Genomic DNA, 57,671 nt, shown 5'->3' with positions numbered 1-57,671 from the left:
GGTCGAAGTCTTCTTTTTCAAGTTGTTCAACCGTTTCCTTATAGTCACGACCTACATAGTCAGAAAGTTCAAACGTTTCCTTGCCAGTACTTAAATAAATATTGATCAAGCTGCCTTTTTTCACTTCCCGGCCGGCTTTCGGGCTCGTCTTAATCACTTCGCCCTCTGCCACATTTTCATCTGAAATTTCAATGGTGTCACCAATTACAAATCCTTCTTGCACTAAGCTTAAAACAGCGTCTTCATACATTTCCCCACTCACGTCAGGTACCTTTACCACTTTGGCACTCATCAGTGAAGGCATGAGCACTATAAGTAATGTAGCAGCTATCGCCAGTATAGCTACGATCCCGACAATCCAAGGCCATTTTTTTCTCTTCTTTTTAAGTTCATCATTGCCTTCCTTGTCTGGTTTCGCTATGTCCTTGTTTTCTATTTGATGGATCATCGTGTCATCGTCTAGTGATTCAACATGCTCATCCGTTATCACTGGAATAGCCTTTGTTGCTTCATCGTCGACAGGAATGACGAATTTAGGCTCCTGCAGACGCTCAGGATCAAGAGCTGTTTCCAAATCTTTTTCCATTTCTTCAATACTGTTATAACGGAGAAATGGATCTTTCGCTGTTGCCTTCAGCACAATATTTTCCACACTTTGCGGAATATCGGGATTCCATCTCGTCGGCGGAGGAGTTTCTGATTGCAAATGCTTTAGAGCTATAGAGACAGCAGACTCACCCGAAAAAGGAAGCCTCCCTGTCAACAGTTCAAACATAACGATTCCCAGTGAATATATATCCGATTTTTTGGTCGCCATTCCACCCCGTGCCTGTTCAGGAGATAAATAATGAACAGAACCTAGCACTGCATTTGTATGAGTGATAGACGTGGCACTCAAAGCCATAGCAATACCAAAATCCGTTATTTTCACATTTCCGTCGTGGTCTATTAAAATGTTTTGAGGTTTGATGTCACGATGGATGATATGGTTATAATGGGCGTGTTCAAGAGCAGAAGTCAACTGCTTAACAATATCAATCACTTTTTCAATCGAGATCGGATAATAGTTTTGTATGTATTGCTTTAAGGTCATTCCATCAACATATTCCATAACGATGTAGTAAATATTATCTTCTTCTCCAACATCGAAAACGTTCACGATATTCGGGTGATTGAGACTTGTCGCTGACTGTGCCTCTCTCTGAAAACGGCGAATGAATTCTTCTTCGTCCGCAAAATCGAGCCTTAATATTTTCACCGCAACATCGCGGTCCAATATCATATCACGGGCAAGATAGACGTTGGCCATTCCGCCGCCGCCGACCATTTTGAGGATTTTATAGCGCCCGCTGATCCTTTTACCGCTTAACATTCGTTGCACCTGCTTTCATCGCAGGTTCCATATTCTATAATGGCCAGTGATATATTATCTTCTCCACCGTATTGATTGGCTAATTCAATTAAGCGGTCCGCTTTCTCTTCTTTGGTCAAAGATGCTTTTAATAATTCTTCCATTTCAGCTTTGCTCACTTTATCGGACAAGCCGTCCGAACAGAGCATTATTTTGTCCCCTTCTTCAAAAGTGATAGTTTTGATATCTATTTCTACTTCCTCTTGTGTCCCGGCTGCTTTTAAGACGATATTTTTTCTGGGATGATGCACAGCATCCTCTGGGGATATTTGACCAGTCTTGACGAGCTCGTTTACAAATGAATGGTCTTCCGTCAATTGTTCGTAACCCAGATCATTCATGACGTAACAACGGCTGTCTCCCACATTCGCCACAGTGGCAAACCTCTCAGTACAGATTGCAGCTACAATCGTTGTCCCCATACCTTCACACTGCAGATTTTCTTTCGCATGATCAAAGATTTTTTTATTGACATTAGTCAGGTGATCCTGAAGCCACTGTTCTGCTTCCGTGGGAGTAAGCGAAGTGTCAACTTCTTGCCAATGCCCCTTTAATTCAGTCACTGCAATTCCGCTCGCCACTTCACCAGCTTTGTGGCCACCCATTCCGTCAGCCACAATCGCTAGCATTTCTCCCTGCCCACTGATGAAGATCCCACCATCATCTTCATTGTGCGTCCGGACCTTTCCCTTGTCTGTTTTAAAAATCGCCAGCATTTCCAATCACCTCACCCTTCATTACAGTAGTCTGGTACTGTCATTATTTCCATCCTATGACTCTTTTTTTCTGAAAGAGGCTATAAAAAACCCGTCTCCGCCGAAATCCTGCGGGAAAATTTGCAATGAAAATTGATTATCCTTCAGAGTGAGTGCTTCCGGCATGTGGAGAACATTCGGTTCGAATTCAGGGTGTTGTTCCAGAAAACTGGCGGCTGTTTCTACATTCTCCTCTTTATCAACAGTACATGTACTGAAGACAAGCAATCCACCTTTTTTTACCAGTTTGGACGTTTCATGCAGAATATCCATCTGTACACTTTTTAGTGCATAAATATCTTCTTCGGTCTTTGAGTATTTGATGTCTGGTTTCCTTCTCAATACACCTAGCCCGGAACATGGAGCATCTACAAGGACTCGATCAAATGACTGAGCTTTAAAGACTTCTCCCACCCTACGACTGTCCATGCTCTTGGCATCCACATTTCTCAAATGGAGCCTGTCGACCTGATCCATTATCAGCTTCAGTTTATGGGGATGGAGGTCCAAGGCTGTCACTTGTCCTGTGTTATCAAGTATTTCTGCGATGTGAGTTGTCTTCCCTCCTGGAGCTGCGCATGCATCCAGTACTTTCAGATCAGTTTCAAGCTCCAAAGCATAAGCAACCAGCATGGAGCTTTCATCCTGGATCGTAAAAAGCCCTTCTCTATACGCTTTTGAACGAGCAAGGTTTCCTTCCACTGCCCGGATTGCAGTTGGTAGAAATGGACTCGGGATTGCTTTAATTCCTTCGGCCTCTAATCGTTTAATGACCTTGTCTCGGTTTGCGAGAGTCACATTCACTCTAGCTGTCTGTACAGGGGCTAAAAGATTTTCTTCACACATTTTTTTGGTCTGCTCAAAACCATACTGGCTGATCCAGCGTTTGATCAACCATTCCGGATGACTTGTTTCGATGGAAAGGCGAGCTGCTGGATCTTTTATTTCTTCAAGAGAGGGGACCCCCTCTCTTTGAATAGATCTCAATACTCCATTTACCAGTCCTGCTATCCCTTTATGTCCCCGTTTTTTGGCAATTTCAACCGATTCATGGATGACTGCCCGGTCAGGTATTCTGTCGAGAAACACCATCTGATAAATGGATATCCTTAATAAAAGACGGACCCAATGCTCCACTTTCTTTTTCAAGAAGGGAGCCAAATAATAATCAAGGGTCATTTTTCTTTGAATTGTACCATAGCTGATTTCAGTTAACAGAGCTGCATCCGGGCCTGAGAACTGATGCTTTTTTATTGTTTCATTAAGAAGCAAGTTGCTGTATGATTGGTTCTTTTCGACTGCTTCAATGATATCCAGCGCTGCTTCTCTCACATTTTTTTTATGTTTACTCATCATAACCGCCCAATTTCAGCCCTGGTTCGATGAACGAACCAGCTCCCGTTAAAAACTGGGACGCGGTCATTCTTTTCTTACCGGCAGGCTGAAGTTCAGTAATCTTTATAGCTGTATTGTCCCCTGTAGCTACAAAAAATCCGTCTTTTTCAACTCGTACAATCGTTCCCGCTTCCCCAGTTTGTCCGGCCTGCTTTTGCGCTCCCCAAATTTTTAACACATCGTTATTAAGTTTTGTATAGGCTACTGGCCAAGGACGCAAACCGCGAATTTGGTCATAGATTTCCTGACCTGTCTTAGTCCAGTCGATTTTCTCTTGTACGCGTGTAATGTTGGACGCAAAGGTGGCGAGTTCATCATTTTGTGGAGTTCTTTCCGCTTCACCCGCGATTAGCTTTGGTACTGTTTCAGAAAGAAGCTTTGCTCCTGCTGCACTCAATTTATCATGAAGAGAACCGACATCATCCGAATCTTCAATCGCAACTTCCACCTGGCTGATCATATCCCCCGCATCTAGTTTCTCAACCATATGCATGATGGTGACGCCAGTTTTATTTTTCCCTTGTAAAATCGCATAATGAATAGGCGCTCCTCCCCTAAGTTCAGGAAGGAGAGAGGCATGCACATTGATGCAGCCAAGCTGTGGATATTCCAAAATTTCACTTGGCAAGATTTGTCCATAGGCTGCCGTAATAATCAGATCGGGCTCAATCGCCAATATTTTTTCAAGTTCTTCAGCAGCACGTATTTTTTCCGGCTGAAAAACAGGTATACCAAGATTGACCGCTTCTATCTTTACAGGTGGGGGAGTCAGTACTTTTTTTCTTCCAACAGGGCGGTCTGGCTGTGTGACAACTGCCCTAACATCATATCCATCATCAACAAGTCTCTTCAAAATCGGCACGGAAAAATCAGGCGTGCCCATAAATATTACCTTTGTAATTGTTCCTCACTCCAATCCGTCAATTCCGATTCCTCAACATATTCAACCACTTTCGATGTAAAAAGAACCCCATGTAAATGGTCGACCTCATGCTGGATGGCTCGCGCTAAATAGCCTTCCGCCTCCAGATTATATTCCTTTCCGTGTCGATCAAATGCTTTGACTTTAACCATTTGTGCCCGAGGAACTTTACCGTAAATCCCTGGAAAGCTCAAGCATCCTTCAATGTCAATTTCAGTGCCTGTTTCATTGATAATTACTGGGTTGATTAATTCGATTAGCTCTGATTCTTCTCCTTCACCAATATCCACTATGGCAATTTGGCGGGGAACACCCACTTGTGGGGCTGCAAGGCCGACACCATCTTCAGCAATCATCGTGTCATACATATTGTCTAACAGACAATGAAGATCCTTATCAAAATTATTCACCCGTTCACAGATCGTTTCAAGAATTTCATTTGGGTGATGAACAATGGGAAGTATAGGCAAAGTTGTCCCTTCTTTCTATTCGTTACATCATGTTGTATGGATTTATATCTATCGTGATAGATAATCCGTCTCGAGAAGTCTGCGGATTATAATGCTCTAATATTTTTCTCAATGCTGAAAAAAGGTTTGGTTCACGCTTGTATTTTATCAGACATTGATATCGATATCTATTATTGATCTTTGGTATCGGTGACGCAACAGGTCCCAACAGAATCGCTTCTTTGGATATATTCGATTTCAGGAAGCTCGAAATTTTCTCGGTGACGGTCACCACCTGCAGCAAATCCTCATGTATGACGGTGACGAGCGCCAAGTAATAAAAAGGAGGATAAGAACCGATCTTTCTCATTGACATCTCTTCGTTGTAAAAACGCTGATAATCCTGCATGGCCGCCAATTGGATACTGTAATGCTCGGGAGTATACGTTTGAACGACTACTTCTCCCAGCAGCTCATGTCTTCCCGCCCTTCCGCTAACCTGGGTTAGAAGTTGAAAGGTTTTCTCTGCCGCTCGGAAATCCGGCAAATGGAGCGTTGTATCTGCACTGAGCACTCCTACAAGAGTGATATTGGGAAAGTCCAAGCCTTTGGCGATCATTTGGGTACCTAGTAATATGTCAGCTTTACCAGATTGAAAGTGTTCGAGAATCCGCTCATGCGCCCCTTTTCTAGTTGTTGTATCCACGTCCATCCTGACGATTCTAGCTTCAGGCAGCAGCTTCACAAGTTCTTCTTCGACCTTTTGCGTACCCATTCCGAAATATCGGATATGATTGCTGCTGCACTCGGGGCATTCTGTTGGAACGCCTGTCTGGAAACCGCAATAGTGACACTTCATTTCATTTGATGAACGGTGATAGGTCATGGAAATATCACAATGAGGACATTGCATGACATACCCGCAATCTCTGCACATGATGAAAGTGGAGTGACCCCGCCGATTCAAGAAAAGGACGGTCTGCTCCTTTTTCTGAAGGCGGTCTTTAATCCTTTCAAACAGCTCTGTTGAGAACATTGACCGATTCCCGCTACGTAGTTCTTCTCTCATATCTACAACTGATACAGGCGGCATAGCCCTGTCGTTCATCCTTTTTGAAAGAGTGAGCAGATGATAGACTCCTTTTTGAGCTCTGGCAAATGACTCCAGCGAAGGTGTAGCGCTGCCTAGAATGACTGGACACTGATGATATTCTCCTCTTTTGATGGCAACGTCCCGTGCATGATATCTTGGAATCTCTTCCTGCTTATAGCTGGATTCATGTTCTTCATCAATGATGATAATTCCCAAGTGTTCAAAAGGCGCAAATATCGCAGACCTTGCACCGACAACCACTTTTACTTCCTTCTTTTGAATCTTTCTCCATTCATCATATTGTTCTCCTATTGAAAGTCTGCTGTGTAGGACAGCAACATCGCTTCCAAACCTTCCCTTAAACCGTTCAACCATCTGGGGAGTCAATGCGATTTCAGGAACAAGGACAATCGCTTCTTTTCCCTGTTTAATCACTTCTTGGATCGCTTGGAGATAAACTTCTGTTTTCCCGCTTCCCGTTACACCATATAAAAGAAAAGTCTCATGAGACTGCTGCTCAATAGATTGCAAAATTGGCTTCATCGCTGTTTGCTGTTCATTTGTGAGGGGAAGAGGGCTCGTCTTTTTAAAGTCCTTATGCTCGTAGGGATCGCGATATTCCTCCACCATATGCTCCGAAAGAATACCCTTTTTGACCAAAGCCTTTATGGCAGATGCCGGTACCTCAGCTTTCTTAGCTAAATCGGCCGCTTCACTCATACCGTTATTGGATTGCAGCAAGTGAAATACAAGTTTTTTTTGATTGACTGCATTAGATGGAAGAGCATGAAGCAGCTCCTCCAGTTTATCTTTTTCAACTGTTAGCTCAACGACCCTTTTCAACTTTTTCCTTGCCCTGTTTTTCACAAAATAAATCACTTCAGCATTGCCACTTTGAATTTCTTTATACAGCGCTGGCAGAAGGTTGCGTTTTTCAGCTTCCTTCCATGAAATTTCCTGCTTTCCCTCAAGTAATTCATCAAGAAACAGGGATGCGTCGTCTTTTTTCCTGATGATTTTTTCATATTTGGCTTTCATAGCAACAGGGAGCATTGCGTGAAAGACAGACACTTTGTAAGATATTGTTTCCCTAGTCATCCAGTTCCCCAGTTGAAGCAGTTCTTCATTCAAAACAGGAGCCAGATCCAGCGGCTGGATAATGTTCTTTATTTTTTCTACATCCGTATGCTCATTCAACCGAACGACAAAGCCCTGTATGGACCTCGGACCGAACGGAACAGCAACGCGCATTCCCGGTTGGATCATGCCTTCCCACTTTTTCGGAATACTGTAATCAAACACTCTGTCAGTTCCCAGAGAAGGAACATCAACAATGACTTGTGCGATTGTCATAAACGGTGATCATCCCCCATTTTTTCCGAAATCTCCAAAAGAATCCTTTTCGCTGTTTCCTGCTTACTTAATAACGGAAGTGGAATGCTCGAAAGATCCTTATGAAAAATCGTGACGATATTCGTGTCCCCTGCAAACCCTGCTCCTGCCGTTGTTACATTGTTTGCTACGATCATATCCGCATTTTTTCTGATCAGCTTGTCCTTGGCATACTCTTCCATATTGTCAGTTTCCGCTGCAAACCCAACAAGAAATTGATGCTTTTTCTTTTTTCCAAGCTCTAATAAAATGTCCTTGGTCCTTTCCATTTCAATGGCTACATTCCCCGGCTGCTTTTTCATCTTTGAATCAAATACTTGCTTGGGTCTGTAATCTGCAACTGCGGCACTCTTGATAACAACATCAGATTGATCCAAGTTAGCCATTACTTCATCATACATTTCCGCTGCACTTTCAATGTGAATCACTTTGACTCCCTTAGGGTCAGGTAGTGCATTTGTCCCTGAAATCAATAAAACATTTGCCCCTAACAAAGCAGTCTGTTCAGCCAGAGCATACCCCATTTTGCCGCTGGATCTATTCGTAAAGTATCGAACAGGATCGATTTTCTCTTTTGTCGGTCCTGCTGTAATTAAAAACGTCTTGCCTTTAAATAACAATTCCGTTTCAAAATGACCTTTTACTTTTTCCAATATCTTTTCCGGCTCTTCCAGTCTTCCTTTTCCGACATAACCGCACGCTAAATACCCTTCTCCTGGCTCAATAAAGTTACAACCCATTTGCAACAGCATGTCAATATTCCTTTTGACAGCCGGATGGCTATACATATGGACATTCATGGCGGGAGCAATCCAAACGGGTGCAGTCGATGCCAGCAATGTTGTAGTGATCATGTCATTAGCTATCCCATTTGCCAGTTTGCCAATGGTATTAGCTGTTGCTGGTGCCACCAAAATCAGATCAGCCCAATCAGCAAGATCTATATGGGCAATCACCTCAGGATTATTTTCGATAAAAGTATCTATGTAAACTTCATTTCTTGATAAGGCTTGAAATGTCAGAGGAGTGACAAACTTTCTTGCAGAATCACTCATCATCACTTTCACATCAAAACCAGATTGTACAAGCTTACTTGTTAAATCAGCTGCTTTATAGACTGCGATGCCTCCTGTGATACATAATAAAATATTTTTTTTCGCCACAGTTAAAATCCCCTTTTTCATACTAGTTCGTTCAACTCTTTTAATTTCTATTATGAATGATTTCCGTTCTTTATAAAAGAAAAAACAACCTATCTTGTCGACAGGTTGAATTTGTTGAATGATTATGTCAAATCTTCTTTGATTTCATCTTCAGGATCATCGCTTCCCAATGCTTTCATTACTAAGACACCACTATGGATCTCCTCAAGCGATTTTCCGACAAACTTATGTGATTTGTACTTTTCAAGCTGTGGGTTGTTCTCTTCCTGCAACTTGCGCGCCCTTTTAGCAGCAACTGTCACAAGTGAGTATTTTGAATCAATAACATTCATTAATTTATCAATAGAAGGGTATAACATTCTATTTCACCTCTGGATCCTGATATATTTATCTATGACACGTTCAGTGCGGCAATGCTCAGCTTGAACGATCGCATTGATTTTGTCAACTGCACGCTCAACATCATCATTTACAACAATATAATCATACATACTTGTCAATTCAATTTCTTTCCTTGCAGCTTCCATACGATTATTAATCAATTCCTCTGACTCGGTTCCCCTGCCGACAATTCTGTTTTTCAGTTCAGCAAGGCTTGGAGGCATCAGAAAAATGAAGAGACCATCAGGGAACTTTTCCCGAACCTGTTTGGCACCTTGAACCTCAATCTCCAGGAAAACATCCTTCCCTGCTTCCAATGTTTCCTTTACATAATCAACAGGAGTTCCGTAATAATTCCCTACGTATTCAGCATATTCAAGGAGCTTTCCTTCTTCAATCAACTGTTCAAACTTTTCTTTTGACTGAAAAAAATAGTCGACTCCGTCTATTTCTCCTTCACGAGGCTTTCTCGTCGTCATGGAAATAGAATATTCAAATTTAGCATCCGGCCGAGAGAAGACCGCCTTTCTGACAGTGCCTTTCCCAACTCCTGATGGTCCGGACAGGACTATCAATATCCCTTTATCACTCATCTAAAAATCCTACCCTTCTTCCTGGCCATTCGATATTAAACGTTGAGCAACCGTTTCAGGCTGCACCGCTGAAAGAATGACGTGTTCACTGTCCATGATAATAACTGCACGCGTCCTTCTTCCATAAGTAGCGTCTATCAACACTGCACGCTCTCTGGCATCCTGAATCATCCTTTTGATTGGGGCTGACTCAGGGCTCACAATGGATATAATACGGTTTGCAGAAACAATATTTCCAAATCCTATATTTAAGAGCTGTATCGACATGCTGCTCCTCCAGTCAACTTAGGCTGCTAAGCCTTATTCATTCACTCAATATTCTGTACCTGTTCACGCAATTTTTCAATCAATACTTTCATTTCCACTGACATGATAGCAATATTTGAATCACTCGCTTTAGAGCCAATCGTATTCGCTTCCCGATTCATTTCTTGTATAATGAAATCCAGTTTTCTTCCAATCGGTTCACTCGTTAGAAGCGCTTCCCTGAATTGAGATATATGGCTTATAAGCCTTGCCATCTCTTCACTTATATCGGCTTTTTCAGCAAAGATCGCAGCTTCGGAAACAATCCTTGTTTCATCTATCTTGCCCCTTATCATTTCAGATAATTTGGTTCGAAGTTTTTCAGTATATGTTGTTTGAATCAATGGGGAGAGTTCCTTTGTCCTCTGAACAAGTTCTTCCAAGGAGTTTATGTATGTATCCAGTTCAATAGATAAAGAGTCGCCTTCTGTTTCCCGCATTTTCGATACTTGACAGGCTGCACCATCAGCAGCACTCAACAATAAAGAAAAAACATCATCGTCAATATCGCCTGCTTCACTAACCACGATAGCTTCTTCCAACCGTAGCAAGTCTGACAACACTGCTTCTCCGGCTAATTGATATCTCTTCTTTGCTTCCTTTATAAAATGATAATAACTGTCTATCAAATCCCAGTCAATATACAATTCTTTGCTTGGTGAGATGTGGCCTGACAATTTGACACTCACTTCAACCCGCCCTCTGTTAAACTGCTTGCTGAGCCGGTTCCGAAGCGGGATTTCAGCTTGGGAAAGCTGTGGAGGCATTTTTATGTGGAATTCGCGGAAGCGATGGTTAACAGTTTTGATTTCAACCTGAACCATACATTTTTCTGTCTGTTTAACGCACCGTCCAAAACCGGTCATGCTCATTACCATATGAGTCACCCCGTTTACATCACTATTGAATGAAGAAAAAGGCAATAGATTCCTCTATCACCTTGTTGATTATAACATACACTATCTTCTTTTTCTTGAAAAAAAAGTTCCAGCCAGCAAAAATGTAGGAACTGCGCTCAATCCAAGGATCAACAGCCAGTCTCTCAGCTCAATTGCTACTGTATGGAATATCGGTTGAAACGTTGGAACATAAATCACCACAAGCATCAATAATGCAGAAGAAACGACCGCCCACACTAGATATTTGTTTCCAAAGGGATTCCGGGACAAAATCGATATTTCACTTCGGCAGTCAAATACATGTATGAGTTGTGCCATGACAAGTGTGGCAAATGCGATTGTCTGTGCATATGGCAAATCACTTGGATTGCGATGATACACAATGACAAAAGCAGCCAAAGTAACAACTCCGATCAAAAATCCACGCGAAAGAATTTTCCAACCAAGTCTGCGGGCAAAAACGCCTTCTTTTGGATGCCGCGGATTCCTTTGCATAACATTTTCCTCAGGCTGATCCAATCCCAAAGCCATGGCTGGCAATCCATCAGTGACTAGATTGACCCATAGAATTTGAATCGGTACGAGCGGTAAAGGCATTGACATTAACATGGCAAACAGCATGACAAGTATTTCTCCCACATTCGATGCCAGCAAGTACCGGATAAACTTCCGGATATTTTCGTAAATATTTCTTCCCTCTTTGATGGCAGCTTTAATCGTAGCAAAATTATCGTCCAACAGTATAAGGGAAGATGCTTCCTTTGCCACGTCCGTTCCAGTAATCCCCATCGCAATTCCAATATCCGCCGTTTTGATGGCAGGCGCATCGTTGACCCCATCCCCTGTCATCGCAACAATATGTCCTTTGTTTTGTAAGGCATTGACTATTTTTAATTTATGCTCTGGAGACACTCTTGCGAAAACGCGTATATTATCCACTACAGCTTCAAGCTCTTTAGCAGAAAGTTCGTTTAGCCTGCGCCCATCCATGACTGCCAAATCTCCATCTTTTTCTGCCAGAATGCCCAGTTGTTTAGCAATGGCACATGCGGTGTCCACATGATCACCAGTAATCATCACCGTCTTGATACCTGCTTGTTTACATTCGGCGACAGCGGATTTCACTTCCGGACGAGGAGGATCGATCATCCCCTGCAGACCGATCAATGTTAAATTTTGCTCAATGTCTTCGGACCTTTCAGGAATCGCGCCTTTCAAAGGCTTATAAGCGATAGCAATGGTTCTAAGTGCCATAGAGGCTAATTGCTTCACAGCTCCATTAACTTCGTTTAGAAGATGGTTGCTTAAAGCTTTTTGTTTCCCTTCCCATAAAATGGAATCACTTTTGAGCGACAGCACATCTGGTGCTCCTTTAGTGATGACAAACCGTTCTCCTGAAGGTCCTTTCACTATAACACTCATCATTTTTCGGGCAGAATCAAAAGGATATTCTTTCTCAACGGAAAACTGTTCCTCCAACAGGGCTTTTTTATCAATTCCGGCCTTTATCCCTGCGAGTAATAAGGCTCCTTCCGTTGGATCTCCATCTACAACCATTTCTTGACCCGTCATTTTAATTTCAGCATTATTGCAAAGGGTTCCGAAAGTGAGAAGCTGGTAAAGTGTTTTCTCCCTATCAACCTCAATGTTCTTTCCCTCAGTAGAGAATTCCCCTGTATCAGTCACGTTCCAAGTTTGACCTCCTCCCCATAAATGGGTGACGGTCATTTTATTTTGTGTCATCGTTCCTGTCTTGTCCGAACAAATGACAGAAGCACAGCCAAGTGTTTCAACAGCCGGAAGCTTTCGGACGATGGCATTTTTACGGATCATCCTCTGGACGCCAAGAGATAAAGCAACTGTAACAATCGCTGGTAAACCTTCCGGAATAGCCGCAACTGCCAGAGATACCCCCGCCAAAAACATTGTATAAACGTCATGACCATGAAAAATTCCTGCCAATACGACTGCCACTGTTAGGAGCAGCGCAACCGTGATAAGAACTTTTCCAAGCTGATCAAGCCTTCTTTGCAGCGGAGTCATAAGCGTTTCGGCGGTTTGGATCATTCCGGCAATTTTCCCCATAGCTGTTTTCATTCCAGTTGTGGTTACGACGCCCAGCCCGTTTCCGCGGGTGACCAGGGTCCCCATGAATGCCATATTATTTAAATCTCCAAGAGATGGATTTTCATCTAAAATAGGATTTGAATGTTTTTGTGAAGGTATCGACTCACCTGTCAGAGCCGACTCTTCTATTTCCAGGTCGTTAGACACAACAATCCGCATATCGGCACCGACACGGTCACCACTTGAAAGCTTAAGAATATCACCCGGTACCACATCCTTTGAATCCATTTTTATCCAGCGCCCATCCCTGAGAACGTTGACCTTTGGTGCTGACAAATCCTTTAATGCCTGTAAAGATTTTTCCGCTTTTCTTTCCTGAATAAAACCTAGCAATCCATTAATTAAAACAATCACCATGATGGCGACTGCATCGATATATTCTCCTAGAAGTCCGGATATTAATGTAGCCGCCAATAACACAAGTACCATAAAGTCCTTGAATTGGCTGAAGAAAAGAAGGATGGCAGATTGTTTTTCCCCTTCTGACAGTTCATTCCGGCCTACCTTTTTTCTTCTCTCATCAGCCAGTTTAGTTGACAAACCTGTCTTTATATTTGTTTGGAGCGATTCTGCCGCATCATTTTCATCCATTTGATGGTATATCATTGCACACCCGCCTTCCCTCTAAAAACAAACAATAGTTGTCCTTATCATTGCAAGCTTATTCAGGATGAAGAACATTCATGATATAATTTTTAAAAGAAAAGCTCAAGGCGCTTAATTAGCGAATTATGGACTAGATGAATCCTTGTTGATCATGAGGAAGAAGTTCACAGCTTACAAATAGCGTACTATTATTTTAAGTAGAGGATGTTTTTAATGGCTTTTGATGGACTCTTTACCAGAGCTATGACAAAAGAACTTTCTGATAAATTGATGGGAGGCAGAATCAATAAAATTCAGCAGCCCTATAAAAATGAAATGATGATTACTATTCGGGCGAAAGGAAGAAACCATAAACTGCTTTTTTCCGCACATCCCAGCTACTCAAGGGTTCAGTTGACCCAGGAATCACCTTCCAGTCTAGCTGAACCACCAATGTTCTGCATGATGATGAGAAAACACCTGGACCGCGCGATTGTTCAAAACATCTATCAAGCTGATCTTGATAGGATCATCATATTCGAATTAAAGGGAAAAGATGAGCTTGGGGATGAATCAATCAAGCTTTTAATCACAGAGATTATGGGCAGGCACAGTAACATTATTCTTGTAGATAAAGAAAATGATAAAATCATCGACAGCATCAAACATATCCCTGCTTCTGTTAACAGTTATCGGACTGTATTACCTGGTGGCACCTATATTTATCCGCCTGCACAAAATAAATTTAACCCTTTAGAAGCAGATACAGATGATATTTTACGGAGAATCGATTTTAACAGCGGAAAATTGGATCGACAGATTGTTCAGCATTTTGCAGGAATTTCTCCTCTTCTTGCCAAAGAAATAACTTTCCGTTCCGGCATTACAAATCGAAGCACGCTACCACCTGCTTTCATTGAAATCATGGAACAACTTAAGTCACATCAATATAGTTGCTCTATTATGACTAACGGAGAGAAAAGTGCTTTTTACTTGCTTCCGATTACGCACATGAAAGCAGAAGTCAAATCCTTTTCTACATTAAGTGACATGCTTGATAGCTATTATTTCGGCAAGGCTCAAAGGGATCGTGTTAAACAGCAGGCAATGGACCTGGAGAGATTGATGAAGAATGAAAAGGAAAAAAACGAAAAGAAAACCATCAAACTTGAAGAAACGCTGGAAAAAGCTGAACACGCGGATGAGTACCAGCTATTGGGTGAGCTTTTAACTGCAAATATGCATTTGATCAAAAGAGGAATGAAAAATATATCGGTCGTAAATTATTATAGTCTGAAAGAGGAAATGATCAACATTCCACTCGACCCACGAAAAGGGCCAGCAGAAAACGCGCAAAACTATTTTTCGAAATACCAAAAGGCCAAAAAAGCCGTTGGCGTAGTCAAACAACAAATAGAGCAGGCCAAGGAGGAAATCATTTATTTTGATGGACTCTTGCAGCAATTATCCTCTGCATCGGTTGAAGATATTGATGAAATTCGGGATGAGCTCGTTGAAGGAGGCTACATTAGACGCCGGCAAAAGAAAGCAAGGAAAAAGCAGACAGGCAAGCCTGTTATTGATAAATATGAAGCAAGGGACAAAACTGAAATCCTCGTGGGGAAAAATAATACCCAGAATGATTTTTTGACAAACAAATTGGCACGAAGGGACGAAATCTGGCTCCATACAAAAGATATACCGGGATCACATGTCGTGATCCGCAGCACCGAGCCGGATGATGCCACAATTCACGAAGCAGCCATGCTCGCCGCGTATTTTAGCAAAGCAAGAGATTCTTCTTCTGTGCCCGTCGATTACACGAAAATCCGCCATGTTAGAAAACCGAATGGCTCAAAACCGGGATTTGTTATTTATGAAGAACAAAAAACGGTGTTTGTCACACCAAATGAAGATTTGGTCAGGTCTATGAAGGTTGGTCAGAAAAAGCAAAGCGGGAAGCTATGATGATAAACACAAGACGGGTTGTCGGGGGAGGCGCTTTTCCTTGCCGCTATCACAATAACTCGATCGAACCAAGGGGGCTGTCCTTCGGAGCTGACTCAGCATAATCTGCTAAACGAGTTATACACAGGCATAGAATTTTATAATGTCCTATACCATCAAAAAAAGGCTGCCTTGTAAGACAGCCTTTTTTCATGGACTATTTTCCCCAGTCTTCGGGATTTTCACGCCAACTGCGCAAAGTTGCTAGATCTTCTTCTTTAATCAGGTTATTTTCGAAGGCCGTTTCAATCAAGTCCGAATAGCCCGTTAGTGAAAAGGCTTTGACGCCTTCTTCATCGAAAGCTGTCTTCGCTTTGTCCAGCTCATAAGAAAAGATGCTGACAACTCCCAAAACATCACAGCCCGCCTCTTTAAGTGCCTTGACAGCAACGATTGAGCTTCCCCCAGTTGAAATCAGGTCTTCCACCACAACAACTTTCTGCCCTTGTGAAGCTTTCCCTTCTATCTGATTGCCTTTTCCATGAGATTTGGCTTTAGATCTTACATAGCACATTGGCAGCTCAAGAATATCACTGATCCATGCTGCATGCGGTATGCCTGCAGTAGCGGTTCCTGCAATCAGTTCTGTTTCAGGAAATTTGGTTTTAATTAACTCCGCAAGCCCTTCAGCAATTTTCCTTCTGACATCTGGATAAGACATCGTTAGTCGATTATCGCAATAAATAGGCGCCTTCATTCCGGACGACCAAGTGAACGGATCGTTCGGCTGTAAAAAGACAGCTCTTATATCAAGTAAATGTTTAGCGATTGATTGGCTCATCACTTTACCTCTCCCATTCTGTCAACACTTTTTTATAGGATAAAACTGAATCGTCCGCTTGTGTAACTGGACGGCCGATTACAATCATTGATGATCCCATTTCGCGAGCATCCGAAGGAGTCACAATTCGCTTTTGATCATCACTTTTGCTCCCCGTCATCCGAATCCCTGGAGTCACTCGCAAAAAGTCGTCCCCTGCTTTTTTTGCAATGGAGGATGCTTCAAAAGCAGAACAAACAACTCCGTCGAGACCGGATTCCTTGGCAAGCAATGCATAGTGGAGGACGGATTCATCGATTGAGCGGTCTATCAATTGCTCTCGCTGCATTTGTTCTTCGCTTGTGCTCGTCAACTGTGTGACAGCAATCAAAGCAGGGCGGGTCTGCCCTGCCTTTGTCCCTTCCTCTAACCCTGAAAGTGCTGCTTTCATCATTTCTGTCCCACCAGCTGCATGGACATTAACCATATCTATCGAAAGTCCAGCAAGAACTTTCATTGCCCGATGAACCGTATTAGGAATATCATGTAACTTCAAATCAAGAAAAATCCAATGACCTTTTTCTTTCAAGGCTTTGAGCATATCCGCTCCCTCTTGATAATAAAGCTCCATCCCTATTTTTACATATAACTTTTCTCCATCAAATTTGTTCAAAAAATTCCATGCTCTTTCACCATCGGGAAAATCAAGTGCTATAATCGGCAAATTTTTCTCTGGCATTATTGAGTCACCTTTTTACCAGACGGCATGGCTTCCGCGGAAAGAACCATTGATTCAAGGACGTCGAGGATGGCTTTTGCTGTATCCAAAGATGTTAAGCAAGGTATTCCATTCTCAACAGATTCCCTTCTGATCCGGAAACCATCTCTGCGTGGCTGTTTTCCTCGTGTCAGAGTATTAATGACAAGCTGTGCATCACCCTGTCTGATCGTATCAAGCAGATTATGTCCGGATGCTCCAATTTTATCGACCGTTTGGACTTTGATTCCTGAATCAGTAATAGCTTTCGCTGTGCCACTTGTAGCTATAATCTGATAACCAATGGCAGAGAACCGTTCAGCGAGTTTAGCTGCTTCATCCTTGTCTTTATCCGCCACTGTGATCAACACCGTACCATGTGTCTTGATTTCTATTCCAGAACCTACTAATCCTTTGTACAATGCTTTTTCCATCGTACTATCTTTCCCCATGACTTCCCCAGTGGATTTCATTTCAGGTCCCAAAGTGATATCTACCCTTCTCAGCTTGGCGAATGAGAAGACCGGCACCTTGACATAAACCCCGCTCATTTCCTGGCTTAGGCCAGTTTCGTAGCCAAGCTCAGGCAGCTTCTTGCCCAAAATAACTTTCGTAGCAAGATTTGCCATTGGAATCCCTGTGATTTTGCTTAGAAATGGCACTGTCCTGCTGGATCGTGGATTTACTTCGATAACATACAATTCATTATTTGAAATGACATATTGAATGTTCAGCAGTCCGATAATTTCAAGACCTCTAGCAAGGCGGATAGTAGCATCTTCAATCTTCTTGATCATTTCCGCACTAATATTTTGCGGCGGGTAAACCGCTATAGAATCCCCAGAGTGAACGCCTGCCCGTTCAATATGTTCCATGATACCTGGAATCAAGACATTTTCCCCATCGGAAATCGCATCGACCTCTATTTCTTTTCCAGTCAAATAACGATCTACAAGCACCGGGTGTTCAGGATTAATTTTCACTGCATTTTTCATATAGTGGAGAAGTTCTTTTTCTTCATAGACAATTTCCATCGCTCTTCCCCCAAGAACGTAGGAAGGGCGGACCAATACTGGATATCCGATATCCGTCGCAATTTTTACAGCTTCGTCTACTGAAAAAGCGGTCTTACCTTTCGGTTGCGGGATATTCAACTCGGATAGAGCCTGCTCAAATTGTTCCCTATCTTCGGCTCTGTCAAGACTTTCAAGAGAAGTACCGAGAATATTTACGCCGCGTTCTGAAAGACCTGATGCCAAATTGATTGCTGTTTGTCCTCCAAATTGGACAACGACACCAAGTGGCTGCTCCAAATCAATAATGTGCATAACATCTTCCAGCGTAAGCGGCTCGAAGTACAGCTTATCTGAAATGCTGAAGTCTGTTGACACTGTTTCAGGATTGTTGTTGATGATAATTGCCTCATATCCAGCCTGCTGGATTGCCCATACACTGTGTACCGTTGCATAGTCAAACTCAATCCCCTGTCCAATGCGGATAGGCCCAGACCCTAGCACAATAACACTTTGCTTGCTGGTACGCTCTGATTCATTTTCCTCTTCATAAGTTCCATAAAAGTACGGAGTTTCGGATTCGAATTCTGCTGCACACGTATCTACTTTCTTATACACTGGCACTAGCTCATTGTTTTGGCGCCATTCATAAATTTCTTTTTCATTGCTTTCCCACAATTTTGCAAGAGTGATGTCCGCAAAGCCCATTTTTTTCGCTTGAACTGCCAATTCATCATTAAACGGTTCTTTTACCAACTTATTTTCAAGCTCAATGATTTTGTTTAATTTATGCAGGAAAAATAGATCAATCTTGCTCCAATCATGGATAGTCTTGATTGAAACTCCTCTTCGTAATGCTTCAACCACTATGAAGAGCCGTTCGTCTGTAGCATTTTCGATTTCGGACTGCAATTCTGCCTCTTCCATTGTTTTCGCTTCTTCGTTTTCTAAATGATACAGACCGATTTCAAGTGAACGTACCGCCTTTAACAACGATTCTTCGAAGCTGCGGCCAATTGCCATGATTTCGCCTGTCGCTTTCATTTGGGTTCCAAGACTTCTGTTCGCAGATTCGAATTTATCAAAAGGCCATCTTGGAATTTTAGTAACAATGTAATCAATAACAGGTTCGAAGCAAGCGTAAGTTTTTCCTGTCACAGGGTTCATCAGCTCGTCCAATGTATATCCCGCAGCTATTTTCGCTGCTAATTTTGCAATCGGAAATCCTGTTGCCTTGGAAGCAAGCGCGGATGAACGGCTGACACGCGGATTCACTTCGATTATATAGTATTGGAAACTTTCCGGGTCAAGAGCAAGCTGGACATTACATCCGCCTTCTATTCCAAGGGCGCGGATTAATTTCAAAGAAGTGTTTCTCAGTAACTGAATTTCTCTGTCACTCAATGTTTGGCATGGAGCCACAACGATGGAGTCACCAGTATGGACACCAACCGGGTCCACATTTTCCATATTACAGACAACAATCGCGTTGTCATTTGCATCTCTCATTACTTCAAATTCTATCTCTTTGTATCCAGCAATGCTTTTTTCAATCAAACATTGGTTAACAGGACTATTTTTTAAACCGTTGGACACAACGGTCTCAAATTCCTCATTGTTTTTACAAATACCTCCGCCTGTGCCGCCAAGTGTATATGCGGGGCGAACAATAACAGGGAATCCAATTTCTGCTACGAAATCTGTCCCTTCTTCAAGCGTGTGTACAATGGCACTTTCAGGCACTGGTTCATTCAATTCGTTCATCAAGCTTCTAAATTGATCCCTGTCCTCCGCCTGTTCAATAGCTGAAAGCTTTGTACCAAGTATTTCAACATTGCATTCTTCAAGAACTCCTGCTTTAGCCAACTGCATAGCAATGTTCAGGCCGGTCTGTCCACCAAGTGTCGGCAGGATGGCGTCTGGCCTTTCTTTTCTGATAATGCGACTGACAAATTCAAGTGTCAGCGGCTCAATATAGACAGCATCTGCAATCTCAGAATCTGTCATAATGGTCGCTGGATTTGAATTGATTAGGATGACCCTGTAGCCTTCTTCTTTCAAAGCGAGGCAAGCCTGGGTGCCAGCATAGTCGAATTCAGCAGCCTGTCCAATGATGATAGGGCCTGACCCTACTACTAAAATACTATTGATATCAGTTCTTTTCGGCATGGTCATCCGCCTTTCTTTTGTTTTCATCCATTAATTTCAGAAATTGATCAAATAAATACTTGGCATCTTCTGATCCTGGCGCACCCTCAGGTTCAAATTGTACGGAGAAGGCTAAATATTTTTGATGAGACAGCCCCTCGATGGTGCCTTCGTTCAATTCTATATGTGTGATGGTCAAATCATTTCCGTCCACCGATTCTTTATCAACTTCATATCCATGGTTTTGGGAAGTGAAGACTACTTTTCCTGTCTCAAGGTCCTTTACCGGGTAACTTCCACCTCGGTGACCGACAAACATTTTTTTCGTTTTGCAGCCATTCGCAAGAGCAAATAATTGATGACCTAATCCAATTCCAAACAAAGGAACTTTCCCTTGGATTTCGCGGATTGTTTCAACTGCTTCAGGAACATTCTCTGGATTTCCAGGGCCATTAGACAAGATTACACCGTCCGGCTGCAAAGAAAGAATTTCTTCTGCTGAAGTTTTGTAAGGAACGACTGTTACGTCGCAGCCACGCTTAGTAAGCTCGCGTAAAAGCCCATGCTTCAAACCAAGATCGATAACGATCACACTGTTTCCCCGTCCCGGTGCCGGGAATGGTTTAACAGTTGATACCTGTTTGACCTGATCAGGCAGACTCTCCACAGCATGCAGGCGGGAAAGATGCGTTTCAATGCTTTCTCCAAATCCGCATATGACCCCTTTCATCGTTCCTTTTGATCTGATAATCCTAATCAATTTTCTTGTATCAATACCAGTGATACCTGGGATATCCTTCGCTTGCAGAAATTCTCCAAAGGAGATGTTGCTGCGCCAGTTTGATGGGTAATCAGCTGCTTCCTTCACAACCACTCCTTTAATAACTGGCTGAATGCTTTCAAAATCATCACGGTTGATTCCGTAGTTTCCAATTTGTGGAAAACCGAACACGATGATCTGACCATAATTCGATGGGTCCGAAATGATTTCCTGATAGCCGGTCATGCTCGTGTTAAAAATGATTTCACCCGTCGTCTCTTTTTCACTACCGATTGCTTCGCCTATAAAAACTGTACCATCTTCTAGAATGAGCTGGCGTTTCATCAATTGTCACGTCCTTCCGACCATTTAATCTTTCCATTGACAAAGGTGGCTGCAGGCCATCCTTTGCATGACCATCCGCTAAACGGAGTATTTCTTCCTTTAGTTAAAAATTGGCCTGGATCTATTTTCTGCTCTTTTTTCAAATCGATCAGGGTAATATCAGCAGGTCTTCCAACATTTAAAGTTCCAGAAGCCAATTTAAATGTATGAGAAGGTGCGACTGTCATCCAGTCAACCAATTGCTTTAATGTGACATGGCCTTTTTCAACAAAGTGCGTATAAAGAAGTGGGAATGCTGTTTCCAGGCCAACAATTCCAAAAGGAGCCTCCGTCACTTTCTTCCCTTTATCCTCTGCTGTATGTGGAGCGTGATCCGTTGCTATAAAATCGATGGTTCCATCAAGCAACCCTTCAATCAAAGCTTCACGGTCTTCCTTTGCCCGAAGGGGCGGATTCATTTTAAAATTCGTGTCATTTGCATCCGGAATATCTTCATCACATAAAATGAGATGATGAGGGCTGACTTCCGCTGTTACTTTAATACCGGCTCTTTTCGCATCCCTTACTGTCCGGACAGACTCCTTTGTACTAATATGGCAGACATGGTAATGACAGTTTGCCGCTTCAGCGAGCAATACATCCCGGGCAATATGGACAGATTCGCAAATGGATGGAATTCCGGGAATTCCCGAATTTCTTGAAAACTCTCCTTCATGAAGGGCACCGCCATATATAAGGGAATTATCTTCACAATGCGCGACGATTGCCATATCAAGCTCAGCAGCTTGTTGCATCGCTTCATACATCTTCGCAGCCGTCTGTACACCGACTCCATCATCTGTGTATGCGAAAGCTCCCGCTTCCTTCAGGGCCTTAAAATCCACAAGTTTTTCTCCTTGGAGGCCCTCCGTAATCGCAGCATAAGGAAGGACATTGACATGAGCAGTTTCTTTAATGCGGTCAACAACCCATTCCATTTGTCCGGCATGATCCGGAACAGGATTCGTGTTTGGCATTGGTGCCACAGTTGTAAATCCGCCTCTCGCCGCAGCCATTGTTCCCGTTTCAATCGTTTCTTTTTGCTCTCCGCCTGGTTCTCGAAGGTGGATGTGAAGGTCCACTAACCCTGGTGTGATCAATAGCCCCGCCGCATCATACTCTTGTTCTCCATTGTTCTCGAGCTGAGTGCCAACTTCTGCAATAAGGCCATCTTTCACTCTTAAATCCATCTCTTTCAATTCACCATTATCTTGTAACATCTTTCCATTTTTAATCAGCCAATTCATGCGGGATTCCTCCTCTTATTTATCGAGAATGTGTTTTAAAACTGCCATTCTTGCGTATACACCATTTTCCATTTGCTTAAAAATCCTTGATTTATCACTTTCTACTAGACTATCTGCTATTTCAACACCTCTGTTTACAGGTCCAGGATGCATAATAATGCTTCCCGGCTTCATTCTTTTTTCTCTCAGTGGTGTTAAACCGTATCTTTCATGATATTGCTCTGCACTCAAATCCATCATTGTATCGTGTCTTTCATGTTGGATTCTCAAAAGCATAAGTACATCCGAAAACTCAATCGCTTCATCAATATCCACGTAGTTTTGGGCATTTCCTGCGTCACCTTCAAACCATTCAGCCGGCCCGGAATAAAAAACCTCGGCTCCCAAAGCAGCTAGAGCTTCTGTGTTGGAGCGAGCAACCCTGCTATGGCTCAAGTCGCCCACAATGGTCACTTTCAAGTCTTCAAACTTTCCAAATTCCTGCTTGATTGTCAATAGATCCAGTAATGACTGGGTCGGATGTTGGCCGCATCCATCTCCGCCATTAACAATTTTCATTTGAAATTTTCCTGCAAGTGATTCGTAGTAAGCATCCTGCTTATGGCGAATAACAGCAAGATCAACGCCAATTGATTCAAGTGTTTTCAGTGTATCCTCGAGTGTCTCACCTTTTAAAATGCTTGAAGATCCCGTTTCAAATGGAATGACATCAATTCCTAATTTGCGTTCAGCCACTTCGAAGCTTGTTTTTGTTCTCGTGCTTGGTTCAAAAAACAGGTTAACTGCGAAGGTCTGTTTTGCCGGAGTCCACTTTTCTCCCTGTGCAAACGACTCGGCTGTATGCAATATTTGATGTACTTTCTCAGTCGATAAGTCCTTCATGGTAAAAAGATTGTTCATGACAGCTCACCATTCTTCCTAAAATTGTCAAAAAGAAAACCCTCTATCCTTTTTTCCGGAAAAGAGGGTTTGCAAAACAAAGCCAGGCATCGTCTGCCAGCTTCACATTGAAGCCCCCTTTGCCAGTCTCACGGGACTGAATTAAAAGGGTATTATTCACTTTCATAAATTCCCACTTGGTCATGTTCATCTGTTTCTAATAGTTCAACAACAATTCTCTCAAGACTTGAAGTAGGAATGTTTTTCCCAATAAAATCTGCCCTTATCGGCAGTTCTCGATGGCCTCTGTCAACCAAGACAGCAAGCTGAATTTGAGAAGGACGCCCGATATCGACCAAAGCATCCATGGCAGCTCTTACTGTTCTGCCTGTATATAAAACATCATCCACCAATATGACTTTTTTATTATTGATATTGACTGGAAGGCTCGATCCCTTTACTTCCGGTTCCGCGCTTTCAGTTTTAATTGTTAAATCATCCCTGTATAGCGTAATATCCAATTCACCGACAGGTATATCATCGCCTTCAATGCTTTTAATCCGATCGGCTAATCTCTGCGCGAGATAAATTCCCCGTGTTTTGATTCCTACTAACACACAGTCTTCAATCCCTTTGTTCCGTTCAATAATCTCATGAGCAATTCTTGTCAATGCTCGATGTATTGCTTTCTCATCAAGAACAATCGCTTTTGGATCCACCGTTTTCACCTCGTTTTCATTAGAAAAGCGTAAGGAACCTTGGTCAGCGCAGTCAAACAAGGCGATCCCGAAGAGGCAGTTTCAGCCACCATTGGGAGAGGCTAGGCGCCGGCCATCTCAAGCCGCCACATCCTATAGCCACAGCGGCACTATGACGTCGCTGCTCGACAAAGACTAAGCTTCCTTTGAATGAAATTTTCCATAACTAAATATTGAAAAAAGCCCTCCCGCGGCTAGGCAGGAGGGCAGAACAATGACCATAAAATAGTTGCATTTAAATGCAGCTTCGCCGTACCTTCCCAGCCTCACGGGACCGATTTAAAGGTTCATATTCAACTATTATCAATATAGACTTTTTCTCAAAGGTTGTCAACGATTTTGTCGCAGTCTATGTAACAATTCGGTGAAATAATCCGGAAGCGCCGCATTGAATTCCATGTACTTTCCTGTTCGCGGATGCTGAAAACCAAGTATTCCTGCATGCAAAACTTGCCCACCAGTGGACAAAGTATTGCGTGGACCATACTTTGGATCTCCAACGAGCGGATGCCCAATATACTTCATATGGACTCTGATTTGATGAGTCCTTCCGGTTTCCAGGACACATTCCACAAATGTATAAGGCTCAATTCGCTCCAAAACTGTGAAGTGGGTGACTGCCGACTTTCCTCTCTCGCTTACAGTCATACTTTGACGTTCAACTGGATCTCGTCCAATCGGGGCATCTATTGTTCCGTGGTCATGGGGAATCACTCCATGCACGAGGGCAAAATATTTCCGTGTTACCGTTTTATCCACAAGTTGCTGAACAAGCTTTTCATGGGAAAGATCATTTTTTGCTACCATTAAAAGGCCTGACGTATCTTTGTCAATCCGGTGCACGATTCCCGGTCTCAGCACCCCATTGATACCTGATAAATCTTTGCAATGGGCCATCAGTCCGTTCACTAAAGTTCCAGAATAGTGTCCCGGCGCAGGATGAACAACCATCCCTCTTGGTTTATTAACAACGAGCACATCCTCGTCTTCGTAATCAATTTCAAGCTCCATATCCTCCGGCTCAACATCAAGAGGTTCTGGTTCCGGTATCTCTATAACAATGAGATCATCAAGACTGCATTTATAATTCGCTTTAATGGATGTACCATTTACAGTAACATGTCCATCTTTTATCCATTGCTGGACTTGAGAACGCGACCAACTCCCATCCATACCGGCAATCAGTTTGTCAATCCGCTCCCCACTCTCTTCTTCCTTTATCTGATAATCAATTTTTTCCATCTACATTCACCTTTTCCTTCCGTTCTTCCTTAAATACTTGGATAAAAAGGAGGATGACGCCAATTGTTAGAGCTGAGTCGGCAATATTGAAAATGGGAAAATCATACCCCAAAATATAAGTATCCAAAAAATCAACCACTTCTTTTCTAAATAGCCGGTCAATGAAGTTCCCAATAGCGCCCCCCAAAATAAACGCCAGACTCACTTGAAATAATGGCTTGCCTTTAGCTTGCGTCTGCATATAATAGATAATTCCTGCCGCTACGACAAGCGTAATAATATAAAACAGCCACATTTGGCCTTCTAACATTCCCCAGGCTGCCCCTTTATTTCGGTGGGAGGTGAGGTAAAAGAAATTATCAATAATCTTAATACTCTCTCCGAATTCCATATTTCGGACAACTGTCCATTTCGTAATCTGATCCAACACCAGGACAAACAATGCAATCAAGTAATATCTCACGCGTAAACCCCCGAATCGTTAAAGTCGTTCTTTTGAATTTTAGCATAAAGCTTAGAGGAATTGTATTAAGAAAAGCACAAGGTGAATTGCGAGGAGGCAGTTCACTGACCTTCCTTCACAGCAAATCTGCTCATTTTACTCACATCTTTCTGAATGGATAAACCTCACGAACTTTCCTAACCTATGATCCAAATGCCAACTGCCTCGAACCCTTCCACTAATTAAAGCACAGCAATGAACTTTCAGCACTTTTTTAATGAAATAAAATGAACTAAGCCCTCCGCTTTGGAGGGCTCAGCACTTTATTATTGAAGTTTTTCAACAACAGATGCGCAACGCGGGCAAATCGTAGGATGTTCCTCTACTGTTCCTACTTCAGGCGTAACAACCCAACAGCGTTCACATGTTTCACCATCTGCTTTTTCAACAACAACGGCAGCCTTATCAAGTTTCAAAGCTTGCTCCGGCGCTTCGTCATATGCTCCAGCCACTTCGAAACCGGAAACGATGAACAGCTGTTTCAAGCTTTCAGATATGCTGTTGAGCAAATCTTCCACATCTTCATTGACATATAATTTCACTTTAGCAGTCAATGACTTGCCGATCACTTTTTCATTTCTTGCTTCTTCCAGTGCTTTTAAAACATCATCTCTGACAAGAAGGAATTCTTTCCATTTCTTCTCAAGTTCTGCACTATTTTCAATCTCTTTTACTTCCGGCATATCAGTAAGCTGCGCACTTTCTTCCTGAACTCCCGGAATATGTGACCAAACTTCATCAGCGGTATGTGGTAAAATTGGCGATAATAATTTTGCCAAAGAAACAACAGAATTGTACATGACCGTCTGCATTGCTCTTCGTTCAAAGTTGTTTTCCGCTTCAATGTAAAGAACGTCTTTTGCGAAATCCATATAGAATGAACTCAAATCAACTGTACAGAAATTATTGACTGCGTGGTAGATATCAGCAAATTCAAATTCGTTGTATGCATTAAGAGATTCTTTGACCAAATTATTTAATCTGATCAACATAAATTGGTCTACTTCCCGAAGTTTTTCATACGGAACTGCATTTTCTTCCGGATTAAAATCAGCCAGGTTCCCCAGCAAGAAGCGGAATGTATTTCTGATTTTGCGATACACTTCACTGACTTGCTTCAAAATAGCATCTGAAATTCTTACATCTGATTGATAATCAACAGACGATACCCATAAACGAAGAATTTCCGCACCATACTGATTGGTTACCTTGGAAGGAACAATGACATTACCAAGTGATTTACTCATTTTATAGCCCTCACCATCAAGAACAAACCCATGGCTCAAAACACCTTTATAAGGAGCTTTTCCTGTAACAGCCACAGCAGTTGTCAATGAAGAGTTAAACCAACCACGGTATTGGTCCGAACCTTCTAAATAAAGGTCTGCCGGACGTTGTAAGTCATCTCTTTCCATTAACACACCTTGATGTGAGGAACCGGAATCAAACCAAACGTCCATAATATCCGTTTCTTTTGTAAAGACCCCGTTCGGGCTTCCTGGGTGAGAGAATCCTTCTGGTAATAATTCTGAGGCTTCTTTCTCAAACCAAATATTTGATCCATGCTTACGGAATAGCTCTGATATACGAGAAATGGTTTCATCTGTAATAATCGCTTCACCATTTTCAGCATAAAATATCGGAATTGGTACTCCCCATACCCTTTGGCGAGAGATAACCCAGTCTCCACGGTCTCTGACCATATTATAAAGCCTTGTTTCACCCCACTTAGGCACCCATGCAACTTCATTGATTGACTTTAGGAGCTCTGCTCTAAAATCTTTGATGGATGCGAACCATTGTGGAGTAGCTCTAAAAATAACTGGTTTTTTGGTTCGCCAGTCATGCGGATAGGAGTGAGTAATAAATTCAAGCTTCAATAAAGCGCCCACTTCTTCTAGCTTTTCAGTAATCGGTTTGTTGGCTGCGTCATAAAACAATCCTTCAAATCCTGGAGCTTCTTCTGTCATATGTCCTTTATCATCAACAGGGCTCAAAGCCTCCAAGCCATACTTTTGACCAACATTGAAGTCATCTTCACCATGTCCTGGCGCAGTATGAACGCATCCAGTACCAGAATCCATTGAGACATGATCTCCAAGAATGACAAGTGAATCTCTGTCATAAAACGGATGCTTGGCAACTACATACTCAAGCTCCGCTCCTTTCAATGTTTTAACAACCTTGGCATTCGGCCAATCGAATTCTTCCTTCAAGTTTGAAACGAGTCCTTCTGCAGCAATATATTTCTTTCCATCCTGCTCAATTACTGCATAGGTTATGTTAGGATGAACAGCAATAGCCAGGTTAGAAGGAATTGTCCAAGGAGTCGTTGTCCAAATGATGATATTGGTCTCTTCATCTACGACACCTTTTCCGTCTGTTACAGCAAAAGCCACATAGATAGAAGGTGATCGTTTATCCTTATATTCGATTTCTGCCTCAGCAAGAGCTGATTCACTGGAAGGTGACCAGTACACAGGTTTCTTGCCTTTATAAATATAGCCTTTCTTCGCCATCTCTCCGAACACTTTGATTTGTTGTGCTTCATACTCAGGCTTTAACGTAATATACGGATTTTCCCAATCCCCTCTAATTCCAAGACGTTTAAATTCAGTTCTCTGGTTATCAATTTGTTCATAGGCGTATTGAGCACATTTCTCCCTGAATTCTGCCGCCGGTATTTCCTTGCGGTTGACTCCTTTTTTAGTAAGTGCATGTTCAATCGGAAGTCCGTGTGTATCCCATCCAGGAACATATGGAGCGCAAAATCCCGCCATTGATTTATAACGGACAATAAAGTCCTTCAATGTTTTATTAAGGGCATGCCCCATATGAAGATCACCATTTGCATATGGCGGTCCATCGTGCAATACGTAAAGCGGTCTTCCTTTCGTGCGCTCTAGAACTTTTTTATAAATATTTTCCTCTTCCCATTTTGCTTGCATTTCCGGCTCTCTTTTCGGCAAATTTCCACGCATTGGAAAATCCGTTTTCGGCATGAGCAGCGTATCTTTATAATCCAAATCAGTATCCTCCTTGTATTCATTCATAATGTCCAAAAAACAAAAAATCCTTCTCGTCCCACAAAAGGGACGAGAAGGATTTTTTCCCGCGGTACCACCCAAATAGACAATTACACATGTAATCGCCCGCTCATAAATCCGTATCGTGGATGAATCGCTCTTTTCTACTTGCCCAAGCTTTCGAATCAAGTACTCAAGGGTGATTTTCCAAATCTCTTCCATTACTAGGCTCTCACCATCCCCAGCTCGCTTTCAACAGAAAATGAGAATGTACTTTCCCTCTCATCGTTTAATAGGTATAAATAATTATCTTACATTATATGAGAATCACAAATGCATAGTCAAGTTTCAAGTTATTACTCTAATTCATCGACTTCTAGAGAATTCAATTCTGTTGCATCCAGTTCAAATTCCATGAGCTGGTCCCAGTCGTCATTATTAATCAAGTCAAGCTGGGCTTCAATCAACATTCTAAACCGCGTGCGGAATACCTTCGACTGTTTCTTTAATTCCTCAATTTCAAGCGCAATTCTTCGCGCTTTGGATAGCGATTCATTGACGATCCGGTCAGCATTTTTCTCCGCTTCCCTTATAATAAGCTTCGCTTCCTTCATTGCATTGCCTTTGACTTCCTCTGCGGCTTCCTGGGCTACCACAATTGATTTATTGAGCGTTTCCTCAATAGTACTGAAGTGTCCAAGCCTCTCATTCATCGCGGCAATCTTCTCTTCAAGTTCCTTTTTTTCCCTAAGGACCAATTCATAATCTTTTATGACCTGCTCAAGGAATTCATTGACTTCATCTTCATCATATCCCCGGAACCCTTTGCTGAATTCCTTATTATGTATATCGACCGGTGTTAACGGCATCTTGCCACCTCCATTGCTATGTGTGTCTATTCTTCATATTATACTTGAATTTCACAAAAGTTGGCGGGTTTCTTTATTATTTAATATTATTTTAATAATCCTATTTTCAACCGTGATTTACTTTTCTTCGTATAGCCAAGCAGCTCAATGATTTTACATCTGCCGAGCCTGCGTGCCGAAATCAGGTCTCCCTCCATACATTCAGTAGCAGGATTTTCAACTGTTTTCCAATTTAATTTAACAAGCTTTTGTTCAATCAAAGCTTGAGACTTTTGCCTAGATAAATTGAAGGTTGAGGAAATGATTGCATCAAGTCTTAAAGATGCTGCCGATATGTCTAACTCTCTCCATTGTTCTGACTCTTGGATAGCTTCTTCTAGTGGAAGTCTTCGAAGCTGGACGGTTGCACGCCCTATTTCTCTTAATTCCGCCATTAAAAATGGTTCAATCTCTTCATTTGAAAAAAATTGAATTCGATCTCCATTTACAAGAATATCTCCAAATTTATCCCGCTTTACTCCCAAGGACATTAAAGAACCTAACACCATCGGATGCTCAAGCTTCATAAACTTTCGAGGGTATTCTATTTCATATAGACCAACAAGAAAAGCCTTTTCTTCAGGCTGAAAATATTCCGGATATAAAAGAGCCCTTTTTCGCTCACTCTGTTCCCTTCCTCCGAAAAATCCACATCGCACATCCACTCCATCTCCGATGATGGACTGGAGAATAAACTGCTGCCGAGGATCCAGAAAGTCGGTCAACTTGGGGGCATATGTATTTTCAACTTGCTCCTTCCAATCCAGGACCGTGTCAATGAATTGCTTTTCTTCCGGCCTAAAATGCTGATAGATTAATGACATTTGGATACAACTCCTATTGCGAAAAACGGGTAAGTGCTTCTTACCTCAGCCAGGCTAGACATACTCTGTTAGACAGGGTTTGAGCACCTTTAGTCACCACATTTTATCTATTGGGATATCGGTCGGCTGGCTCAAACACGACGTCCGGTCACTTTGCTTGCACTAGCACACTTGCATGTGCACAATGTCTAGTCGCTCAAGTTAACGCATCTCTGTACTCAGTGGCACCAGATATTCTACCCGTCAGTGCCAAACCTAACAAGATTTACTAGACTTTATGCTTCTTAGGCGATAAAAAAAGGAAAGCTGTTCAGCTATCCTTTTTTAGCCTACCCATCTGGAAATTTCCCACAGCCCTGCTGTAGCCAGTTTAAGAACTAAAAACGCAACAATCGGGGAAATATCAATCATTCCCAGTGGTGGAACAATTCTTCGGAAAGGCTCCAAATAAGGTTCACATATCCTTCCAAGAAATTGGCCTATTGATGATTCTCTGGCATTCGGAAACCAGGACATCAAGATATAAATAATCAATGCCCAAGAATACAGGCTTATCAGTTGAACTACAATCGCTATTACAAAATCCATACCGTTTATGACCACCTCGGATCTTCATAATTCTCATCATCAAACATTTCGGTAATGTTTCCGGATACTTCTACATTATCCGGGGTGCAAAGGAAAATATCCCTACCGACTCTTTGGATATCCCCGCCTATCGCATAAACCGTACCGCTTAAGAAATCGACAATTCTTACTGCCTGATCATGCTGGATACGCTGTAAGTTGACTACAACTGCACGGCGATTGCCAAGATGATCGGCTACTTCTTGCGCTTCGGCATACACTCTTGGTTCAATCAGGACAACCTTTGAAGATTGCTGCACACTTTGAAGGCTAACAACATTTTGTTTTCGATTGGATGCTGGCTTCATCGGTTCTTTTTCTGCTTGAGGTTCAACTTCATTTTTTTCTTCTTCATATTCATACTCATCTTCTAATAGGAAAAAATTTTTGAACTTTGATTTAATGCCCATTTTTGGCCTCCTCAGCATCATTCTCCGACAAGGGCAGAACCTATTCGTATGAATGTTGCCCCTTCTTCAATGGCTATTTTAAAGTCATTTGACATCCCCATCGATAACTCATGACATGGCGCATGCTTTAATCCCAGCCCTTCAACTTCCTCTTTAAGGCTTCTTAAGTGGCGGAAGCATGTCCGCAATACTTCTTCATCATCCGTATGCGGAGCCATAGTCATCAAACCAACAACCTCTATATTTTCATAGGCCTCAAGCTGCTGTATAAATCCTACTGTATCCTCAGGCTGGAGACCATGCTTGGATTCCTCACCCGAAACATTGATCTGAATAAAACATTTGATCTTTTTGCTGGCACGTTTATTAATTTCTTTTGCCAAAGACAAGCGGTCGAGTGAATGGATATACTCCACTTTATCAATTATATTTCTAACTTTACGGGATTGAAGGCTTCCAATAAAATGCCACAAGGGCCTGTCCTTCAATACCTCCCACTTACTCAATAAACCTTCGTCACGGTTTTCTCCAAGATTCTGAATGCCGGCTTCCAAAGCTTCGGCAGCTCTTTCGACCGGTACATATTTCGTAACCGCCACAATATGAATATCTTCCTGATTACGGCTTGACCGTTCGCATGCTTCTGCTATTTGATCTTGAATAAAAGCTAAATTTTCTTTTACATCTTTCACGTTGATTACCCCTATTGTATCTTCTTGTTTTTCCTAAGAAAAGACATTTTCTTAAGTGTACCACAAAAATATGCGAACGGCATCCGAATTATCTAGTCTTTTGGTGTTCCAAGCTGTTGTTGAGTATATTGGGACCCGCTGTACCTTACAAGAATGACATCTTCTCCGATTTTAATAATTTGGTTCCATGGGATGACCACTTCATCCTCTTTTCCAAAAAAACCCAAAAGCTTTCCTGCGGCGCTTATAACAATCGACTCTATCCTGCCTGTATCCAAGTTTATCTCAATATCACTTATGTTCCCCAGCTTTCTCCCATCTGAAATATTGACAACGTCTTTTATTTGGAACTCCGAAATCCTCACCATGTTCATTCCCCGCTTCCGTCGTTCATTTAGACAGGAGCCCACTCCCTCTTAATCCATATATATGCTATTTGCCCCACCATTCATGATATAGAAAAGAACAGAGGTCAGCCCCCCTTTACTATAGTAAAGGGGGGCTGACCTCTAAAAAAACTTTATTGAATATTAATATTTTTATTCATTTGTTTGATGGCAGCCTTTTCGAGACGAGACACTTGCGCTTGTGAAATTCCGATTTCTTCTGCCACCTCCATCTGGGTTTTCCCTTGAAAAAAGCGCTTTCGAATGATCATTTTCTCCCTATCATTGAGCCGCTGCAGCCCATCATGTAATGCAATCTCTTCGATCCAGTGACTGTCACGGCTCTTCTCATCACTCAATTGATCCATGACGAATATCGGATCGCCACCGTCATTATAAATTGGCTCAAATAATGATACAGGATCCTGAATAGCATCCAGCGCAAAAACAACGTCTTCATGCGGTATCTCCAATTCCCTCGCAATTTCTGCCGCCGTGGGTTCCTTGGAGGTTTTTGCCATGAGGCGTTCCCTTACATGGAGTGCTTTATAAGCGATATCGCGCAATGACCGTGAAACACGGATAGGATTGTTATCCCGCAAATAACGGCGGATTTCCCCTATAATCATCGGAACAGCATAGGTGGAAAACCGGACGTTCTGGCTTAGATCAAAGTTGTCGATTGATTTCATCAAACCGATGCAGCCAACTTGGAACAAGTCGTCCACATATTCTCCCCTGTTATTAAACCGCTGAATAACACTTAATACCAGACGGAGATTCCCATTGATCAGTTTCTCTCTTGCTGTCAAATCCCCTTCTTGCATTTGCTTTAAAAGTTCCCGCATTTCTAGATTTTTAAGGACAGGTAGCTTTGAAGTATCCACACCGCATATTTCTACTTTATTTCGCTTCACTTATTTCCCTCCTAGCAGGAGCTGCTAGAAATAAGTATCTCCGCAGGAGGAAAATATATGCATTGCTCAACGCATGGAAATATGAAAAAAACATACCGATCCGTTAGGGATAGATTAGAATCAAATACTCCTTAGGATATTTGCGCCCAGATTTTATCGAGCTTCACTCGATAAATTTCCTCTGAAAGTCTATGGCATTCGTCCGCAGAATTTAACTTTATTCAGCCGAGGCTTGAATTCCCACTAAATGGAGTAACAATTCGCATTCATCTCATCACTTATAAATGTGGGAGACTTCTGCTGAATGAATTTAAACAAATCGCATTATATCATTTTGTTAAATTCCTTTCGAAGCCGTTTGATAATCCTTTTTTCAAGGCGAGAAATATAAGACTGTGAAATCCCTAAAATTTCGGCCACATCTTTCTGCGTCTTCTCTTCCTCACCAGCCAAGCCAAATCGCAACTCCATAATTTGTTTCTCACGTTGAGTAAGTTTTTGAAGAGCTGTCAGCAAAAGCTTTTTATCAACATGGGCCTCTATATCCCTTGTAATAATATCATTATCAGTCCCCAAAACATCTGATAACAGCAGTTCATTCCCATCCCAGTCAATATTTAATGGTTCATCAAAGGATACCTCAGACCTGATTTTATTATTTCGTCTCAAATACATTAAAATTTCATTTTCAATACACCTTGATGCGTATGTAGCCAGCTTTATTTTCTTTTCTGGGTTGAATGTGTTAACCGCCTTAATTAGTCCGATTGTACCAATGCTTATTAAGTCTTCGATATTAATCCCCGTATTTTCAAATTTTCGTGCAATATACACTACCAATCGGAGGTTTCTCTCAATTAACATGGATCTTGCTGTCTTGTCACCATTTGGGAGCTTCTTAAGCAAAATCGCTTCCTCTTCGCGAGAAAGAGGTGGAGGTAACGCTTCACTCCCTCCTATATAATAAATTTCATCAGATTTCCATCCCAGCTTTTTAAGCACCTTATACCAATAATAAGTGAGATGCAGGCGAATTCTTTTCACTCAGTCTCCTCCTCCCATTTAATTTGAAACGTGTATCTAAGAGGCAGTTTGTACAACAGCCTGTTCTACTATTGCAGGGTGTACAATGCATTGAAAGCGACCCTCACTGGATAATTCTTGGTCAGTAAAAATAATCAGAGCTTTTTGGGCTGCTTTCCTTTCTTCTCCCATTTGAAGATATATAGCCTCAGGCTTGAATGCACAAAGCAATTGATTATTCGTTCCAAGTGTTTTTGCAGGAATCAGTCTCATTCTTTCACTCCATGCTTCTGGAATTTTATCGGCCAGCTCGATAGGGTTGCTATTCTTGTCTGCCAATAATAGAATCTCCGCTGGCAATTGACTTTTCAGATTTGTTACAGCAGCAATCATCACTGGAGTTTTGGAAATAGGGTCATATAATTGATTTCCGCTATCAATCAGTCCTTTCACTTGTAGATCGAGTCCATTGATTTGAATAGTAACATCAACAAGAACATCGTATTCAATAGAAGATATGGTTAAGTCCTCTACTCTCTTCCTCGAAAAATGCCAAGCAATCGGAAACACAGCTGCTACAAACAGCCAGCTGACCGGATCTCCGAATCCCCGGATGCTTTCCAATGATACTGCTGTGCTAATTCTAAAATTGTAGGTGACAAAATAGTGAGTGCCGAGTAAAATCCCGCCCATAAGAAATGTGGAAAAATAAAATGTCAACAAACAGGAAAGAAAGGACCCGAATCTCTTAAATCCAAATACGATAAAGATCATACAAATAGATGTACCCATTTTAAAGATAGGATGACTTGCTGCAGTGGCCAATGGAGTAATAGCGAGCAGAATCAAGCTTGAGCCTACAAGCCCGCCCACCATGATTCTCCTGGTCTTCACCTGTCTCTTCAAAAAGATTGCAGTAATCCAGAGTAGCAAGCTGTCTACAAGGAAATTCAAAAACCAAATGACATCCATGTAAATGATCATAATTTTTAAAGGCCCCCCTCCAAAGAGGCTAAGGAATTCATATTACTTTTTGCTTTGCTTTTTCTATTAATGATTAGTATAACGGACGCTAAAAATGGAATGTGTCACTTCCTGTATGTGAATTTATAGAAGTTTTCACAATTTACATCGAAGAATGACTAATGAGGGAGAGAAACTGATAGGAGTATTTATGATCACCCGCGTGAGGGAAAGCAACGAAACTCGCCAGACAGGGAAAGGAGGAGAGATAAGATGAACACGGGTAAAAACAAAAAAGCTTGCAGAGAAAAACACCTACTTTCTCTACAAGCTGAAACCAGGTGGATCACCTGGTTTCTTGTTACGTTATTATCTTCTTCTATTTCTGTTTCTAAGAAAAGTCGGGATATCAAGGGTATCTTCAGGAGGCTGCTGCTGGGAGGTTCTTACTGGCTCCTGTGCCTCTTCCCTTTTCTGTTCACGGTTCGGAACCTGATTATTATTTTGCTGATTCCTCATTTGACCAAACAACGGATTTTGTGGCGTTGATTGGACTTGCGTTTCATTAAATCCGGTAGCAATCACTGTAACCACGATTTCATCCTTTAAGTTATCATTAATGACAGAACCAAAGATCATGTTCACTTCTTGATCGGAAGCTGTTGCCACAATATCAGCGGCTTCCTGTACTTCATAGAGACTCAAGTTGGTTCCACCTGTAATATTCATCAGGACACCTTGAGCTCCATCAATGGAAGTTTCAAGCAATGGAGAGGAGATAGCTTTCTTAGCGGCTTCGGCAGCCCTATTTTCTCCTGTAGCCACACCAATTCCCATCAAAGCTGAACCTTTATTAGTCATGATAGTTTTAACATCAGCAAAATCAAGGTTGATCAATCCTGGAACAGCGATTAAATCAGAAATCCCCTGTACACCCTGTCTCAATACATTGTCAGCTTCCCTGAAAGCTTCAAGCATCGGTGTGCTCTTATCAACGATTTCCAAAAGTCTATCGTTCGGGATGACAATTAAAGTGTCTACAGACTCTTTCATGGCGTCAATACCGCCGCTCGCCTGGTTCGCACGTTTGCGTCCTTCAAAGGTGAACGGACGTGTTACCACTCCGACTGTCAAAGCGCCTAGTTCTCGAGCAATTCGAGCGATTACTGGAGCTGCACCTGTTCCTGTGCCTCCACCCATTCCAGCTGTAACAAAGACCATATCAGCCCCTTTAAGAGCTTCTTCAATTTGTTCCTTGCTTTCTTCGGCAGCTTTCTTGCCGACCTCTGGGTTAGCACCTGCTCCCAATCCTCTAGTTAATTTTGCGCCAATTTGCATTTTTATTTCAGCTTTAGATAAGTTTAAAGCTTGGGCATCGGTATTTACGGCAATAAACTCAACACCTTGCACTTCATGTTCAATCATGCGGTTAACAGCATTGTTCCCCCCGCCGCCAACTCCGATTACCTTTATAGTTGCCAAAGAATCAATATTCGTATCGAAATCCAACATGACATGTCCTCCTGTTCGTTTTATTCAACCGGCTGGCTTATTCAAAAAAGTAGCCAAAAAACTTTTTAACTTTAGTCGATATTTTCTTTTCCGGGTCTTTTTCAAGCTTTTGCCTTGCGGGTTGATGTGGATCTACCGTTGCGCCGTGATCAGGTTCAGTTGTCGAATGAACCGGAGAGGCACTTACGCTTCTTCCTTGCAATCTCGCATTCTGGTAGGAATACTTGATCAATCCTACTGCAGTTGTATACTGAGGCTCACGGACACCGATATAATCCGGAATAGCAATCCTGACCCTGCTTTGGAAAATCATTTGTGCCAGTTCGACAACCCCTGGCATATTTGCTGAGCCGCCAGTCAATACGAAACCTCCCGGAAGATCAGTAACACCCATTCCACTCAATTCATCTTGAATCAACTCAAAAATTTCTTCCATTCTAGCTTCAATGATATCTGCAAGCTCTAACTGATTAAATTGCTGATGCTGGTCACTTCCAATGATAGGCACACTGAAAACTTCTTCTTCTGATGCGTGATCATAAAATGCATGTCCATATGTAACTTTGATTTTTTCCGCATCTTCTGTAGCTGTCCTTAGACCAATAGACAAGTCTTTGGTGATATGTTCCCCACCTACCGGAATGACACTGACATTCTTGATGCTTCCGTTTTCAAATATAGAAAGCGTTGTTGAACCGCCTCCCATATCAATTAATGCAGTGCCAAGCTGCTGTTCGTCCTTTGATAAGGCTGCAGCAGCCGCTGCAAGCGGCTGTAGTACGATATCTGTAATGCTTAAACCTGCCCGCTCAACACACCGAAGCGTATTATGTAAAATCGTTTTGGCCCCGGTAATGATGGTACCTTCCATTTCAAGACGAACACCAATCATTCCACGCGGGTCCGTAATTTCATCCAATCCATCCACAATAAATTGTCGTGGAATCACATTGATGATTTCTCTTTCCGGCGGGATAGAAATAACTTGAGCTGCATCCATTACCCTTGCAACATCATCATTTGTTATTTCTCTATTTTGGCTGGATACGGCCACCACTCCATGGCAAGGCTGTAAAGCGACATGATTACCTGCAATCCCAACAATCACATCATTGATTTTCATCCCAATCATTCTTTCTGCCTGCTCAACCGCACTCTTAATCGAATGAACCGTTTCATCTATATCAACAATAGACCCTTTCCGGATTCCTTTGGCACTTACATTTCCAACTCCAATTACATTTAAGGAATCGCTGCCCATGGAACCGATGATCACCTTTACTGTGGATGTTCCTATATCGAGACTGACATACATCTCGTTATTATTCATTCCGCGGCACCTCCTTCAACTCTATCTTTATCTTAAGCTTGATATATGGAATTTTCATAAATAATCATCCTTGACATGGTAATTACATTTATGTATTCGGCAAATTCAGGTAATTTCCTTTTATTCTACTGAATTATTTATGAGTTTCATTCGTTAATTTTCTTGGTTGTCGGCTTCTATATTCAACAAAATTCTACATTTTACACCATATTTTTATAGAACCTGCCAAAGCCGCCGCTATGTATAAGTCTACACTAAGATGGAGCCACAGAAAAGCCAAACTTGTGATTAGAGAAAGTTTATAGAGTAATCACAGAGAAAAACCCCTGTAGAACTTTGTCACCAAGCCTTTTATTGGAAAAAATTGAGAAGAAACTACTATGGTTCCTGCTGCTCTCCTTCTCCACCTGTCTCTTTGGTTTCGTATGCTTTAAAAAATGAACCGACTTCCATATCAATAACACCTTTGACATTAGGGTTTAGTTGGCTGACAATAGAAGGGTAATGTACCATCTTTTCTGAGAAAGTTAGTATAGTTGCACTCACTTCGAAACCATCATTCATAAAAAGAGTGATGTGGTACTTATCCGTTTTCTTCGGTGTATAATGGATTTCCGAAATGACATTTACGATTTCAGGCTTCAAAGCCTTTAATTCCTTGGCCATATTTTCCAAGATAGCATCTTCTTTAAAGTTGGATAATATAGGCGCGTTAACTGGTACTCCACCCTTCGGGTTGCTTCCAACAATCATGCCATTTTCCAAAATCGGATGGAACTCTGTTCCTGTTAAGACATAAGCAATTGTTTTATATTCTTGTATTTCCAAGTATACTGTGTTGGGAAAAGAGATCTTAACCTTCGCATGCTTCACTTCTTGATGGTCTTCAAGCTGTTGAACTGCTTTCTTCTTGTCCAAATTCCAAATGTTGTCGCCGCTTTTAAGACCACTTCTTTTGATAATCGTTTGATCTGGAACTGATTCATTTCCTTTTACTTTGATTTCACTCACGTTGCTTAAAGGGGATTGGAAATAAATCACTAACAGGATCAGAAGGAAAAACAAAGAAATAAGGAAGATGAGCCGCCGGTTCGCCTTTCGTTTTCGATGTTCTTTTATTTTGGGAATCCTGTCTTCCAGGGATAGAACTTTTTTTTGATCCACAGTCATCTCCCCTTTTAAACTAATTTTCTCCGGTCTGACTCAGGCATCCAGCTTCAAGAGGCAATACAGCAGAAAAACTGTACACTCAGAGTTTCCTTATTTGCTCCTATTGGTGAAAACCTTTCTTGTCGATTCGGAGCTACTGCACCTATCGACTTTCTCTCACGATAAGTCAACATCGATTTACCTTTTGATACATCGTTCTGTCCGGCTTGTGACACAGGATATGCTAGGGCAGGCGTAGAATGTCGTTGTTTAAGCCTTAAGTGCCACCGGCGAGAATGATTAGCCAAACGCTGTTGTGGGCAAACCACGCCTTCTTCAACGTCCGTCTGGCTTTTCTTGGTCCTTTATCTCGTCAGGACTTGTCCAGTCTGTACGTCGCTTTTCTTTTGTCCAGCTTCAGCACCTAGCCCCTCGAGGTCATAAGCCTCTTCCCTGCGGTGGCTAAAAGGCTGTCTCCTCGGGAGTTGGCTTATGCTTTTCGAGATGATGCAAGGTTCCTTTCCAACTGGGTACAGAAGCTTCTTCTATTCTCGATTACCCTCTACTATTTCCACTTCTGTATGCATTTCAATACCGTTTCTTTCGAGAACCGTTTCCTTCATATGCTTGATCAAAGCCAAAACATCCTCTGCTTTTGCAGATCCGTTGTTGACGATGAAATTCCCATGCAGCTCGGATATTTGTGCGCCGCCAATAGAGTATCCTTTCAGGCTAGCATCCTGAATCAGCTTGCCAGCATGCTCTGGCAACGGGTTGCGAAATACACTCCCGCAGCATGGTTTAACAGGCTGGGTATCCCGGCGATATGTCCTATGTTTCTTCATCTCAGCGGCAATCGCTTCACGGTCACCTTCCTTCAGATTGAATATCGCTTCAAGAACAATTCCTGGACGCTTTTTCTGAAGGACAGAAGTCCGATATGAATATTCCATTTCTTCGTTTGTGAGCCATTCAACAGTCCCATCAGGAAAGAGTACCCGGGCTTTTTCCAATATCTTCGAAATATCAGAGCCATGTGCACCTGCATTCATATAAACGGCTCCACCCACAGATCCTGGGATACCGCCTGCGAACTCAAGGCCACTTAACCCTTTTCTCCCTAAAGCATTGGCAAGGACAATGAAAGAATAACCAGCCCCTACTTGGACTTTCGTTCCTTCTATGTCTAGATCATCCATGCCTTTACCGAGCTTAATGACGACCCCGGCGATCCCTTTATCTGAAACGAGCAGGTTAGAACCACGCCCAATCACTCTCCAAGGCAGTTGATATTTTTGCACAATTTCCATCGTCTTTAGTAATTTATCGATAGAATCAGGTTCAACAAAAACTTCCGCTGGTCCTCCAACTTTGATTGTTGTATGATTGGCCAACGGCTCATTTCCCTTTACTTTTCCAACATTGTTTGCTCGTAATTCTTCCATAATCTTTTCCATTTCCATACCCCTTTCAACTCCCCCCACGTTCAATCATGCTCAAAAGCACATCATATAACCGGTCAGATGCATCAGGCATTCCCAGTTTTTTTGAGGCTTCGCTCATATTTTGTCTCTTTTTATCATCCATAAGGATCTCATCAAGAGCATCCATAAGCCTTTGGCTGGACAAATCTTTTTCCTGAAGCATAATCGCAGCACCAGCCGATGTAAGAACGGTGGCATTTTTTTCCTGATGGTTGTTCGTTACATACGGGCTTGGAATGAGTATTGACGGAATACCAAGCGCCGTAATTTCAGCGAGGGACGTAGCACCTGCCCTGCCTACCACAACATCTATCTCAGTAAGTACTTCTTCCATGTTATGAATAAAAGGAACGACCGCTACATTGGGAGAAGCACCAATCAGCTCCACTTCTTTCTTTACATCTTCGAAATGAACCTCTCCAGTTATGTATACAACTTGATATGGTTTATTGGTAAGCTGTGCCAATGATTTGATGACAGCTTCATTAATCGGCCTGGCTCCCCTGCTTCCTCCAGTGATAAGAGCTGTAGGAATGTTTTCCTTCAGTCCAAGCTTGAGTAATTCCCCTTGGCTTTTTTTACCTACCACCTCTGAAGCGCGTGGATTTCCTGTAAGAATTACTTTGTGTGCAGGAAAAAATTCCTTCGCCGCATCAAAGCAGATCGCTACTTTTTGTACATACTTGCTTAAAAACTTATTCGTCAGGCCCGGAACACTGTTTTGTTCGTGAATCACAGCCGGGATCTTCTTTTTAGCTGCGGCATACACAACAGGAGCAGATACATAGCCTCCCGTCCCAATTACAGCATCTGGTTTAAATTCATTGATGATTTGTTTACTTCGTTTAACACCCTTTAAAAACCGGATGACCGTTTTAATATTTTCAAAGGAGAGCGAACGTCTAAATCCAGTAATTTCCACTGCTTCAAATGGTATATTCTCTCTTCGAATAATATTTGATTCCAATCCTCTCTCTGTTCCAATGTATAAAAACGTTGTATCCGGATGTTTCTTTTTGATTGTACGGATTAAGGCAAGGGCCGGATAGACATGTCCTCCGGTTCCACCGCCGCTGACAATAATTTTCATGATAACACCTCAATTAGTGTACTCCAATTAATAAACCAAACTCCTTAATTATCTTATTTTACTATATTTTATACAAGAAAAATGTGTTCAGTGCAGATTGTTGTTATTTTGAAATAAAAAAGAAACCCAAATGTTATTGAGTTTCTTTTCAGACTCTTGCATAACGGCTTATATTCAGCAGTACCCCCACTGCCATTAACATGATTGTCAGCGAAGATCCCCCATAGCTTAAAAAAGGGAGAGTAATTCCAGTAACTGGCATTAGTCCAGTAACAACCCCTATATTAATCATTACCTGAATGGCGATCATAGAGATGATTCCGACAGCGAGGAAGCTGCCATATAGATCAGGAGCCCCTAGGGCGATTTTAATCCCTCTCCATAGAAGCAGGGCAAATAGCAGAATAACTAAACTTCCGCCAATAAAACCTAGTTCCTCCGAAAGGATAGCAAATATGAAATCCGTCTGCGGTTCGGGCAAATAAAAGAATTTCTGCCTGCTCTCCCCCAACCCTAATCCGAACAATCCTCCTGGACCAATTGCATATAACGATTGGATAATCTGAAAGCCGCTATTTAGCGGGTCCTTCCAAGGATCAAGGAAGGAAGTGATCCTCGCCATTCGGTAAGGAGCGGATAAAATCAGTCCGACAAACCCCGCAAGCCCAATTAACCCCAGTACAGCAAAATGAAGAATTCGCGCTCCGGCTATGAAAAGCATCACGATACAAGTTCCGACCATTACTGTGCCTGTTCCGAGGTCAGGCTGCATCATGATCAAACCAAATGCGAGAAACACCAATGCCAAGGAGGGCCCTAGGCCCTTTTTCACTGTAGTAATATACCTTTGCTTTTCTGAGAGGAATTTCGCTAAAAAAGCAATCAGTGCAAGCTTAATGAACTCAGACGGTTGGATGGAAAACGCGCCAACACCTATCCAGCTTCTGGAACCGTTCCTTTCCATCCCGATACCGGGAATCAAGACCACGAGCAGTAATATAAAACAAACAATCAATAGGGGCTTGGCCCATTTTCGCCAAGACCAATAATCGATGTTCATCATTAAAAACATGGCGGCAAAGCCCAGTCCCGCAAACAGCAGCTGCCTTTTTGCAAAGAAAAAGGAATCGTTAAATTTGTAGTCTGCCCAAACGGCACTGGCACTGTATACCATGATCAGCCCAATGGCCAACAATGTCAGAGTTACGAGAATCAAAATAAAGTCGGGTGTAGATTTCTTCAAGGGCAACAGTCAGCACCTCTGCCTCCACTGTATTTAAGCCTGTTCCATACACCTTTTTATTGGCTCTCCTTCAGTTTATGCACGGCTTGTGCAAAAATATTACCCCGTACTTCAAATGTCTTATACTGATCCCAGCTTGCGCATGCAGGAGACAGTAGAACAACATCACCAGGTTCTGATACATTAAAAGAAAGAGGAACAGCCTCTTCCACATTATCGACGTGATAAATGGATTGTATTCCTGCCTCCTTTCCGGCTTCCTCCAATTTTTTGGCTGTTTCACCAAATAGGATGAGGGCTTTTACACCTGACAAGTATGGAATCAGTTCAGAAAAACCATTCCCCCTGTCCAATCCCCCCGCAAGCAGAATGACAGGTGCCTGAAATGCTTCTAAAGCACTTTTGGTAGCCAGTATGTTTGTTGCCTTTGAATCGTTATAAAACTTTCTTCCATTAATTTCTGAAACGAATTGGGTTCTGTGCTCCACCCCTTGAAAAGAGGTCAGCACATTTTTAATAGCATCATTTCCTACACCTAGGAGCTTCACTGCTGCAATGGCCGCAAGGATATTTTCCTGATTATGCTTTCCAGGAAGAAGGATTTCCTCAAGGTCAATGACCTCTTCACCAAAATAAATGATCTTTCCTTCCTTGATGGATACACCCTCTTCTAAATGACGCTTAGTTGAAAAAGGAATGAGCGAAGCTTTTGAGAAGCTTACCAGTTCAAGGAGTTCCTCTTGGTCAGCATTCACAATCAAGAAATCATCCTCAGTCTGGTTTACTGTAATATTCGCTTTCGCCCCTGCATAGTTTTCCTTCGTCTGGTGGTAATCCAGATGTGCTTCATACACATTCGTAATGACCGCTATATTCGGTCTGAACTGATCTACCCCCATCAACTGAAAAGAAGACAGTTCAACGACCATTTTGTTCTCGCTTGTTGCTTCCATAGCCACTTCCGAGGCTACAGTACCGATATTCCCGGCAATCATTGGATGTTTTGATGCTTCTTCAAGCATCTTAAAAATAAGCGTAGTCGTTGTCGTCTTTCCATTTGACCCCGTGATACCAATAATATCGGCTTCTGACACTCGATAGGCAAGCTCAATTTCCGTAATAATAGGAATGTTCATTTCCATTGCCTTTGAAACTAATGGATTTGTATATGGAATACCTGGATTTTTGACAATTAATTCGAACCCTTCATTAAGCAGTTCGGGAGGATGGCTGCCACAAATAACTGTAATTCCTTTTTCAAGCAGACCTTGTGCCGCAGGATTTTCCTCAAACGGTTTTTGGTCATTAACTGTGACAAATGCCCCAAGCTCCTGTAAAAGAGTGGCCGCTGCAATGCCGCTTTTTGCTAATCCTAATACGAGTATTTTTTTATGCTGATAGTCCGTAATCTTCTTCAATTCACACCCACACCTCTATGTAAATTCCTAAAATGGCAAAAAGCAGGCCTACTGCCCAAAACGTGACAACTACACGCCATTCTGACCATCCGACAAGCTCGTAATGATGGTGCAGAGGGCTCATTTTGAAAATCCGTTTACCAGTCAATTTGAAAGAAATGACTTGTAAAATGACAGATAAAGTTTCAATTACAAAGATCCCGCCGATTACCAATAAAATGATTTCTGTTTTTGTAAGAATGGCCACTGCGGCAATCGCTCCACCCAGTGCAAGAGAGCCAGTATCTCCCATAAAAACCTTTGCCGGATGGGCATTGAAAACCAAGAAACCCAAAACAGCTCCTACAACTGCCACTGCGAACACAGCCACTTCATATTGTGACTGGCTCCATGCCAAAATAGCAAATGCGCCAAAAGCAATAGCTGCGGTCCCTGAAACAAGTCCATCAAGACCATCCGTCAAATTGACTGCATTCGAGAATCCCACAAGCCAAAATATGATGAAAAAGGCATACAACGGTCCCAGTTCAATGGATATATCTGTCAATGGGATGGCGATAGCCGTGGAGAAATCAAAAGCCTTAAGTACAAAATAAAACACAAGTGCTATCAAAATTTGGCCAAGCAGTTTTTGCTTGGATGTCAGTCCCAGATTGCGCTTAAGAGCGATTTTAATAAAATCATCCAAAAAGCCTAGCAGACCAAAGCCAAACGTGACCAAAATAAGCAAATATGTATCTGATCCCGGTTCTGTATATTTTCCGGTCATAATAAGCGTTGTGATAATGATTGAAATGATAATCAAAATCCCGCCCATGGTCGGAGTGCCACTTTTCTTTTGATGCGATTTTGGACCTTCATCACGGATGCTTTGACCGAATTTCAGCCTTCTCAAAAATGGGATGAAAAGGGGAGATAATAAGACGGTAATCAGAAAAGCCATGATAATTGTAAATAAAACGACTCTTTCCATCATTTGTTATCTCACCCCGTTCCTATCAGTACAGTTTTCGTCAGATTGGATCAATTGTCTCACTTTTTCAACTAGGTCATTAGGCAGTGCATGATACTGCGATTCCGGAAATATCACCCATGTCTTATGATCTTCCTTTGCAAGACTCACCTTGTGACAGTTTTCCTCCAGTATCTTAAGAACAGCCGACAATGTCCCACCTTCTGCAAGAAAGACTGGGAAATGATTTGGCGTGTAAAAAGGTAATTCCTTTTCTGAAGGCCAGACAGTAGCAATTGCACCTTTGGAAATAGCTGTTTGAAGGTCTTCGTCCTCTCCATTTTGAATAAATAAGCCTTTTGGTTGTTCTTCATCACTAGTAAAAGCAATACTGGCAAACGACATGCCGGCATCCCTGATACCCTTTGATTCAGGTAAGATTTTTTCAATTTCTTCGTATGTCAACATTTTCTTAACTCCTTAATGGCATTGCTCGCAACGAGGCGGTCATCAAAATCAAATACCTTATCCCCGATAATTTGATATGTCTCATGTCCTTTCCCCGCAATCAGCACTACATCTCCTTCTCGGGCGGCATTGATTGCCGCAGTAATCGCCTGTTTCCGGTCAGAAATGACTTGATATTGCTTCCCTTCTACACCTTTTTCCATATCTTTTAAAATGGCACTCGGATCCTCTGTGCGAGGATTGTCAGAAGTGAAAATCGGATCCGTTGCATATTTACAAGCTGCTTCGGCCATAAGCGGGCGCTTTGTCCTGTCTCTGTCTCCTCCACATCCGACTACAGCGTAAATTCGCTTTCCAGCAAATTCCTTTATCGTTTTCAAGACGTTTTCCAAACTGTCAGGCGTATGGGCATAGTCAACAATAACAGGAAAATCCTGCCCTTCGTCTACAGCTTCAAAGCGGCCGGGAACTCCGTGAACTGCCTCCACCGTACGGATAATAGAATCAAGCGGGACATTCGAGACATATGCTGCCGCTATTGCCGCTAAAGTATTATAGACACTGAATTTTCCCATTAATTTTAGTGAAACGTTGTTTTGCCCCTCTGGAGAAATAAGCGTAAAGTCTGTTCCACTCCTGCCCATTACAATGTCTTCAGCCATAAAGTCGGCAGAATGATCGATTCCGTATGTGACCACATGTGCCGATGTTTCGGAGATGTACTGTTTACCTGCTGGATCATCAGCATTGATGATTGCAAATTTCGGCTTCGTATATGTATTTCCCAATTTTGTAAACAGAAGCCCTTTTGCTCTCTTATATTCTTCCATCGTTTGGTGATAATCCAAGTGGTCCTGTGACAGATTAGTAAAGACAGCTACATCAAAGTCACTCCCATCTACCCTGCCTTGTACAAGCGCATGCGAAGAAACCTCCATGACTGCAGCATCAACGCCTTCACTAACCATTTTGGCAAAGGTTTCTTGAAGCACAATCGTGTCGGGAGTTGTGTTCTTTGTCTCAATAACCTTGTCTCCAATTTTCATGCTGATGGTTCCAATCAACCCAGTCGTAAGGCTGGCTTCTCGAAAAATCTCCTCGATCATGAAACTTGTCGTTGTCTTCCCATTTGTACCCGTGATGCCGACTAGATGCATCTTTTCAGTCGGATGGTCATAAAATGCATCAGCTAGAACTGCCATAGCATGTTTCGTGTCATTTACAATCACTATCGGGATAGAAAGCGACAGTGGCTTTTCTGAGATAATAGCCGCCGCTCCCTTTTCAGCTGCTTCTTGTGCAAATTCATGTCCGTCCACACGATGACCTTTAATACAAATGAACATCGAGCCCGGCTCTACTTTTCTATGATCATTTACAATCGCAGTTATTTCTGGGTTTTCCAATGCTGGCTTTACCAACGGCAAAGCTTTTAAAAGTGTATGAAGCTTCATCGTTACGATCCTTTCTATTTCATTGAATGGCTTTTAAGCATTCAAAAAGATTTAAAGTGGGAGAGACCTCCCGACTGTATAACTCTACTTGATTCGCAATTATTTTACCACATCCAGCATTCATAATATACCGCGATAGATAAACAGAAGGATAGCAAAACCCACATTCTTTAAGGGGTTTTTCCGATATATTACAAATCACTAATAAAATAAATTTAAAAGCACCGTTATCATCTATATGCTGGTTCGGAAATAAGTTCCCAATTTTTTCAATCTTAAAAATCTACCCTATAAATCATTAGGGTAGATTTTTGCTTCGTTCCGTTTAACTTTTTCATACCCTGTTTATCAAATGCCCTTGGCGTATTTGCTTCCAAATTTTATTGAGCTCCACTGGATAAATTCCCTTTGAAAATCTGTAGCATCCGCCGAAGCTTTAACTTCATTCAGCCGGTGTTCGCCCCCACTTAATGGTATACCGGTATGCATTCATCTCACTGTTTTCAGAAGTGGGAGACTTCTGCTGAATGAAGTTAACCAAGCAAGTTTACCTATTTCATATAAACCCTTATGACTGATCCCGCCTTAACCTTTACGCCCGGATCTGGAGCCTGCTGAATCACTTTTGTTCCATCACCGCTGACTTCAAGCTGCAGATCCAACATTTGCTGTAGTAGTTCTTTTTTTGTGAAACCTTTTAGGTCTGGCACAGTGACCATCTTCGGATCATTCCAGTTAGTCTTTTTTTCGATCTGATTTTTTCTCGGTTTTACATCAAGGGCTCGCAACGAGTCCTCCATTATTTTTCCTACAATAGGCGCTGCAACTGTTCCCCCAAATTGAACCGTTCCTTTGGGATTATCCACCGCAGCATATATGACAAGCTGTGGGTCATCTGCAGGTGCGAACCCGATGAAAGATACGATATGATTATTTTCAAGGTATCTTCCGTCCTTAGCTTTTTGGGCAGTTCCTGTTTTGCCGCCAATCCGATAATTATCAATAAAAGCATTCCGCCCCGTCCCTTGAGCAACAACACTTTCGAGGGCATGGCGAATTTCTTTGGAAGTCTTCTCAGATATAACCCGCCTCTTGAATACAGGCGTCTTTCTCATCGCTGTTGCCCCTGTAACGGGATCAACCAGCTCCTTCGCAATATAAGGCTGATAAAGCGTACCTCCATTCACTGCAGCTGCGACCGCCGCAACTTGCTGGATGGGTGTGACTGACACTCCTTGGCCAAAAGCGGTTGTTGCCTGCTCGACCGGTCCCACTTTATCCATTTTAAATAAGATCCCCGTCCCCTCTCCAGCGAGGTCAATGCCCGTCTTTTGCCCAAAACCGAAGCTCCTAATATATTGAAAAAGCTTTTCCTTACCCAGTCGCTCTCCAAGCTCCACAAACCCGGGGTTGCAGGAATTTTGGACAACTTCCAAAAAACTCTGACTGCCATGGCCTCCTTTTTTCCAGCATCTGAGAGTTGCTCCTCCGACTTTCACGAAACCAGGATCATAAAAATGGTCATGCTCCAAATCGACAAGCCCCTCTTCCAGTGCCGCAGCAAGGGTTATAATTTTAAAGGTGGAACCCGGTTCATAAGTACTCCAAATCGGTAGATTGCGATTGTATATCTCCTGAGGGACATTACGGAATCCCTCAGGGTCGAATGACGGCCTGCTTGACATGGCCAGAATTTCTCCGCTATTCGGATCCATGGCTATGGCTGCAATCCCATCTGGGCTGAATTGTGCTTCTGCGCTATCCAGCTCCCTTTCCATGATTGATTGGATTCTTGTGTCAATGGTTAGTTTTAAATCATATCCATCAACTGGAGCCTCAAAGTCATCCGACATATCTGGCATTCTTCTTCCCTTAGCGTCGGAAAAAAATTGTACAGAGCCCCGTTTCCCTTGCAGTTCTTTATCGTAATAAAGCTCAAGGCCCATCAGCCCTTGGTTATCTACGCCAGTAAATCCCAATACATGAGACAAATAGCGCCCAAATGGATAATGACGCTTGGAATCTTCTGCAATATAAACACCTTTTATATCCAATGCCCTTACTTCCCTGGCTTTCTCATAGGAAATCTTTCTGCCCTCAGGAATACGCTCGCTGGAAGAATTTGCCGTCATGTGTTTATACAATTTTTCTTTTGACACATTCAGAACTGGAGCAAGAGTTTCAGCGGCAGTAGCTGGGTCCTCAATTTGCCTTGGTATGATATAGACAGTCGGTGCACTTTTATTTTCAGCAATAGGCACACCATTGCGGTCAGTTATTTTTCCCCTCTCAGGTTCAAAAGGGATGTTTCTGCTCCACGAATCACGGGCCCGGTTTGTCAAATCATCCCCTAACACGAATTGCACGTAACCTAATCTCATATCGATGATTAAAAAAACGATAAGTCCAATCAGCAGGAAATAGGACAATCTTTTTCTTACAGTTACAGTTGAAACCCGCTTCACAAAAGGCCCCCCTCTTTTTACGGCTCGTTCAACTATATGCCTTGTCCTGCATGATTAGACCAGTGTTCACAACTGAATCAATCTAGCGGAGCTTCTTCCTGAGTCTCCTTTTTTTCAACCATTTCAGTTTGGGTGGCGAAATTGGCAACAAGATGATCGCCAGGTGATACTTTAGAGTTTGGCTTTATGTTTTGTTTCATCAAATAGCCGTCCCCTACCATATTAACCTTCAATTCTGCCAGTTTGGCCACTTTGAGAACATCTCGTTTCGACCATCCGGTCATATCCGGTATTGACAGATTACCGTCCGTCTTAATGATCACCTTCTCCCCTTCGATGACCCGATCTCCCTGCTTGGGTGAATGCGAGAGAATTTGTTTTCCATTCCCAATGAGTACTGGCTTAAGGCCGTTTTTCTTTAAAAGCTCTGTCGCTTTCTGAACATTCATGTCAGTTAAATCTGGTAATTCGGTGATAACTGTTTCTTTTTTCTTTTCAGGCTCGATGTTCAAATATTGAAGGCTGCTTTTCATTACTGGCTTAAATATTTCCGAAACAGGCAAAGCGCCGTTTTCATCCTGCTTAAGCTTCGGCTTTTCTACAACCACATACATCACCAGCTTGGGATCATCCTTCGGAGCCATTCCTAAGAAAGAAAAAATATAATTTTCCCTTCCCTGCAAATATCCACCATTTGGCGCAGCTATTTGTGCAGTTCCTGTTTTCCCTGCAACGGAATAGCCATCTAGCTGATAAAATTGATTTCCAGTACCATTTTCCGCCGTAATGACGGTTTCTAGAATATCCCTAACTTCTTTTGCACTCTTTGAGCTTAGGGGCTTTCCGCTCACTTCAGGTTTTGTTTCGGTGACATCGCCGGTAGCGGTGTCCACAATTTTATCTACCACATACGGTTTCATCATTTTTCCATTATTAGCAATGGCTGATGCTGCCTGGATCATCTGCATAGAGGTAACAGTTGTTCCTTGTCCAAAGACGCTGGTTACTTTTTCAATCGGCCATTCATACAATATTTTTCCGCTTACTTCATTCGGAAGGGCAATATCCGTTTTCTGGCCAAATTTAAACTTATCCATATAGTCGCGCCAAGTATCTGTGCCCATTTTCTCCAATAGATATGCAAATCCGACATTGGAAGAGCGCTGGACCCCCTCCAAGTATGTTATCGGCCCCCAACCGTTGCCTTGGTTGTGGTCTTTGATCGGAGGTTGCTTATTGTTCAAATAATACTTTCCGGATGGGAAGGTCGCATTCGGATTGAAGACTCCTTCCTCAACAGAGGCTGCCAAGGAAAATATTTTCATAGTCGAACCCGGTTCAAATGAACTCTCAACCACTTCATTATGCCAATTTTTTTCTATTCCTTCTCGAGTGACCGGATGATAGGTGGGACGCTGTCCCATGCCAAGGATCGCTCCTGTTTTCGGATCAGCAACAACAGCAAGAATTCTCTCAGGTGAATACTTCTGATCCACCTTATTCATTGCATCTTCGAGAAAGGTCTGGATTTTTTTATCAAGGGTTAAATAAATATCTTTACCGTCCTTTGGCTCTTTGATCTGTTTTTTGGAGTTAGGCAAAATATAGTTCCAGACATCACCCTTATATGTAAGGGTTCCATCCTTTCCAGTGAGCAATTCATTGTAGCTTTTTTCCAAGCCCGCTTTGCCGACGATTTCGGAAGATTTCTCATTAGACTGTTCTCCTTGGGCATAGCCGATCAAATGGGAAGCGAAAATACCGTTCGGGTAAAAGCGCTTCGTATCCTTAATGAAGCTAATGCCAGGCAGCTTCAACTTTTCGATTTCTTCCTTTACACGATGGGAAAGATCCCGGCCGGCCGGACCAAATTCAACCTGTTTCCGCCCCTTTTTCGTCAGCCGCTCATAAATCTCCTGCTCACTGAGCGAAATATGTTCTGAGAGTTCCTTAGCAGTTTCCGTTGGGTCTACCACGTGACGCGGGCGCTTCGGGTCCAAAGTGACTTTCTTATCCAATACAGCGATTAGAGTATAAGATGCAGAGTCTTCGGCGATAACCTCACCTTCCCGGTCATAAATAGTCCCTCTTTTGGCTTTTAGCACATCAGACCGCTTATACAACTGCGAGGCTTTAGTAGCCAGTGCCTGACCTTTTACTTCTCCGGTATACTGGATGGTTATGAAACGAACGGCCAAGACAAAAAAAAGCAGCCCGAATATAAAAAATAACAGTGCTGCTCCTATGTTTCTATTTTTTTTTTGAACATTCATCTATTCTCAACAACCTTAACATTATTCTCGTTCAGATTCAGGCCCAGTTCCTTGGCTTTTTTCCAAACCCGCTCATATCTGCTGAGCTCGTCAACTTGCATTGCTAAGTCATCGTTCACTTTTTCATGTTTCTGGATGTTTCTTTCCACATCCTGAACTTCTATATTCGTATCATAGACTGCAGCTTGAACTGTAATAATTTTTACAGCCATAAAAATTATAAAGGCAGCGAGAAGCAAATACAACAGTTTTTCTCCAGGACTTATTTTCACATGTCGCCGAACTGCTGTTTTTTGAACTTCCTTTTGCTGAACACTTTTATTTTGTTGGAGTTGTTGTGCCAAGTTACTCATTGACTTTCCCCCATTTCTGTCTGTTTTTGTTTTATAATTTTTCGGCTATCCGTAATTTTGCTGATCTCGATCGGTTATTGGCTGTCAATTCAGCTTCTACTGGTACAATCGGCTTTCTGTTAACTAGCTTTAGTATAGGTTTGTATTCTTCTGGAATGACCGGCAATCCCGGTGGAAGGTCTGGACCTTCGCTTGCTTCCTTAAACACATGTTTGCAAATTCGATCTTCAAGAGAATGGAATGTGATAACACTAATCCGTCCTCCAGAATTCAATAACTCGATAGCTTGTTTCAAAGAGTTTTCAAAAACTTTCAATTCATCATTCACAGCAATCCGGATGGCTTGGAAAATCCGTTTAGCCGGGTGGCCACCCTTTCTCCGCGCAGGAGCCGGGATACTATCTTTAATAATCTCTACCAGCTCGCCTGTTGTTTGAATAGGGCGTTTTTTTCTTGTTGCCTCAATATTCCTCGCCACTTGCTTAGAAAATTTCTCTTCTCCATACCGAAAGAAAATTCGTACTAAGTCTTCATAGGGCCATTCGTTCACAACATCATGGGCCGAGACGTCTCCATCCAAGTCCATTCTCATATCCAATGGTGCATCGTGATGATAACTAAAACCCCGCTCAGGAGTATCCAACTGCGGTGAGGAAACTCCGAGATCGTAAAGTATGCCATCCACGCGCGTAATACCCAATTCCTCTAATTCTTCAGCCAAATACTTAAAATTACTTTTCACCAAAATCAATTGGTCCTTGTGTTCAGCCAATTTTTTACTCGCATTGGCAATGGCTGTCTCATCCTGATCAAAAGCAATCAGCTTCCCTTTACTTGATAATTGTGACAGAAGGTATGAGCTATGTCCTGCGCCGCCTAGCGTGCAGTCGACATATATACCATCCGGCTTTATATTCAGGCCATCAACTGTTTCTTTAAGCAATACTGTCGTATGTGAAAACACTTTTCAATTCACCATCCAAATCTATTTCGAAAGCTGGAGCATTCTATATATCGAAGTCAATCATATTCTCGGCTATTTCTGCAAAAGACTCTTCAGATGCTGAGAAATAGTCTTCCCATAAATCTTTACTCCAAATCTCGAAACGACTGGATACCCCTAAAATAACACATTCTTTCTCCAGTTTCGCATAGCCAAGAAGAGATGCGGGCAAATTAACCCTGCCCTGCTTGTCCAGTTCACATTCCACGGCCCCCGAAAAGAAAAAACGGGTAAAAGCACGTGCATCTTTCTTGGTAAGTGGGAGAGCTTTTAATTTTTCTTCGATCTGTTTCCATTCTTCCATTGGGTAGCCAAATAAACATTGATCCAACCCCCGGGTAATAACGAACGAATCACCCAAGTGCTCTCTATATTTAGCAGGCACAATCAAGCGGCCTTTTGTATCAATGTTATGTTGGTATTCACCCATGAACATGACCTTTGCCCCCACTTTCTATAATAACTGTACCACAATCCCCCACTTGCCACCACCATTTTTTTATGAATATTCCAGTGTTTTTATCATCGATTTTCGATAAAAAAAAAGCCTGCTCCCAAGGAAGCGGCTTTTTTCCATTTAAATTCTTATAATTTTATGTCTGCCGTCGAATTCATACGGCAAGTTTAGCAATCCATCGATAAATTTCGTTCCGTATTCATTCAGATAATAAAAGATGTTCCAAATTCTTTCCTGAGGCTGACCATTTGGTCGAAGCATTTTCTCTACACAAACATATTTATCCAGCTGGGCACTATGTTTCTTTGTCATGCTGTCTTCCACTTTTCTTTGTAAAAATTCCAATTGCCTGATTTGCAGTGACAAACTAGTTTCCGCAAGTTGAATATGTCCTCGGTCAATTTCCTCTACTTTTGCAATGATTTTCTGATAATGGTCCCTCAATTCTTCTTTCGTATCCTTTATCAGTGACTCAAATCCGCCATCCTTAATAGAAGACAAGAAATTGTTTTGATCTTCAGCTGTTCCTTTTTCCAATACCTTCTCAATGGACAAATTCAAGTCAGCAAGATTTCGATCCGTCGTTTTATCGAGAAGTGTGATATTGAGCCTTGGTACAATCGGCGGCATTTGGCTTTTCATTACCTGAAATGCAGGGAGCAATTCTCCCCAATAGGCAATTTCACCAGGCCCCGCAATAAACGCCAAGGTTGGAAACAGCCATTCTTGCATAAGTGGGCGTGTGACGACATTATTGCTAAACCTTTCAGGATATAATTCCAATAATTCGAATAGCTCGAGATCAGTAAATCTCAATTCATTTGTTTTGCTGACAAATACCTTCTCAATTGGATCGAACTCCAACAGCTCCCGCTCGTTTTCATGGTAATAAAATAAGTTCGCTGCGTAATCATCAATTTCAATCGCATTGGAAAAGCCTCTGCTTTGTTTCTTTCTTTGTTGAGCGAGCACAGCATCAGTGATCATTTGTCCGTCATGAATGACTCGGGAGAAAAATGGCTTTTCAAGCTGGCGGAGCTTCGGATCAGCTGAATCAATGAGAAGTAAGCCGGAATCTTTGAAGAAATGCATGATCAAATAGGAAAAGAACTCAGTAAAAGTTCTTGTATTTGAGATGGCTTCTTCAACAACTGCTAGCATTTCCTTTGTATGAGAACGGTCACCAAAATACGAAAAGATCTGGCTAGTCCATGCTTGCATTTTCTCTTTATCGAAGACAATATGGGAAGCCATCATTTTGCCTGAAAAAGCTTCGTAGTAATTCTTCTTTTTAAAATTCTCTTTCTGAGGGGCGAATATATGATTGATTTCCAAATGGTCATGGTCTTCCCCTGCAATCCAAAAGATTGGAACGACAGGCTTCCCTAATTCCTTTTCCTGCTGCTCAGCCAGTTTTATGATTGAAATGATTTTATGTATTGTATATAAAGGTCCAGTCAATAAGCCTGCCTGTTGACCGCCTATGACTACAACAGACTTGTTGTCCCTGAATTTTTCAAGTGAATGCTGGGTAGCAGCCGAGCCTGGAAAATTCTTCATATAATGATCGATGCATTCAGCAATTTCTTTCCGGGCAAAATCCCGTTCCATCAAATCACTATATCGCTGCCTATAAACTGTTTCTTCTTTTATATTATATTGAAAGAAATCTTCTACAGATTCCATATCTTCAATGTAAAGCGAAGCAAAGCGATTTGTTGCCAAAACGGCAGCATTTTCCAATTCCATCTATGTACTTCCTTTCTCCTATCTGTTTCAATCACAAAGAAGTATAGCAAACTATATGAAGAAATGACATTTTCCTGCTTCAAGTCCTCATACTAGACGCTGAAAATCAAGTTTTTAGCCCTCGTTATAATTCCAAACAAAAGGAGACTGATATAAAAGAATGAAAACATGAGAAAGTTTAGACGTAGGTAGCCAGCAAACACCCTCCCATAGATGATCTCCTCTCTTGTTTTCCAATGCAAGAAAGTGAAGAACACGGCTGTAACAAGCATGAATAATATAATGACAAACAAATAGGAGCTTTCCCATATGGCCATGATTAAAAAATGAACGGATATAACTAGGACGAATGTAGTTAAATAAATGGCAGCATTTAGCGCCTTTTTATGATTCCTCGTTAATTGTTTAACGATAGTGAATACAAGAATGTAAAAAAGGAGTGGCACTGTGATGAATAAAGCTGCTGCTGATGAAAAAATAGTCCCCACTTAGCTTGCTCATCTCCTTTCCTGTTCAATTCCCTTGACCATAACGTAAGCCATTTGAATGGTCTTAGGCTTGGCACCTTTTCTTTCAGCCACCTTGAGGATATATCCCAATATCGCATCTATTTCTGTTTTTCTGCCTTCTTGGATATCCTTTAACATGGATGAAGTGTTGTGTCTTGTATTTTTGCAAATATCAATGATCCTATTAAAGGCTTCTTCTTTTTCCCCCAGTGGAAAGATTGAATAAATCTCTTCAAACATTAATCTTAATAATTCGTAATAATACGGATTATCTACAAGGCGCCCGTTCTTTACCTGAAACACTACAGTCAGGGGATTGATCAACGCATTTGCCATCAGTTTGTTAATCAGAATGGTACGATATTCCTTATAGAAGCAGACAGGAAATAGAGAATCGGCACTCATTGGAAAGTTTTTTTCCGGCTCATAGCTCCCTTTATAAACCGATACGTTTGTCTGCCCTACTCCATTATGTGAGACAGTCCGGTCATTCAATCGCTTGGCACCGTGCTCCACTGTCGCAACCAAAATCGTCTCTTGTGGCAGAATATTCAATAACTCCAGATGCCCCATTCCGTTTTGTATGAAGCATAGCGGCACAGCTTTTGGAGCTGATTTCAGCACAGCCATTACCTGCGGTAAATCGTATTGCTTTACAGTCACAATCAAGATGTCTTGATCCGAGATGCCACTGTCTCCAGGTACAGCATCGACCGGAATCACCTTTTCCTCGCCGTCTTGGAAACAAAGACGGATTCCTATTTCCTTGATTTTTTCTGCCTGTTCCTCACGTTTTGTAAAAATAGTCACTTCATGATTCTGTCCCAAATACGCCCCAAACAACAGGCCAATGGAACCTCCACCAATAATACCTACTCTCATCAAATCACCTAATTGCTTAATTCAAATGCGCCTTGGCGTATTTGCGCCCAGATTTTATCAAGCTTTGCTCGATAAATTTTGTATGAAAATTATTTCCGCTAGAAAGCAATACTTAAGTAAGCCCTCTATTCCTATTTTTTAAAAAGGGCTTTATCTGTTTTTTCTTTTATGGAATA

50 protein-coding genes and 1 other annotated feature (1 of these 51 running past the window's edge) are annotated in these 57,671 nt (G+C 42.1%); of the genes, 1 reads left to right on the top strand and 49 read right to left on the bottom strand.

All coding sequences use genetic code 11. From position 1 onward, the window contains the following. From pknB to H9631_RS02640, 12 genes are all read right to left on the bottom strand, one after another. Window positions 1–1,372: the 5' portion of a Stk1 family PASTA domain-containing Ser/Thr kinase gene (gene pknB, locus H9631_RS02695; RefSeq protein ID WP_191809707.1), read on the bottom strand. 590 nt of this gene lie to the left of the window's left edge; 1,372 of the gene's 1,962 nt are visible here — the first part of the coding sequence; it begins with the start codon at window positions 1,370–1,372; its stop codon lies beyond the left edge, outside the window. After that, on the bottom strand, window positions 1,366–2,127 hold the full coding sequence (locus tag H9631_RS02690) for a Stp1/IreP family PP2C-type Ser/Thr phosphatase (protein WP_160705265.1): 762 nt from the start codon (window positions 2,125–2,127) through the stop codon (window positions 1,366–1,368). Before H9631_RS02690 ends, pknB begins: the two co-directional genes overlap by 7 nt. Window positions 2,128–2,181: 54 nt before the next feature. Then, window positions 2,182–3,519 carry a 16S rRNA (cytosine(967)-C(5))-methyltransferase RsmB gene (rsmB, locus tag H9631_RS02685; RefSeq protein WP_191809706.1) on the bottom strand — a complete coding sequence of 446 codons (1,338 nt, stop codon included), beginning with the start codon at window positions 3,517–3,519 and terminating at the stop codon, window positions 2,182–2,184. Then, window positions 3,512–4,462 carry a methionyl-tRNA formyltransferase gene (gene fmt / locus H9631_RS02680; protein ID WP_191809901.1) on the bottom strand — a complete coding sequence of 317 codons (951 nt, stop codon included), beginning with the start codon at window positions 4,460–4,462 and terminating at the stop codon, window positions 3,512–3,514. Before fmt ends, rsmB begins: the two co-directional genes overlap by 8 nt. Next, window positions 4,450–4,953 carry a peptide deformylase gene (gene def / locus H9631_RS02675; protein ID WP_191809705.1) on the bottom strand — a complete coding sequence of 168 codons (504 nt, stop codon included), beginning with the start codon at window positions 4,951–4,953 and terminating at the stop codon, window positions 4,450–4,452. The genes fmt and def overlap by 13 nt, the downstream gene beginning before the upstream one ends. Before the next feature lie 22 nt (window positions 4,954–4,975). Beyond that, complete coding sequence (priA, locus tag H9631_RS02670; RefSeq protein WP_191809704.1) at window positions 4,976–7,378, bottom strand: primosomal protein N'; 2,403 nt, start codon at window positions 7,376–7,378, stop codon at window positions 4,976–4,978. Next, a complete protein-coding gene (coaBC, locus tag H9631_RS02665; RefSeq protein WP_404801706.1) occupies window positions 7,375–8,580 on the bottom strand; it encodes a bifunctional phosphopantothenoylcysteine decarboxylase/phosphopantothenate--cysteine ligase CoaBC in 1,206 nt (401 codons plus the stop codon). The genes priA and coaBC overlap by 4 nt, the downstream gene beginning before the upstream one ends. Window positions 8,581–8,702: 122 nt before the next feature. Beyond that, a complete protein-coding gene (rpoZ, locus tag H9631_RS02660; RefSeq protein ID WP_191809702.1) occupies window positions 8,703–8,939 on the bottom strand; it encodes a DNA-directed RNA polymerase subunit omega in 237 nt (78 codons plus the stop codon). 6 nt (window positions 8,940–8,945) lie between these two features. After that, window positions 8,946–9,554: a guanylate kinase gene (gmk, locus tag H9631_RS02655; RefSeq protein WP_191809701.1), complete on the bottom strand. Its 609-nt coding sequence runs from the start codon at window positions 9,552–9,554 to the stop codon at window positions 8,946–8,948. Between the two features lie 9 nt (window positions 9,555–9,563). Continuing rightward, window positions 9,564–9,821: an extracellular matrix/biofilm regulator RemA gene (remA, locus tag H9631_RS02650; protein ID WP_120115216.1), complete on the bottom strand. Its 258-nt coding sequence runs from the start codon at window positions 9,819–9,821 to the stop codon at window positions 9,564–9,566. 41 nt (window positions 9,822–9,862) lie between these two features. Further along, window positions 9,863–10,783, bottom strand: coding sequence for a YicC/YloC family endoribonuclease (locus tag H9631_RS02645; protein ID WP_191809700.1), 921 nt, complete (start codon window positions 10,781–10,783; stop codon window positions 9,863–9,865). A 36-nt stretch (window positions 10,784–10,819) separates the two neighbouring features. After that, entirely contained in the window at window positions 10,820–13,492 is a 2,673-nt protein-coding gene (locus H9631_RS02640; RefSeq protein ID WP_191809699.1) for a calcium-translocating P-type ATPase, SERCA-type, read from the bottom strand. 213 nt (window positions 13,493–13,705) lie between these two features. Here H9631_RS02640 and H9631_RS02635 point away from each other — a divergent pair, with 213 nt between their 5' ends. After that, window positions 13,706–15,439, top strand: coding sequence for an Rqc2 family fibronectin-binding protein (locus tag H9631_RS02635; protein ID WP_191809698.1), 1,734 nt, complete (start codon window positions 13,706–13,708; stop codon window positions 15,437–15,439). A gap of 196 nt (window positions 15,440–15,635) precedes the next feature. On the opposite strand, the gene pyrE is transcribed toward H9631_RS02635, so the two are convergent. The 37 genes from pyrE to H9631_RS02450 form a co-directional block, all read right to left on the bottom strand. Beyond that, the gene (gene pyrE, locus H9631_RS02630; protein ID WP_191809697.1) at window positions 15,636–16,259 is read right to left on the bottom strand and encodes an orotate phosphoribosyltransferase; all 624 of its coding nucleotides are present in this window, start codon (window positions 16,257–16,259) and stop codon (window positions 15,636–15,638) included. Between the two features lie 4 nt (window positions 16,260–16,263). After that, the gene (gene pyrF / locus H9631_RS02625; protein ID WP_191809696.1) at window positions 16,264–16,977 is read right to left on the bottom strand and encodes an orotidine-5'-phosphate decarboxylase; all 714 of its coding nucleotides are present in this window, start codon (window positions 16,975–16,977) and stop codon (window positions 16,264–16,266) included. Further along, on the bottom strand, window positions 16,977–20,177 hold the full coding sequence (gene carB / locus H9631_RS02620; RefSeq protein WP_191809695.1) for a carbamoyl-phosphate synthase large subunit: 3,201 nt from the start codon (window positions 20,175–20,177) through the stop codon (window positions 16,977–16,979). Before carB ends, pyrF begins: the two co-directional genes overlap by 1 nt. Continuing rightward, on the bottom strand, window positions 20,161–21,261 hold the full coding sequence (locus H9631_RS02615; RefSeq protein ID WP_191809692.1) for a carbamoyl phosphate synthase small subunit: 1,101 nt from the start codon (window positions 21,259–21,261) through the stop codon (window positions 20,161–20,163). Before H9631_RS02615 ends, carB begins: the two co-directional genes overlap by 17 nt. Then, window positions 21,261–22,547, bottom strand: coding sequence for a dihydroorotase (locus H9631_RS02610; RefSeq protein WP_191809691.1), 1,287 nt, complete (start codon window positions 22,545–22,547; stop codon window positions 21,261–21,263). The genes H9631_RS02615 and H9631_RS02610 overlap by 1 nt, the downstream gene beginning before the upstream one ends. Before the next feature lie 15 nt (window positions 22,548–22,562). Continuing rightward, complete coding sequence (locus H9631_RS02605; RefSeq protein ID WP_191809690.1) at window positions 22,563–23,447, bottom strand: aspartate carbamoyltransferase catalytic subunit; 885 nt, start codon at window positions 23,445–23,447, stop codon at window positions 22,563–22,565. A 152-nt stretch (window positions 23,448–23,599) separates the two neighbouring features. After that, on the bottom strand, window positions 23,600–24,145 hold the full coding sequence (pyrR, locus tag H9631_RS02600; protein WP_160705281.1) for a bifunctional pyr operon transcriptional regulator/uracil phosphoribosyltransferase PyrR: 546 nt from the start codon (window positions 24,143–24,145) through the stop codon (window positions 23,600–23,602). 369 nt (window positions 24,146–24,514) lie between these two features. Then, window positions 24,515–25,426, bottom strand: a complete 912-nt coding sequence (locus H9631_RS02595) for an RluA family pseudouridine synthase (protein ID WP_191809689.1) — start codon at window positions 25,424–25,426, stop codon at window positions 24,515–24,517. Continuing rightward, complete coding sequence (gene lspA, locus H9631_RS02590) at window positions 25,413–25,889, bottom strand: signal peptidase II (protein ID WP_191809688.1); 477 nt, start codon at window positions 25,887–25,889, stop codon at window positions 25,413–25,415. The genes H9631_RS02595 and lspA overlap by 14 nt, the downstream gene beginning before the upstream one ends. A 305-nt stretch (window positions 25,890–26,194) precedes the next feature. Continuing rightward, window positions 26,195–28,954, bottom strand: a complete 2,760-nt coding sequence (gene ileS / locus H9631_RS02585; RefSeq protein WP_191809687.1) for an isoleucine--tRNA ligase — start codon at window positions 28,952–28,954, stop codon at window positions 26,195–26,197. A gap of 62 nt (window positions 28,955–29,016) precedes the next feature. Continuing rightward, window positions 29,017–29,249: a binding site (T-box leader), on the bottom strand. Between the two features lie 61 nt (window positions 29,250–29,310). Then, entirely contained in the window at window positions 29,311–29,823 is a 513-nt protein-coding gene (locus H9631_RS02580; protein WP_191809686.1) for a DivIVA domain-containing protein, read from the bottom strand. Between the two features lie 86 nt (window positions 29,824–29,909). Further along, window positions 29,910–30,686, bottom strand: coding sequence for a YlmH family RNA-binding protein (locus H9631_RS02575; protein ID WP_191809685.1), 777 nt, complete (start codon window positions 30,684–30,686; stop codon window positions 29,910–29,912). 324 nt (window positions 30,687–31,010) lie between these two features. Continuing rightward, the gene (locus H9631_RS02570; protein WP_160705287.1) at window positions 31,011–31,274 is read right to left on the bottom strand and encodes a YggT family protein; all 264 of its coding nucleotides are present in this window, start codon (window positions 31,272–31,274) and stop codon (window positions 31,011–31,013) included. 5 nt (window positions 31,275–31,279) lie between these two features. Continuing rightward, window positions 31,280–31,723, bottom strand: coding sequence for a cell division protein SepF (locus H9631_RS02565; RefSeq protein WP_191809684.1), 444 nt, complete (start codon window positions 31,721–31,723; stop codon window positions 31,280–31,282). Window positions 31,724–31,740: 17 nt separating this feature from the next. Next, entirely contained in the window at window positions 31,741–32,415 is a 675-nt protein-coding gene (locus tag H9631_RS02560) for a YggS family pyridoxal phosphate-dependent enzyme (protein ID WP_191809683.1), read from the bottom strand. 92 nt (window positions 32,416–32,507) lie between these two features. Continuing rightward, window positions 32,508–32,783: a YlmC/YmxH family sporulation protein gene (locus H9631_RS02555; RefSeq protein WP_120115234.1), complete on the bottom strand. Its 276-nt coding sequence runs from the start codon at window positions 32,781–32,783 to the stop codon at window positions 32,508–32,510. Between the two features lie 152 nt (window positions 32,784–32,935). Beyond that, window positions 32,936–33,718, bottom strand: a complete 783-nt coding sequence (gene sigG / locus H9631_RS02550; protein WP_191809682.1) for an RNA polymerase sporulation sigma factor SigG — start codon at window positions 33,716–33,718, stop codon at window positions 32,936–32,938. 324 nt (window positions 33,719–34,042) lie between these two features. Further along, window positions 34,043–34,762 (bottom strand): RNA polymerase sporulation sigma factor SigE, encoded by a 720-nt coding sequence (gene sigE / locus H9631_RS02545; RefSeq protein WP_120115236.1) that lies wholly within the window; start codon window positions 34,760–34,762, stop codon window positions 34,043–34,045. 36 nt (window positions 34,763–34,798) lie between these two features. After that, window positions 34,799–35,725, bottom strand: coding sequence for a sigma-E processing peptidase SpoIIGA (spoIIGA, locus tag H9631_RS02540; protein ID WP_191809681.1), 927 nt, complete (start codon window positions 35,723–35,725; stop codon window positions 34,799–34,801). A gap of 348 nt (window positions 35,726–36,073) precedes the next feature. Beyond that, window positions 36,074–37,216 carry a cell division protein FtsZ gene (ftsZ, locus tag H9631_RS02535; RefSeq protein WP_191809680.1) on the bottom strand — a complete coding sequence of 381 codons (1,143 nt, stop codon included), beginning with the start codon at window positions 37,214–37,216 and terminating at the stop codon, window positions 36,074–36,076. Between the two features lie 37 nt (window positions 37,217–37,253). Next, window positions 37,254–38,546 carry a cell division protein FtsA gene (gene ftsA / locus H9631_RS02530; protein ID WP_191809679.1) on the bottom strand — a complete coding sequence of 431 codons (1,293 nt, stop codon included), beginning with the start codon at window positions 38,544–38,546 and terminating at the stop codon, window positions 37,254–37,256. Between the two features lie 378 nt (window positions 38,547–38,924). Continuing rightward, window positions 38,925–39,716 (bottom strand): cell division protein FtsQ/DivIB, encoded by a 792-nt coding sequence (locus tag H9631_RS02525; protein WP_404801705.1) that lies wholly within the window; start codon window positions 39,714–39,716, stop codon window positions 38,925–38,927. A gap of 524 nt (window positions 39,717–40,240) precedes the next feature. Further along, window positions 40,241–41,152, bottom strand: coding sequence for a UDP-N-acetylmuramate dehydrogenase (gene murB, locus H9631_RS02520; RefSeq protein ID WP_191809677.1), 912 nt, complete (start codon window positions 41,150–41,152; stop codon window positions 40,241–40,243). 13 nt (window positions 41,153–41,165) lie between these two features. Beyond that, window positions 41,166–42,269: an undecaprenyldiphospho-muramoylpentapeptide beta-N-acetylglucosaminyltransferase gene (gene murG, locus H9631_RS02515; RefSeq protein ID WP_191809676.1), complete on the bottom strand. Its 1,104-nt coding sequence runs from the start codon at window positions 42,267–42,269 to the stop codon at window positions 41,166–41,168. 148 nt (window positions 42,270–42,417) lie between these two features. Beyond that, a complete protein-coding gene (spoVE, locus tag H9631_RS02510) occupies window positions 42,418–43,518 on the bottom strand; it encodes a stage V sporulation protein E (RefSeq protein WP_191809675.1) in 1,101 nt (366 codons plus the stop codon). A gap of 50 nt (window positions 43,519–43,568) precedes the next feature. Beyond that, window positions 43,569–44,930, bottom strand: coding sequence for a UDP-N-acetylmuramoyl-L-alanine--D-glutamate ligase (murD, locus tag H9631_RS02505; RefSeq protein ID WP_191809674.1), 1,362 nt, complete (start codon window positions 44,928–44,930; stop codon window positions 43,569–43,571). Window position 44,931: 1 nt separating this feature from the next. Next, complete coding sequence (mraY, locus tag H9631_RS02500; RefSeq protein WP_191809673.1) at window positions 44,932–45,906, bottom strand: phospho-N-acetylmuramoyl-pentapeptide-transferase; 975 nt, start codon at window positions 45,904–45,906, stop codon at window positions 44,932–44,934. Between the two features lie 3 nt (window positions 45,907–45,909). Next, window positions 45,910–46,350, bottom strand: coding sequence for a hypothetical protein (locus H9631_RS02495; protein WP_191809672.1), 441 nt, complete (start codon window positions 46,348–46,350; stop codon window positions 45,910–45,912). Next, the gene (locus H9631_RS02490) at window positions 46,344–47,804 is read right to left on the bottom strand and encodes a UDP-N-acetylmuramoyl-L-alanyl-D-glutamate--2,6-diaminopimelate ligase (RefSeq protein ID WP_191809671.1); all 1,461 of its coding nucleotides are present in this window, start codon (window positions 47,802–47,804) and stop codon (window positions 46,344–46,346) included. The genes H9631_RS02495 and H9631_RS02490 overlap by 7 nt, the downstream gene beginning before the upstream one ends. Window positions 47,805–48,355: 551 nt before the next feature. Next, entirely contained in the window at window positions 48,356–50,269 is a 1,914-nt protein-coding gene (locus tag H9631_RS02485) for a stage V sporulation protein D (protein ID WP_191809670.1), read from the bottom strand. A 77-nt stretch (window positions 50,270–50,346) separates the two neighbouring features. Beyond that, the gene (locus tag H9631_RS02480) at window positions 50,347–52,542 is read right to left on the bottom strand and encodes a penicillin-binding protein (protein WP_191809669.1); all 2,196 of its coding nucleotides are present in this window, start codon (window positions 52,540–52,542) and stop codon (window positions 50,347–50,349) included. After that, on the bottom strand, window positions 52,539–52,895 hold the full coding sequence (gene ftsL, locus H9631_RS02475; protein ID WP_191809668.1) for a cell division protein FtsL: 357 nt from the start codon (window positions 52,893–52,895) through the stop codon (window positions 52,539–52,541). The genes H9631_RS02480 and ftsL overlap by 4 nt, the downstream gene beginning before the upstream one ends. 31 nt (window positions 52,896–52,926) lie before the next feature. Further along, window positions 52,927–53,859, bottom strand: a complete 933-nt coding sequence (rsmH, locus tag H9631_RS02470) for a 16S rRNA (cytosine(1402)-N(4))-methyltransferase RsmH (RefSeq protein WP_191809667.1) — start codon at window positions 53,857–53,859, stop codon at window positions 52,927–52,929. A gap of 43 nt (window positions 53,860–53,902) precedes the next feature. Next, complete coding sequence (gene mraZ, locus H9631_RS02465; protein WP_120115251.1) at window positions 53,903–54,334, bottom strand: division/cell wall cluster transcriptional repressor MraZ; 432 nt, start codon at window positions 54,332–54,334, stop codon at window positions 53,903–53,905. A 141-nt stretch (window positions 54,335–54,475) separates the two neighbouring features. Continuing rightward, complete coding sequence (gene bshC / locus H9631_RS02460) at window positions 54,476–56,104, bottom strand: bacillithiol biosynthesis cysteine-adding enzyme BshC (RefSeq protein WP_191809666.1); 1,629 nt, start codon at window positions 56,102–56,104, stop codon at window positions 54,476–54,478. A 92-nt stretch (window positions 56,105–56,196) separates the two neighbouring features. Beyond that, window positions 56,197–56,592 (bottom strand): DUF3397 domain-containing protein, encoded by a 396-nt coding sequence (locus tag H9631_RS02455; RefSeq protein ID WP_191809665.1) that lies wholly within the window; start codon window positions 56,590–56,592, stop codon window positions 56,197–56,199. Between the two features lie 9 nt (window positions 56,593–56,601). Continuing rightward, window positions 56,602–57,495 (bottom strand): 2-dehydropantoate 2-reductase, encoded by an 894-nt coding sequence (locus H9631_RS02450; protein WP_191809664.1) that lies wholly within the window; start codon window positions 57,493–57,495, stop codon window positions 56,602–56,604. Between the last annotated feature and the right edge of the window lie 176 nt (window positions 57,496–57,671).

It is taken from the genome of Bacillus norwichensis, assembly GCF_014836955.1.
GTDB lineage: Bacteria > Bacillota > Bacilli > Bacillales > Bacillaceae_C > Siminovitchia > Siminovitchia norwichensis.
The sequence above is the reverse complement of the archived record's forward strand: the minus strand, read 5'-3'. Positions and strand labels throughout refer to the sequence as shown.

Coding starts and splice junctions, on each gene's coding strand:
- rsmB (WP_191809706.1), bottom strand. CDS start 3,519: ATGAGTAAACATAAAAAAAATGTGAGAGAAGCAGCGCTGGATATCATT.
- murB (WP_191809677.1), bottom strand. CDS start 41,152: ATGGAAAAGATTATGGAAGAATTACGAGCAAACAATGTTGGAAAAGTA.
- H9631_RS02635 (WP_191809698.1), top strand. CDS start 13,706: ATGGCTTTTGATGGACTCTTTACCAGAGCTATGACAAAAGAACTTTCT.
- mraZ (WP_120115251.1), bottom strand. CDS start 54,334: ATGTTCATGGGTGAATACCAACATAACATTGATACAAAAGGCCGCTTG.
- H9631_RS02565 (WP_191809684.1), bottom strand. CDS start 31,723: ATGGGCATTAAATCAAAGTTCAAAAATTTTTTCCTATTAGAAGATGAG.
- mraY (WP_191809673.1), bottom strand. CDS start 45,906: ATGATGGAAAGAGTCGTTTTATTTACAATTATCATGGCTTTTCTGATT.
- H9631_RS02615 (WP_191809692.1), bottom strand. CDS start 21,261: ATGAAACGCCAGCTCATTCTAGAAGATGGTACAGTTTTTATAGGCGAA.
- H9631_RS02595 (WP_191809689.1), bottom strand. CDS start 25,426: ATGGAAAAAATTGATTATCAGATAAAGGAAGAAGAGAGTGGGGAGCGG.
- priA (WP_191809704.1), bottom strand. CDS start 7,378: ATGACAATCGCACAAGTCATTGTTGATGTTCCTTCTCTGGGAACTGAC.
- remA (WP_120115216.1), bottom strand. CDS start 9,821: ATGTCGATACAGCTCTTAAATATAGGATTTGGAAATATTGTTTCTGCA.
- bshC (WP_191809666.1), bottom strand. CDS start 56,104: ATGGAATTGGAAAATGCTGCCGTTTTGGCAACAAATCGCTTTGCTTCG.
- gmk (WP_191809701.1), bottom strand. CDS start 9,554: ATGAGTGATAAAGGGATATTGATAGTCCTGTCCGGACCATCAGGAGTT.
- H9631_RS02555 (WP_120115234.1), bottom strand. CDS start 32,783: ATGGTGAGGATTTCGGAGTTCCAAATAAAAGACGTTGTCAATATTTCA.
- H9631_RS02480 (WP_191809669.1), bottom strand. CDS start 52,542: ATGAATGTTCAAAAAAAAAATAGAAACATAGGAGCAGCACTGTTATTT.
- carB (WP_191809695.1), bottom strand. CDS start 20,177: ATGCCGAAAAGAACTGATATCAATAGTATTTTAGTAGTAGGGTCAGGC.
- H9631_RS02525 (WP_404801705.1), bottom strand. CDS start 39,716: ATGACTGTGGATCAAAAAAAAGTTCTATCCCTGGAAGACAGGATTCCC.
- ftsZ (WP_191809680.1), bottom strand. CDS start 37,216: ATGTTGGATTTCGATACGAATATTGATTCTTTGGCAACTATAAAGGTA.
- H9631_RS02640 (WP_191809699.1), bottom strand. CDS start 13,492: ATGATATACCATCAAATGGATGAAAATGATGCGGCAGAATCGCTCCAA.
- rpoZ (WP_191809702.1), bottom strand. CDS start 8,939: ATGTTATACCCTTCTATTGATAAATTAATGAATGTTATTGATTCAAAA.
- ftsA (WP_191809679.1), bottom strand. CDS start 38,546: ATGAATAATAACGAGATGTATGTCAGTCTCGATATAGGAACATCCACA.
- H9631_RS02490 (WP_191809671.1), bottom strand. CDS start 47,804: ATGAAGCTTCATACACTTTTAAAAGCTTTGCCGTTGGTAAAGCCAGCA.
- ftsL (WP_191809668.1), bottom strand. CDS start 52,895: ATGAGTAACTTGGCACAACAACTCCAACAAAATAAAAGTGTTCAGCAA.
- H9631_RS02605 (WP_191809690.1), bottom strand. CDS start 23,447: ATGAACAATCTTTTTACCATGAAGGACTTATCGACTGAGAAAGTACAT.
- H9631_RS02580 (WP_191809686.1), bottom strand. CDS start 29,823: ATGCCGTTAACACCGGTCGATATACATAATAAGGAATTCAGCAAAGGG.
- H9631_RS02610 (WP_191809691.1), bottom strand. CDS start 22,547: ATGAATTGGCTGATTAAAAATGGAAAGATGTTACAAGATAATGGTGAA.
- H9631_RS02575 (WP_191809685.1), bottom strand. CDS start 30,686: ATGTCATTAATCTATCAGCATTTTAGGCCGGAAGAAAAGCAATTCATT.
- pyrF (WP_191809696.1), bottom strand. CDS start 16,977: ATGCCAGAGAAAAATTTGCCGATTATAGCACTTGATTTTCCCGATGGT.
- pyrE (WP_191809697.1), bottom strand. CDS start 16,259: ATGAGCCAATCAATCGCTAAACATTTACTTGATATAAGAGCTGTCTTT.
- H9631_RS02495 (WP_191809672.1), bottom strand. CDS start 46,350: ATGTTGACATACGAAGAAATTGAAAAAATCTTACCTGAATCAAAGGGT.
- H9631_RS02450 (WP_191809664.1), bottom strand. CDS start 57,495: ATGAGAGTAGGTATTATTGGTGGAGGTTCCATTGGCCTGTTGTTTGGG.
- H9631_RS02570 (WP_160705287.1), bottom strand. CDS start 31,274: ATGGATTTTGTAATAGCGATTGTAGTTCAACTGATAAGCCTGTATTCT.
- murG (WP_191809676.1), bottom strand. CDS start 42,269: ATGAAAATTATTGTCAGCGGCGGTGGAACCGGAGGACATGTCTATCCG.
- spoIIGA (WP_191809681.1), bottom strand. CDS start 35,725: ATGATCATTTACATGGATGTCATTTGGTTTTTGAATTTCCTTGTAGAC.
- H9631_RS02690 (WP_160705265.1), bottom strand. CDS start 2,127: ATGCTGGCGATTTTTAAAACAGACAAGGGAAAGGTCCGGACGCACAAT.